Origin of the sequence: Shimia haliotis (assembly GCF_900114415.1) — a bacterium.
GTDB lineage: Bacteria > Pseudomonadota > Alphaproteobacteria > Rhodobacterales > Rhodobacteraceae > Shimia > Shimia haliotis.
In genome coordinates, this window is the sequence record NZ_FOSZ01000007.1 from 111,395 (window position 1) to 167,250 (window position 55,856).

At 58.8% G+C, this 55,856-nt stretch carries 60 protein-coding genes (2 of these 60 running past the window's edge); 19 read left to right on the plus strand and 41 right to left on the minus strand.

All coding sequences use genetic code 11. The annotated features are described in order from the left end of the window. On the plus strand, positions 1–22 hold the end of the coding sequence (locus BM069_RS15860) for a hypothetical protein (protein ID WP_093325178.1). The gene continues 881 nt to the left of window position 1, outside the view; the window shows 22 of its 903 coding nt (coding positions 882–903); the start codon falls outside the window, past its left edge; its stop codon occupies positions 20–22. 15 nt (positions 23–37) lie between these two features. On the opposite strand, the gene BM069_RS15865 is transcribed toward BM069_RS15860, so the two are convergent. The 6 genes from BM069_RS15865 to BM069_RS15890 form a co-directional block, all read right to left on the minus strand. Next, complete coding sequence (locus BM069_RS15865; RefSeq protein ID WP_093325180.1) at positions 38–1,051, minus strand: endonuclease/exonuclease/phosphatase family protein; 1,014 nt, start codon at positions 1,049–1,051, stop codon at positions 38–40. Further along, a complete protein-coding gene (locus tag BM069_RS15870) occupies positions 1,051–1,728 on the minus strand; it encodes a molecular chaperone DjiA (protein WP_093325181.1) in 678 nt (225 codons plus the stop codon). The genes BM069_RS15865 and BM069_RS15870 overlap by 1 nt, the downstream gene beginning before the upstream one ends. A gap of 30 nt (positions 1,729–1,758) precedes the next feature. Next, entirely contained in the window at positions 1,759–2,238 is a 480-nt protein-coding gene (locus tag BM069_RS15875) for a GNAT family N-acetyltransferase (protein ID WP_093325183.1), read from the minus strand. Continuing rightward, a complete protein-coding gene (locus tag BM069_RS15880) occupies positions 2,235–2,843 on the minus strand; it encodes a VOC family protein (RefSeq protein WP_093325184.1) in 609 nt (202 codons plus the stop codon). Before BM069_RS15880 ends, BM069_RS15875 begins: the two co-directional genes overlap by 4 nt. 176 nt (positions 2,844–3,019) lie before the next feature. After that, positions 3,020–5,146, minus strand: a complete 2,127-nt coding sequence (scpA, locus tag BM069_RS15885) for a methylmalonyl-CoA mutase (RefSeq protein ID WP_093325186.1) — start codon at positions 5,144–5,146, stop codon at positions 3,020–3,022. Positions 5,147–5,162: 16 nt separating this feature from the next. Next, positions 5,163–6,131: a hypothetical protein gene (locus BM069_RS15890; RefSeq protein ID WP_093325187.1), complete on the minus strand. Its 969-nt coding sequence runs from the start codon at positions 6,129–6,131 to the stop codon at positions 5,163–5,165. A gap of 111 nt (positions 6,132–6,242) precedes the next feature. On the opposite strand from BM069_RS15890, the gene BM069_RS15895 reads away from it, so the two are divergent. Continuing rightward, the gene (locus BM069_RS15895; protein WP_093325189.1) at positions 6,243–6,686 is read left to right on the plus strand and encodes a DUF4174 domain-containing protein; all 444 of its coding nucleotides are present in this window, start codon (positions 6,243–6,245) and stop codon (positions 6,684–6,686) included. A gap of 22 nt (positions 6,687–6,708) precedes the next feature. On the opposite strand, the gene BM069_RS15900 is transcribed toward BM069_RS15895, so the two are convergent. From BM069_RS15900 to BM069_RS15935, 9 genes are all read right to left on the minus strand, one after another. After that, entirely contained in the window at positions 6,709–7,623 is a 915-nt protein-coding gene (locus BM069_RS15900; RefSeq protein ID WP_093325191.1) for an aldo/keto reductase, read from the minus strand. A 66-nt stretch (positions 7,624–7,689) separates the two neighbouring features. Continuing rightward, complete coding sequence (locus BM069_RS15905; protein ID WP_093325192.1) at positions 7,690–9,738, minus strand: acetyl-CoA carboxylase biotin carboxylase subunit; 2,049 nt, start codon at positions 9,736–9,738, stop codon at positions 7,690–7,692. A 146-nt stretch (positions 9,739–9,884) separates the two neighbouring features. Beyond that, positions 9,885–10,088, minus strand: a complete 204-nt coding sequence (locus BM069_RS15910) for a hypothetical protein (protein WP_093325194.1) — start codon at positions 10,086–10,088, stop codon at positions 9,885–9,887. A 313-nt stretch (positions 10,089–10,401) separates the two neighbouring features. Further along, a complete protein-coding gene (locus BM069_RS15915; RefSeq protein WP_093325196.1) occupies positions 10,402–10,767 on the minus strand; it encodes a hypothetical protein in 366 nt (121 codons plus the stop codon). A 90-nt stretch (positions 10,768–10,857) separates the two neighbouring features. Then, positions 10,858–11,004, minus strand: coding sequence for a hypothetical protein (locus BM069_RS19855; RefSeq protein WP_170846765.1), 147 nt, complete (start codon positions 11,002–11,004; stop codon positions 10,858–10,860). A gap of 202 nt (positions 11,005–11,206) precedes the next feature. Next, complete coding sequence (locus BM069_RS15920) at positions 11,207–11,617, minus strand: DUF6497 family protein (RefSeq protein ID WP_093325197.1); 411 nt, start codon at positions 11,615–11,617, stop codon at positions 11,207–11,209. Then, complete coding sequence (locus BM069_RS15925; protein ID WP_093325199.1) at positions 11,614–11,967, minus strand: hypothetical protein; 354 nt, start codon at positions 11,965–11,967, stop codon at positions 11,614–11,616. The genes BM069_RS15920 and BM069_RS15925 overlap by 4 nt, the downstream gene beginning before the upstream one ends. Further along, the gene (locus tag BM069_RS15930; RefSeq protein ID WP_093325200.1) at positions 11,964–12,365 is read right to left on the minus strand and encodes a cupin domain-containing protein; all 402 of its coding nucleotides are present in this window, start codon (positions 12,363–12,365) and stop codon (positions 11,964–11,966) included. Before BM069_RS15930 ends, BM069_RS15925 begins: the two co-directional genes overlap by 4 nt. 106 nt (positions 12,366–12,471) lie before the next feature. Next, positions 12,472–14,004, minus strand: coding sequence for an acyl-CoA carboxylase subunit beta (locus BM069_RS15935; RefSeq protein WP_093325202.1), 1,533 nt, complete (start codon positions 14,002–14,004; stop codon positions 12,472–12,474). Between the two features lie 177 nt (positions 14,005–14,181). Here BM069_RS15935 and BM069_RS15940 point away from each other — a divergent pair, with 177 nt between their 5' ends. From BM069_RS15940 to BM069_RS15950, 3 genes are all read left to right on the plus strand, one after another. Continuing rightward, on the plus strand, positions 14,182–15,396 hold the full coding sequence (locus BM069_RS15940; RefSeq protein WP_093325204.1) for a multidrug effflux MFS transporter: 1,215 nt from the start codon (positions 14,182–14,184) through the stop codon (positions 15,394–15,396). A gap of 95 nt (positions 15,397–15,491) precedes the next feature. Continuing rightward, on the plus strand, positions 15,492–16,892 hold the full coding sequence (locus tag BM069_RS15945; protein WP_093325205.1) for a helix-turn-helix domain-containing protein: 1,401 nt from the start codon (positions 15,492–15,494) through the stop codon (positions 16,890–16,892). Next, on the plus strand, positions 16,892–17,713 hold the full coding sequence (locus BM069_RS15950; protein WP_093325207.1) for an alpha/beta hydrolase: 822 nt from the start codon (positions 16,892–16,894) through the stop codon (positions 17,711–17,713). The genes BM069_RS15945 and BM069_RS15950 overlap by 1 nt, the downstream gene beginning before the upstream one ends. On the opposite strand, the gene BM069_RS15955 is transcribed toward BM069_RS15950, so the two are convergent. From BM069_RS15955 to betB, 3 genes are all read right to left on the minus strand, one after another. After that, positions 17,695–17,934, minus strand: coding sequence for an HP1242/YdcH family protein (locus BM069_RS15955; RefSeq protein WP_093325276.1), 240 nt, complete (start codon positions 17,932–17,934; stop codon positions 17,695–17,697). The two genes, BM069_RS15950 and BM069_RS15955, sit on opposite strands and share 19 nt — an antisense overlap. Positions 17,935–18,025: 91 nt before the next feature. Beyond that, complete coding sequence (gene betA / locus BM069_RS15960) at positions 18,026–19,681, minus strand: choline dehydrogenase (RefSeq protein WP_093325278.1); 1,656 nt, start codon at positions 19,679–19,681, stop codon at positions 18,026–18,028. A 97-nt stretch (positions 19,682–19,778) separates the two neighbouring features. Further along, entirely contained in the window at positions 19,779–21,230 is a 1,452-nt protein-coding gene (gene betB, locus BM069_RS15965) for a betaine-aldehyde dehydrogenase (RefSeq protein WP_093325208.1), read from the minus strand. A gap of 165 nt (positions 21,231–21,395) precedes the next feature. Between betB and betI the strand changes: the two genes are divergently transcribed. After that, complete coding sequence (gene betI, locus BM069_RS15970) at positions 21,396–21,980, plus strand: choline-binding transcriptional repressor BetI (protein ID WP_093325210.1); 585 nt, start codon at positions 21,396–21,398, stop codon at positions 21,978–21,980. Here betI and BM069_RS15975 read toward each other — a convergent pair. The 4 genes from BM069_RS15975 to BM069_RS15990 all read right to left on the minus strand — a co-directional run bounded on the left by BM069_RS15975 (position 21,977) and on the right by BM069_RS15990 (position 25,374). Further along, positions 21,977–22,633, minus strand: a complete 657-nt coding sequence (locus tag BM069_RS15975) for a hypothetical protein (protein ID WP_093325211.1) — start codon at positions 22,631–22,633, stop codon at positions 21,977–21,979. The genes betI and BM069_RS15975 overlap by 4 nt on opposite strands. Positions 22,634–22,766: 133 nt before the next feature. Beyond that, positions 22,767–23,672: a DMT family transporter gene (locus BM069_RS15980; RefSeq protein WP_244503643.1), complete on the minus strand. Its 906-nt coding sequence runs from the start codon at positions 23,670–23,672 to the stop codon at positions 22,767–22,769. Between the two features lie 71 nt (positions 23,673–23,743). Next, complete coding sequence (locus tag BM069_RS15985; protein ID WP_093325213.1) at positions 23,744–24,676, minus strand: pirin family protein; 933 nt, start codon at positions 24,674–24,676, stop codon at positions 23,744–23,746. Positions 24,677–24,771: 95 nt separating this feature from the next. Next, complete coding sequence (locus BM069_RS15990; RefSeq protein ID WP_093325214.1) at positions 24,772–25,374, minus strand: LysE/ArgO family amino acid transporter; 603 nt, start codon at positions 25,372–25,374, stop codon at positions 24,772–24,774. Between the two features lie 88 nt (positions 25,375–25,462). On the opposite strand from BM069_RS15990, the gene BM069_RS15995 reads away from it, so the two are divergent. Next, a complete protein-coding gene (locus BM069_RS15995) occupies positions 25,463–26,341 on the plus strand; it encodes a LysR family transcriptional regulator ArgP (RefSeq protein WP_093325216.1) in 879 nt (292 codons plus the stop codon). Between the two features lie 50 nt (positions 26,342–26,391). Here the strand turns inward: BM069_RS15995 and BM069_RS16000 are convergent, their stop codons facing one another. Together BM069_RS16000 and BM069_RS16005 are read right to left on the minus strand one after the other, a co-directional pair. After that, positions 26,392–26,967, minus strand: coding sequence for a YdeI/OmpD-associated family protein (locus tag BM069_RS16000; RefSeq protein ID WP_093325217.1), 576 nt, complete (start codon positions 26,965–26,967; stop codon positions 26,392–26,394). Positions 26,968–27,092: 125 nt separating this feature from the next. Continuing rightward, entirely contained in the window at positions 27,093–27,833 is a 741-nt protein-coding gene (locus BM069_RS16005; RefSeq protein WP_093325219.1) for a YebC/PmpR family DNA-binding transcriptional regulator, read from the minus strand. Positions 27,834–27,973: 140 nt separating this feature from the next. On the opposite strand from BM069_RS16005, the gene BM069_RS16010 reads away from it, so the two are divergent. Continuing rightward, the gene (locus BM069_RS16010; protein ID WP_093325220.1) at positions 27,974–29,746 is read left to right on the plus strand and encodes an SLC13 family permease; all 1,773 of its coding nucleotides are present in this window, start codon (positions 27,974–27,976) and stop codon (positions 29,744–29,746) included. Between the two features lie 113 nt (positions 29,747–29,859). Here the strand turns inward: BM069_RS16010 and BM069_RS16015 are convergent, their stop codons facing one another. From BM069_RS16015 to BM069_RS16030, 4 genes are all read right to left on the minus strand, one after another. Next, positions 29,860–32,136, minus strand: coding sequence for an NADP-dependent malic enzyme (locus BM069_RS16015; RefSeq protein WP_093325222.1), 2,277 nt, complete (start codon positions 32,134–32,136; stop codon positions 29,860–29,862). 28 nt (positions 32,137–32,164) lie between these two features. Continuing rightward, complete coding sequence (locus BM069_RS16020; protein WP_093325224.1) at positions 32,165–33,163, minus strand: type I glyceraldehyde-3-phosphate dehydrogenase; 999 nt, start codon at positions 33,161–33,163, stop codon at positions 32,165–32,167. Between the two features lie 425 nt (positions 33,164–33,588). Further along, entirely contained in the window at positions 33,589–34,410 is an 822-nt protein-coding gene (locus BM069_RS16025; protein ID WP_093325226.1) for a bifunctional allantoicase/(S)-ureidoglycine aminohydrolase, read from the minus strand. A 107-nt stretch (positions 34,411–34,517) separates the two neighbouring features. Further along, the gene (locus BM069_RS16030) at positions 34,518–35,201 is read right to left on the minus strand and encodes an SOS response-associated peptidase (RefSeq protein ID WP_093325227.1); all 684 of its coding nucleotides are present in this window, start codon (positions 35,199–35,201) and stop codon (positions 34,518–34,520) included. Positions 35,202–35,285: 84 nt separating this feature from the next. On the opposite strand from BM069_RS16030, the gene BM069_RS16035 reads away from it, so the two are divergent. Beyond that, complete coding sequence (locus BM069_RS16035; RefSeq protein ID WP_093325229.1) at positions 35,286–37,022, plus strand: tetratricopeptide repeat-containing sulfotransferase family protein; 1,737 nt, start codon at positions 35,286–35,288, stop codon at positions 37,020–37,022. A 199-nt stretch (positions 37,023–37,221) separates the two neighbouring features. On the opposite strand, the gene BM069_RS16040 is transcribed toward BM069_RS16035, so the two are convergent. After that, complete coding sequence (locus BM069_RS16040; protein ID WP_093325230.1) at positions 37,222–38,781, minus strand: bifunctional metallophosphatase/5'-nucleotidase; 1,560 nt, start codon at positions 38,779–38,781, stop codon at positions 37,222–37,224. Between the two features lie 122 nt (positions 38,782–38,903). Here BM069_RS16040 and BM069_RS16045 point away from each other — a divergent pair, with 122 nt between their 5' ends. The 4 genes from BM069_RS16045 (at position 38,904) to rimO (ending at position 42,208) form a co-directional block, all read left to right on the plus strand. After that, positions 38,904–39,245: a DUF952 domain-containing protein gene (locus BM069_RS16045; protein ID WP_093325232.1), complete on the plus strand. Its 342-nt coding sequence runs from the start codon at positions 38,904–38,906 to the stop codon at positions 39,243–39,245. 5 nt (positions 39,246–39,250) lie between these two features. After that, a complete protein-coding gene (locus BM069_RS16050) occupies positions 39,251–40,309 on the plus strand; it encodes a quinone-dependent dihydroorotate dehydrogenase (protein ID WP_093325281.1) in 1,059 nt (352 codons plus the stop codon). Further along, positions 40,306–40,644, plus strand: coding sequence for an arsenate reductase (glutaredoxin) (gene arsC / locus BM069_RS16055; RefSeq protein ID WP_093325234.1), 339 nt, complete (start codon positions 40,306–40,308; stop codon positions 40,642–40,644). Before BM069_RS16050 ends, arsC begins: the two co-directional genes overlap by 4 nt. A gap of 169 nt (positions 40,645–40,813) precedes the next feature. Next, the gene (rimO, locus tag BM069_RS16060) at positions 40,814–42,208 is read left to right on the plus strand and encodes a 30S ribosomal protein S12 methylthiotransferase RimO (RefSeq protein ID WP_093325282.1); all 1,395 of its coding nucleotides are present in this window, start codon (positions 40,814–40,816) and stop codon (positions 42,206–42,208) included. 78 nt (positions 42,209–42,286) lie between these two features. Here the strand turns inward: rimO and BM069_RS16065 are convergent, their stop codons facing one another. The 5 genes from BM069_RS16065 to BM069_RS16085 all read right to left on the minus strand — a co-directional run bounded on the left by BM069_RS16065 (position 42,287) and on the right by BM069_RS16085 (position 44,233). After that, positions 42,287–42,559, minus strand: a complete 273-nt coding sequence (locus BM069_RS16065) for a DUF6455 family protein (protein ID WP_093325235.1) — start codon at positions 42,557–42,559, stop codon at positions 42,287–42,289. Beyond that, complete coding sequence (locus tag BM069_RS16070) at positions 42,556–42,798, minus strand: DUF6455 family protein (protein WP_244503644.1); 243 nt, start codon at positions 42,796–42,798, stop codon at positions 42,556–42,558. The genes BM069_RS16065 and BM069_RS16070 overlap by 4 nt, the downstream gene beginning before the upstream one ends. A gap of 29 nt (positions 42,799–42,827) precedes the next feature. Next, on the minus strand, positions 42,828–43,091 hold the full coding sequence (locus BM069_RS16075; protein ID WP_139216225.1) for a DUF6455 family protein: 264 nt from the start codon (positions 43,089–43,091) through the stop codon (positions 42,828–42,830). Positions 43,092–43,154: 63 nt separating this feature from the next. Continuing rightward, positions 43,155–43,508, minus strand: coding sequence for a YigZ family protein (locus BM069_RS16080; RefSeq protein ID WP_093325240.1), 354 nt, complete (start codon positions 43,506–43,508; stop codon positions 43,155–43,157). Positions 43,509–43,510: 2 nt separating this feature from the next. Next, complete coding sequence (locus tag BM069_RS16085; protein WP_244503645.1) at positions 43,511–44,233, minus strand: M48 family metallopeptidase; 723 nt, start codon at positions 44,231–44,233, stop codon at positions 43,511–43,513. 100 nt (positions 44,234–44,333) lie between these two features. Between BM069_RS16085 and BM069_RS16090 the strand changes: the two genes are divergently transcribed. Further along, positions 44,334–44,573, plus strand: coding sequence for a hypothetical protein (locus BM069_RS16090; RefSeq protein WP_093325242.1), 240 nt, complete (start codon positions 44,334–44,336; stop codon positions 44,571–44,573). Here BM069_RS16090 and BM069_RS16095 read toward each other — a convergent pair. Continuing rightward, the gene (locus tag BM069_RS16095; protein ID WP_093325285.1) at positions 44,570–44,824 is read right to left on the minus strand and encodes a DUF167 domain-containing protein; all 255 of its coding nucleotides are present in this window, start codon (positions 44,822–44,824) and stop codon (positions 44,570–44,572) included. The two genes, BM069_RS16090 and BM069_RS16095, sit on opposite strands and share 4 nt — an antisense overlap. A gap of 76 nt (positions 44,825–44,900) precedes the next feature. Between BM069_RS16095 and BM069_RS16100 the strand changes: the two genes are divergently transcribed. The 3 genes from BM069_RS16100 to BM069_RS16110 are packed head-to-tail and all read left to right on the plus strand — an operon-like array spanning position 44,901 to position 47,361. Beyond that, positions 44,901–46,022, plus strand: a complete 1,122-nt coding sequence (locus BM069_RS16100; protein ID WP_093325243.1) for a class II histone deacetylase — start codon at positions 44,901–44,903, stop codon at positions 46,020–46,022. Between the two features lie 53 nt (positions 46,023–46,075). Continuing rightward, complete coding sequence (locus BM069_RS16105; RefSeq protein WP_093325245.1) at positions 46,076–46,648, plus strand: nitroreductase family protein; 573 nt, start codon at positions 46,076–46,078, stop codon at positions 46,646–46,648. Beyond that, entirely contained in the window at positions 46,648–47,361 is a 714-nt protein-coding gene (locus BM069_RS16110) for an EI24 domain-containing protein (protein ID WP_093325287.1), read from the plus strand. The genes BM069_RS16105 and BM069_RS16110 overlap by 1 nt, the downstream gene beginning before the upstream one ends. On the opposite strand, the gene BM069_RS16115 is transcribed toward BM069_RS16110, so the two are convergent. Next, a complete protein-coding gene (locus BM069_RS16115; RefSeq protein WP_093325246.1) occupies positions 47,306–47,611 on the minus strand; it encodes a DUF1467 family protein in 306 nt (101 codons plus the stop codon). The two genes, BM069_RS16110 and BM069_RS16115, sit on opposite strands and share 56 nt — an antisense overlap. A 55-nt stretch (positions 47,612–47,666) precedes the next feature. Next, positions 47,667–48,071: a methylmalonyl-CoA epimerase gene (mce, locus tag BM069_RS16120; protein ID WP_093325248.1), complete on the minus strand. Its 405-nt coding sequence runs from the start codon at positions 48,069–48,071 to the stop codon at positions 47,667–47,669. Between the two features lie 163 nt (positions 48,072–48,234). Here mce and BM069_RS16125 point away from each other — a divergent pair, with 163 nt between their 5' ends. Then, positions 48,235–48,954, plus strand: coding sequence for a response regulator (locus BM069_RS16125; protein ID WP_093325250.1), 720 nt, complete (start codon positions 48,235–48,237; stop codon positions 48,952–48,954). Here the strand turns inward: BM069_RS16125 and BM069_RS16130 are convergent. From BM069_RS16130 to aspS, 4 genes are all read right to left on the minus strand, one after another. Next, a complete protein-coding gene (locus tag BM069_RS16130) occupies positions 48,951–49,676 on the minus strand; it encodes a GNAT family N-acetyltransferase (protein WP_093325251.1) in 726 nt (241 codons plus the stop codon). The two genes, BM069_RS16125 and BM069_RS16130, sit on opposite strands and share 4 nt — an antisense overlap. Before the next feature lie 74 nt (positions 49,677–49,750). Then, on the minus strand, positions 49,751–50,980 hold the full coding sequence (locus BM069_RS16135; RefSeq protein ID WP_093325253.1) for a DUF1501 domain-containing protein: 1,230 nt from the start codon (positions 50,978–50,980) through the stop codon (positions 49,751–49,753). A gap of 7 nt (positions 50,981–50,987) precedes the next feature. Beyond that, positions 50,988–52,382, minus strand: a complete 1,395-nt coding sequence (locus BM069_RS16140) for a DUF1800 domain-containing protein (protein ID WP_093325254.1) — start codon at positions 52,380–52,382, stop codon at positions 50,988–50,990. A gap of 151 nt (positions 52,383–52,533) precedes the next feature. Then, a complete protein-coding gene (gene aspS / locus BM069_RS16145) occupies positions 52,534–54,390 on the minus strand; it encodes an aspartate--tRNA ligase (RefSeq protein ID WP_093325256.1) in 1,857 nt (618 codons plus the stop codon). 724 nt (positions 54,391–55,114) lie between these two features. On the opposite strand from aspS, the gene carB reads away from it, so the two are divergent. Further along, a protein-coding gene (gene carB, locus BM069_RS16150; RefSeq protein ID WP_093325257.1) for a carbamoyl-phosphate synthase large subunit crosses the window boundary here: on the plus strand, positions 55,115–55,856 show its start. It continues 2,600 nt past the right edge of the window; 742 of the gene's 3,342 nt are visible here — the first part of the coding sequence; it begins with the start codon at positions 55,115–55,117; its stop codon lies off the right edge, out of view.

Genomic DNA, 55,856 nt, shown 5'->3' on the forward strand with positions numbered 1-55,856 from the left:
TAATCCGCCGAACGGCTGGTAAAGACGCCGCGCGAGGCTAGATGTCGATATCCAAAACCACCGGAAAGTGGTCACTGGCTTTCAACAAGGCCTCGCGCACCTCAGGCACCGCGTAACATCCGTGATCCTCAAACGGATGCCAGATCCGCCATTTCGGCCCCGCCGCCCGCAACCCTTCGGACACAAACACATAGTCCAATAGCGCCTGCAAATACCGCTCTTCATGAGCGATAAAGAAGCGCGCCGAACTCGGCTGCACGCCAAATCTCTGCCCCAAAGCCATCCGCGCGTGAGGATCAAACAACCGCTGCTGCGACCCCGTGCCCATGATGATCTCCACCGACGAGCGCCCGAACAGATCTTCATATTCGTCAAGCCCGGGCCCGTCGTTCAGATCACCCAAGACAATCAAATCCTCTCCCGCGCTCAGATGTCCCTCTATCCGCCGCCTGAGCCATATCGCCTGCGCCAACTGCTTGCGCCGGTTGGCGATCGACACCCGCATCACCTCGTCGCGCGTCTTCGCCCCATGCGGTGCCTTGGATTTCAAATGGGCGCCGATCATGCGCAACTCCCGCCCCGCTTTGGTGCGCAGCGCCAACTCCAACGGGGGCTTGGAAAACACCACCTGATCCTCGGTGGCATCCACATCCAGATCAATGCTGAAAACCCCATCAAACCGAGGGGCCAGCGCATCGGTATTATGCCCTACCGGATCATGGCGCGCCTCAAGCACATCAGGATCATACATCAACGCAATCTCTTGCTGCGTGTCGTTGGAAAACCCCATAGCCGCCGACCGCGCCCGCAGTCCGAACACATCGGCAAACTGCTCCAAAGCGGCCACCGTGCGTCGCACCCGCCCCTGATCCGGCGCTTCGATGACCATCACGGCATCCGCATCCAGTGCAGAAAACACCACACCCAGAGCCTCCGCCTGCTGCGCACGTGTCACATCTCGACGGGATGACCAGCCGTCATCCATCACCAATCGGTTGGAGGCATCAAACAGCGAAGAAAACCATTCCACGTTATACGCGGCAATCCGCATCACGCGGCCTCGTTGATCTGTTCCCAGGCACGGTTCACATCAATCATGCGTTTCTCGGCCAATTTGATCGCCTCTTCAGGCACACCGCGCGCGATCATGGCATCCGGATGTGTCTCACGCACAAGCTGTCGCCACGCCTTGCGGATCTCGGCCTTGTCCATTTCCGGCGTCACGCCAAGTACCGTATAGGGGTCCGCCTCCGCATTTGGCACAAACCGCGACCGCATAGTGACAAAACACCGTTCCTCAACCCCGAGAATTTCGGCCACCCGCATCAGAAAGGCATCCTCATTGGGGTGATACTCCCCATCAGCCACCGCAATGTGAAACAGGCCCTCCATAAGGTCGTCCGGCGCCGTCCTGTTGGCGCCAAAAAGGCCCGCAATACGCGAGGCATACTCCTCAAATCCCGCCACATCCTGCCGTGCCATATTGAACACCTTGGCGGCATTTGGCTCGTCCTCTGGCGCAATCTGAAACACCTCCCGAAACGCCGTGACTTCATCTCGTGTCACAAGGCCATCGGCCTTCGCCATTTTTGCGCCCAAGGCAATCACCGCAATGGTAAAGGCCACAGACCGCTCCGGCGGGGCGCGCAAATGCTCAAAAACCGTGGACAAAGGCTCACCTTTGCTCAGCGACTCCAACGCTTGGGAAATTCGGGTCCAAATCGACATGACGTCACCTTAGCCTTTGCCTATGCCGCATCACAGCAATTTCTGCATTAACACAAGATCCATGCGGCGCCCGAATTTCTGCCCGACCTCGGGCATCCGGCCAACCTCGACAAATCCCATTTTCTTGTGAAACGCCGCCCCCGTGGCGTTCTCACCGCTGATGCCACCCACCAACACATGCATCTTTGCTGCCCTTGCGCGGGCTTCCAGTTCGGTCAACACCTGTTGTCCCACTCCCTGCCCCCGTGCCGACGGCGCAAGATGGATAGTATACTCAACCGTCTGCGCGTATCCGGGACCGCCACGGAACTGAAAGTAGGTGGCAAAACCAACAACTTCGCCACCGCTCTCCGCCACCACAAACGCGTCCCCGCGTGCGGCAAACTCTGCCTCAAGCGCGGTCGCACTTTTCTCAGTGGTGGTAAAGGTCGACACACCCTCGCGAATTTCGCCGTTCCAGATCGCCGCCACAGCTTCCGCATCAGCGCGACGCGCAGTACGAACAATCATTCCAGAACCCGAGCTCCATGCGCAGTTTCAAACGTGGCCCGCAACGCCGCAGCCCCCTCGACATAGACAACCCGCGCATCGCCAAGCCCAACTCGCTCCCGCAGCGCCACCGCCTCTGGGTGGGCCACTTCCAACCGCATCAAGCGACAACCCGACGGCGTCAAAAGACTCGCCGGCGTGGGCGAGACGTCCCATTGCATCAACGCCGGAAAGCAATCGTCATTGGGCAGAATGCCGCTCTCCGGCACCGCCATCCGCCAGCGCAGATCGCCGCGTTGCAACGCAACCGGCGCCCCAACATCCGCACCAAAGGCGGCCACGTCCGCCACCAGATCATCGCTACGGCAAATCCAGTTTCCAAGGCGCGGTGCCCCCTCAAAGCGGTCCAAATCAAACCACCGCGCATAGGGCAACTCCGGCGCCTCTGGATCGATTGCAATCGCCTCTAGATAAAGCCCCTCATCAAGGCCAAGCAATTGATTGTGCGTTCCAAAATGCGCGTGCTGCCCACCGGCCAACATCCGCACGCCCAGCGCGTCCTCAATATGCGCCACCGCCGCTTCAAGGCTCTCACCTGCAACCGCCAGATGATCCAGTTCCAACATGGCCGACTCCCTCGTGTTTCACGGCTCAGAAAACCTCAAAGCCCGCGCCGCCACAACGGCAAAGTCCACGCAACAGACGCCAAGAAAAAGGGACGCCAAAGCGCCCCTTTCCTATTGCCCTAAATACCTTGGGGGAGTCGCAGCCCGCTGCGACGGGGGCAAAGCCCCTTTACGCCCTACCCCCGCGCCGCGCGGATCAGTTTCAGAATGTCCTGCGCCGCCTCAGGAATGTTGGTGCCTGGGCCAAAGATCGCCTTCACGCCTGCTTTTTGCAGGAACTCATAATCCTGCTGCGGAATGACCCCACCACAGATCACGATGATATCCTCGGCATCCTTGGCTTTCAGCGCCTCAATCAACTGCGGTGCCAATGTCTTGTGCCCTGCGGCCTGCGAGGAAATCCCCACCACATGCACGTCATTGTCCACCGCATCCTGCGCCGCTTCATCCGGCGTCTGGAACAGCGGGCCTACATCGACGTCAAAGCCGATGTCGGCAAATGCTGTCGCGATCACCTTGGCGCCACGGTCATGGCCGTCCTGCCCCATCTTCACCACAAGCAAGCGCGGGCGACGGCCCTCTTCCTCGGCAAAGTCTTCGATGGATTTCTGAATGGCGGCAAAACCTTCGTCACCTTCATAGGCCGCGCCGTATACACCGGCCAAAGTCTTCACCTCTGCGCGGTGACGCCCGAATTCCTTCTCCATCGCCATGCTGATCTCTCCCACAGACGCCCGCGCCCGCGCCGCCTCCACTGCGGCGGCCAACAGGTTGCCGCCCTCTTTTGCCACCTTCGTCAGGTTGTCCAAGGCCGCCTCACAGGCTGCACCGTCCCTCTCGGCACGGATGCTCTCAAGCCGCGCAATCTGACTCTCGCGGACGGCGACGTTGTCCACATCGAGAATGTCGATCGGGTCTTCCTGCTCTTTGCGATATTTGTTCACGCCAACGATGACTTCGTCACCCTTGTCGATCATCGCCTGACGGGTCGCGGCACTTTCCTCGATGCGCAGCTTCGGCATACCCGAAGCCACAGCCTTGGTCATACCACCCATCTCCTCAACCTCTTCCATCAGCGCCCAGGCTTTCTGGATCAGATCATCGGTCAGCGCCTCAACATAGTAGGAGCCCGCCAGCGGGTCGACCACATTGGTCACGCCAGTCTCTTCCTGAAGCACCAGCTGCGTATTCCGCGCAATCCGTGCCGAGAAATCCGTCGGCAAGGCAATCGCCTCATCCAACGCGTTGGTGTGCAACGATTGCGTACCACCCAGAACCGCAGACATCGCTTCATAGGCGGTGCGGATCACGTTGTTGTAGGGATCTTGCTCCTGCAAGCTCACGCCCGAGGTCTGACAATGGGTCCGAAGCATCTTGGAGCGTTCGTTTTTCGCGCCAAACTCGGTCATCACCTTGTGCCACAGGAACCGCGCCGCACGCAGCTTCGCCGCTTCCATGAAGAAGTTCATGCCAATCGCAAAGAAGAAGCTCAGACGACCGGCAAACTTGTCGACATCCATGCCCGCATTCATCGCCGCGCGCACATACTCACGACCATCCGCCAACGTATAGGCCAGCTCCTGCACAAGGTTCGCACCCGCTTCCTGCATGTGATAGCCGGAGATCGAGATCGAGTTGAACTTTGGCATCTCGTTGGATGTGTACTCGATGATGTCCGAGATGATCCGCATCGACGGCTCAGGCGGGTAAATATAGGTATTGCGCACCATGAACTCTTTCAGAATGTCGTTCTGAATGGTCCCTGCCAGCAGCGCCTTGTCGTGCCCCTGCTCTTCGCCTGCGACGATGAAGTTCGCCAAAATCGGAATAACCGCCCCGTTCATGGTCATCGACACCGACACCTTGTCAAGCGGAATGCCGTCAAACAGGATTTTCATGTCCTCGACTGAGTCAATCGCCACGCCGGCTTTGCCCACGTCACCCACCACGCGCTCGTGGTCAGAATCGTAGCCACGGTGCGTCGCCAGATCGAACGCCACCGACACGCCCTGCTGACCGGCGGCCAGATTGCGGCGGTAAAACGCGTTGGATTCTTCTGCGGTGGAAAACCCCGCATACTGACGGATCGTCCACGGACGGCCCGCATACATCGTCGCCTTGGGGCCGCGGGTGAACGGGCCAAAACCCGGCAGCGATCCCATATGATCCAGCCCCTGCGTATCCGCTTCGGTATAAAGCGGTTTGACGTCGATGCCCTCCAGCGTGTTCCACGTCAGGTCTTCCAAAGGACGCCCGCGCAGTTCTTTCTCCGCCAGCTCTTCCCACTTCTTGGTATCGCTCATCGCAATGTCCCTCTTTCTAGTCCCTCGGCTCAGCACCCGCGAACGACGGCTGTCGCAGCGGCGTCTGCTCCTCAATCAAATAGGCAAGCCCCTCCGCCCCGGACCGCAACCAAGCCAGATCCGAAGCGTAAACCGCCCGCAATGTCTCTACCTGCATGGCGTTGAACGGTTGCCACCGTCCGTTGCCCTCAGGCAGACTTTCCTCGTCTTCATACCGGTCCAGCAGGGTCTCGCGCAGCGCATCCAGATGCGGCACCTGCGGCGTCACGCCCACACGCAACGGCGTTGGCGCATCAAAGCGCCCGCCCACAGCAAATTCCACCACGTCGTCAGGTTTTTCCCCGACACGTTCAAACGGCGCGACAAGAAATTCAGCATCCGGCACCGCCGCCGCAATATCCGTGATCACCCGCCGCCAACTGCGCGGTTGCGTCACCAGTCGATCCAACTCCGATTGCAACGGCACAGGAAAACCGTTCTGCACCGTATGCGCGAGCGCCGCCGCCCAATAGTCCTCGAGTGCGCGGATGTTTATGAGCACACGCGACACGCGCCCGTCAAAGGCATGTGCCATACGCGCCATTTTTTCACCTGCCGCGGGATACAACCGTTCGGTCGCGACGTTGCCACACAACCCGCCAATCATGCCCGGATCACAAACCAGCAATTCCTTTACGCGGGCGCGTTCATACATCGCGCACCGCAGCCTTACGCGGCCCGCCCCGCGCATCCGTCGCCGTTCAACACCATTCAGCCCCGACCGCAATGTCAGCCCGTCAAAAAGCCCCTTGCGTGTGTCCGTCATTGTCCAGACCGCCAGCCCGCGGTTGCGCAGGGCCCGCCGGTTGCGGTCTAAATAATACGTCAACGAAGTCACACCCGTCAGATGCGCCCCCACGTGCAAAATCACGTCCATGTCGCCATGCACCTCTTTGGTGGCCGGCCGCACAGGGGCGATCGGCGTAGTCTCCATCCCCTGCATCATGGTCCGACACCGGTGCATTTGCGGTTAATCACGCGAATTTTGCCGACCCGCGCATCAAAGAAGGTCGTATTGCAGCCAAAAGCGCTTATATTGCCTCTGACAGGAGACACCATGAAACACCGCTTAGCCTTTGTTCTGACAAGCTTTCTGGCCGTTCTGACGGCGCCGGTTCTTGCGGCCGAGGACACGCCGTCCGACGCATTGATCCAGCCCGCATCCGAGGTCGATCTGGAGGAATTTCTTTGGCTCAACCGTCCGCTGGTGGTGCTTGCGGACACAGACCGCGACCCGCGTTTCGTTGAACAAATGGCACTGATCGAGAAACGCGCGTCCGAACTGGTGGAACGCGACGTGGTGGTCATCACTGACACTGATCCCGCCAATGTGTCTTCGGTGCGCAAACAGCTGCGCCCGCGCGGCTTCATGCTTGCGCTGATCGGCAAGGACGGCATCACATATTTCCGCAAACCCTTCCCGTGGGATGTGCGGGAAATCTCAGCCTCCATCGACAAAATGCCAATGCGCCAACAGGAAATCCGCGACCGCCGCAACTGATGCCTATGTCCGCTTGCGTTTGTCATGGCATCGCCGCACCGCGCGCGGCCACCAGAATGTCATACCAATCCTGACGACTGAGTTGCACGTCATAGGCACGCGCGGAGTCCTTGATGCGCGCCACGTTCTGCGTACCAATCAAAGCAAACACATTTGCCGGATGCGTCAGCACCCAGGCCAGCGCCACATGATCCACGCCCACGCCTTCACGCGTCGCAATGCTCTCCAGCACCGCCAGAACCCGCGCCTCCTGCGTGCCTGCCTCGGGCTTATGCGCCGACGTCAAACGCCCGCCACCCAATGGCGACCACGCCATCACCGCCAGCTCCAGTTCCTGCGCAATATCCAACGTACCGTCTTCCAGCGGCGCAATCGCAAGCGGCGAAAACTCCGGCTGAGTCGCCACCAGAGGAAAATCCAGTTTGCTCTGCAGCGCCCGCACTTGCGTATGGGTGAAATTGCTCACCCCGGCTTCGCGGATTTTGCCGTCTTCCTGCAACGTGGTCAGCGCCAACGCCACCTCTTCAAAGGACGCCAGAAAATCCGGTCGATGGATCAGGAAAACATCGATAGCATCGGTCTTCAGCCGCGCCAGCGATGCCTCGCAGCTCTCAATAAGATTTGACGCGCGGCTGTCATACGGCACGGGCGGATGTATCCCCGCCTTGGTCACAAGAACCGTCTGTTCCCGCAAACTCGGCTGAGCGGCATACACCTCTCCCAACACCGCCTCTGCGGCACCGAACCCCTGCTGGCCAAACCCATAGATTGCTGCTGTGTCGAGCATATTCGCGCCAATCTCCAGCGCAGCCTCCACCTTCGCCGTCGCTTCGGAGACAGTAGATCCGGCAAACCGCCAGCACCCATAGGCCAACCGTCCGGCCTCAAAGGGGCCGATCCGTCCTGTTCTGGAAAAATGAAGCGTGTCGGCAGACATGGAATGTCCCAGTCGCAGCAAAAAGGAGGTGCCCGGCGTTGCCGCCGGGCTGGTTTTCTTATCGGATCATTCGAATTCCATGATCACATCGTCCACCGCGAGACTGTCACCAGCCGCTGCGTTGATCTTCGTGACCACAGTTGTCTTCTCGGCCCGCAGGATGTTTTCCATCTTCATGGCTTCCACCGTGCACAGCGCCTGACCTTCCTGAACCGTATCGCCGACTTCCACGTCGACCTTCACGATCAGGCCTGGCATTGGACACAACAGCATTTTCGATGTATCCGGCGCGACCTTCTCGGGCATCAGCTTGGCCAGTTCCGCCTGACGCGGGCTGCGCACATGCACGTTCAAATCAGCGCCGCGCGAGCGAATACGGAAACCGCCCGAGACTTTGCCAACCTTCAGCACCAGAGTCTCGCCACCCACTTTCAGGGTCGCCAGTTGATCACCCGGGGTCCAGTCAGAGCTCACCCGCAGCTTCTCGCCATCGGCAAACTTGATCGTAGAACCTTTCTTGTCGGCCTTCACTTTCACAGGGAACTCTTCGCCTTGAAGCGTCACAACCCACTTTTTGCCAACACGGCGCTCATGGTTGTCCATGCGGCCAGACACACGGGTGCGACGGATTTCCGCAACTCGATACATCGCCGCCGACGCCGCCGCGATCTTGCGAAGCGCGCCTTCCGGCAAGGTGACACCCTCAAAGCCGTCGGGGTATTCTTCCTCGATAAAGGCTGTTGTCATCTCGCCCGAGATAAACTTGGGGTGGTCCATCACCGCCGCAACAAACGGCAAGTTGTGACCGATACCTTCCAGTTCAAACCCGTCCAGCGCAGTGCGCATCGCCTCGACCGCTTCATCGCGTGTCGGTGCCCAGGTGCAAAGCTTGGCAATCATCGGATCGTAATACATGCTGATCTCGCCGCCTTCATAAACGCCGGTATCGTTGCGCACTGCGAAGTCCTTGCCGGTCTTCGCGTCATCCGCCCATTTGCCATTGTCCTGCATCGGGCCCGCCGCGATTTCCGCCGGCGGGCGATAGCGCGTCAAACGGCCGATCGACGGCAGGAAGTTGCGATAGGGATCTTCCGCATAGACACGGTTCTCAATCGCCCATCCGTTGATGCCCACGTCCTCTTGTGTGATCGACAGCGGCTCACCATTGGCGACGCGGATCATCTGCTCCACAAGGTCCACACCGGTGATCAGCTCTGTCACAGGGTGTTCCACCTGAAGGCGCGTGTTCATCTCAAGGAAGTAGAAGTTTTTGTCGCCATCCACGATGAATTCCACGGTACCCGCCGAGGCATAGCCCACGGCCTTGGCCAGCGCGACAGACTGCTCGCCCATTGCCTTGCGGGTGGCTTCATCCAAAAACGGGCTTGGCGCTTCCTCAACCACTTTCTGGTTCCGGCGTTGGATCGAACACTCCCGCTCGTTCAGATAAATGCCGTTGCCATGCGCGTCGCACAGCACCTGAATTTCGATGTGGCGTGGCTGTGTCACGAACTTCTCGATGAAGATACGGTCATCGCCAAAGCTGTTCGCGGCTTCGTTCTTGGACGACTGGAAACCCTCGCGCGCCTCCTGATCATTCCACGCGATCCGCATGCCCTTGCCGCCGCCACCGGCGGAGGCCTTGATCATCACAGGATAGCCGATCTCGTTCGAAATCTTGACCGCCTCGTCTGCGTCCTCAATCAGGCCCATATAGCCCGGAACCGTGGAAACTTCGGCCTCCTGCGCGATTTTCTTGGAGGTAATCTTGTCCCCCATCTTTTCGATCGCACCTACCGGCGGTCCTACGAAGGCGACGCCCTCGGCGGCCAACGCCTCCGCGAACTTCGCGTTCTCCGACAGGAAACCGTAACCCGGATGCACCGCTTGAGCGCCCGATTTCTTGATGGCATCCATGACCTTGTCGATCACGATATAGGACTGGTTCGCGGGCGGCGGGCCGATGTGAATGGCCTCATCCGCCATCTGCACATGCAGCGCCTGCTTGTCGGCATCCGAGTAAATCGCAACCGTCTTGATACCCATTTTGCGGGCAGTCTTGATCACGCGACAAGCGATTTCGCCTCGGTTTGCTATCAGGATCTTATCGAACATCTTATCGTCCTTCTTGGTCTTGGCCTGCGGTGTGATCCACAGTCATTGGCAACAAAAAAGCCACCGCCGCGCTGCCGCGCGTCGATGGCTTGTGTTCTTCGGTTGACGGTCGGGCCGTCAGGAAATTCTTACGGGCCGCAGCCCGTTCAGCACCTGGTAGAGAATTCTTTACAATAGATGACGTTGGCCGCACTGCCGACAATGGCGCCAGCGGCAAGGTTGCCGCCAACCACTGCTGCTGTCGCGGTGCCCGCGCCCGCGCCGATGAGGGCCTGTTCGCCGAAAGTGTCGCCGCAGGCCGAAAGCCCCGTGAACGCCACAAGTGAGATGATGCAGGTGAGTTTCCGCATTTGCCTGTTCCTTCCGCTCGTCCGGTCTTTGTGACCGGTTCACTATCCATTGTGCAACAGTGTTCCACCCCCGCACAAGTCATAGTACCGGCCCCGCATTCAGCGGGCAAAAAGACGGGTGATCCTGCAGGGACGCCGCAGAACCACCCGAAAGGGGAAGGGTAACGGAATACACTGTTACAGGAGCCAACCGCAGCGGGTTTCCGCTCCATGGAAGTGAGCATGGCACAGTCCGCGCGCAGCTCAATTAACAGATTTGTAACCTCTGCCGAATGAGCATTTTTCCGCCCTTTCAGGATATGTGTCGGCGAAATCACGCCCATTCCTCTCCGTTGCCATTGAACGCATCCGGAAAGGACACCTGCGCCACATCTACGTTGATGCGCAACAGCGCGTCATAGCTGGCCGGATCAAAAGGTTCCTCCGCAGGCACCACTTCGCGGCCAAACAGCCAACTCAGCCGCCCCGCGTCCAGATTTCCGCGCTCAAAGGGCTCTTCGCCAAACTGTTCCCACAGGGCCTGCATGAACCCCGCATCCGCACGGCGATCCGGCGGACGACGATCGCGAAACCGCTCACGCTGGGTGAGAGGCGTGGCGCCTTTGGGATTGGCGCGGCGGATTACAAACTGGAAATCGGTGCCGGGTAGTCGACCGGGGAAGCCGCGATGTTTGATCATAGCACGCCTCCTTTCTGCAAAGGGGCGCTTGATCGCGCGGTTACTGGGTGGACAGGCCGCGCGGCCTGTCCAAATCTTGCGTAACGACTGTTACTTGTATTTGCCGGTGTAGGCCGGCTCGGTCGAAATGGGCTCGGGTTCAACAACCACGTACTCTTCAACCGGTGCGGTGTCTGCGCATGCTGCGACAACGGCAACAAGGCCAACGGCCAGGAATGCTTTGATGCTCTTGGACATCTCTGTCTCCACGTTTTGTTTTCATATTGAACAGGACGTTTTTGTCCTGCCTGCCTCAAGGCCGCACGAATGCGACACGCCGAGATCATAGCGGATTCAGTAGCAAAAAGATATAGATAGCAGGCACAGCTAAAGCGCTGTGGCGGCAAAGTCGCAAAATCCCGCTTATGGCTCGTTGCTGCCGCAAGATATTGTGGTGTCATCAGAAACCCTCCCAAATACAGGAACCGTTTTCCACGGCAAAGGCTTCGAAAAACTGCGTCGCCAGCGTGGTGGTGACGCCAAATTCGGTCTCACGGTCTGCCATAGAGATGATCACCTGATCCACCTCTTTGCCTTCAATGGCAAGGTATGGCACCGCCACCCCGATGCAGAGATGCTCGAAGTCATCGACGATCTCGGCGAACTCCACCCCTTGCCGTATCAACGGCATCACATAGCGAAACCGCGCCACTTCGGTGTTGTCCTGTCGGGTCTCAAACAGGATTTCCTGCAAGTGGATGTCGTTTCCGGAAGGCACGGCCGGTGTCTCCTCCAAGGCCCCGGCCGTGGTCGCGCCCCAAAGGGTCCCTCCAAACGCGACGAATGCTGTGAATGCGGCGCGGCGGATCATGCGACCGCCCTCCCGCGATTTGCGTAACGCACCCAGCGGGCGCGGCACGCGGGGTTGTCCAGAACCTCCTGAATGGCGGCCTCAACGTGACCCTTGGCAAACCGGCCCTCGACCTGACCGCCTGCGGTCACGTGCAGCCCGCCCTCTTGGCGGCGAACCTCAACTGCGGGCGCAAAGCCGCGCAATCCCTGCAACGCCCGCCACATATCCTGCCGCACCTGATGCGCCATCGCCGCCCGCGCGCCATCCGGCAATACCGTGGATGCGGACACGTCAAACCGCGCTGTTGCCAATCGGCTCAGCGTCAGTGTGTCCCCATCACGCGTGATATGCCAGCGGGCTTTGGTCACTCCGGCGCATCCTCGTCGCTTGTCTCAAACTCAGCGGGGCTGATGATCTCGATCAGCTCCAGATCATCGGAATGGCGCACCTCACGGTGCTTGATCCCCGGCGGCTGCAACACGCACGATCCCTCGCGCAGCACATGCTCGCCCTGCCCTTCATATTCAAACACCACCCAGCCTTTGGTCACATAGACCAACTGGAACTCAAGCTCATGGGAATGCCACGCCGCAGGGCTCTCCATACCCGGCACCGCTCGAATGACATGCGCGCCGAACTTGCCGGACGTGGCGTTTTGAATGCCAAGATCGCGATATTCAAAAAACGGACGCAACCCTTTGCCGACAAAGGCAGAGCTGTCGGCATGAGAAACGGTGAAAGCTTGGTTTTCCCAAAGCTGCGTCATTTGTGGTTCCCTCTCGATCCGGTGGGCCGCGGCCGTCTGGGTGGGCGCATCGCGCCCGCCATGGGGCGGGCGGGCGCGGCCCGCCGCTGACGCGACGGGCAAAGTTTTACAACGGAATGTTGTCGTGCTTCTTCCACGGGTTCTCGAGCTTCTTATTGCGAAGGCTCGCGAACGCACGGCTCACGCGCTTGCGTGTGCTTTGCGGCATGATCACCTCGTCGATAAAGCCCCTCTCAGCCGCCACAAACGGCGTCGCAAACCGCTCTTCATAGTCCTGCGTGTGGGCCGCGATCTTCTCGGCGTTACCAAGGTCCGCACGGTGGATGATCTCGGTTGCGCCTTTCGCGCCCATCACCGCGATCTCCGCAGTCGGCCACGCATAGTTGAAATCACCACGCAGGTGCTTAGACGCCATCACGTCATAAGCGCCACCATAGGCTTTGCGCGTGATCACTGTCACTTTCGGCACGGTTGCTTCGCCATAAGCAAACAACAGCTTCGCACCGTGCTTGATCACGCCACCATACTCCTGGCTTGTCCCAGGCAAGAAGCCAGGCACGTCCACCAATGTCAGGATCGGAATTTCAAAACAGTCGCAGAAGCGCACAAACCGCGCCGCTTTGCGCGAGCTGTCAATGTCCAGACACCCGGCCAGAACCATCGGCTGGTTCGCCACAATACCCACGGTCTGCCCTTCCAGACGGATGAAACCGATCAGGATGTTCTTGGCGTAATCTTCCTGAATTTCATAGAAATCGCCTTCGTCCGCGACCTTCGCGATCAGCTCTTTCATATCATACGGCGTGTTCGGGTTTTCCGGCACCAGCGTATCAAGGCTCGACTCAAGCCGGCCTGGCTCGTCAAAGAACGGGCGCACAGGCGGCTTTTCGCGGTTGTTGAGCGGCAGGAAGTCCACCAGACGGCGCACTTCGGCCAAGGCCTCAACATCGTTCTCAAACGCTCCATCCGCGACCGAGGATTTCTTGGTGTGGGTCGAAGCACCACCCAGTTCTTCGGCGGTCACAACCTCATTGGTCACAGTCTTCACCACGTCGGGACCGGTCACGAACATATAGGACGTGTCTTTCACCATAAAGATGAAGTCGGTCATCGCGGGCGAATACACGGCACCACCGGCACAGGGGCCCATGATCACGGAAATCTGCGGCACCACGCCCGAGGCCATGATATTGCGTTGGAACACTTCCGCGTAGCCGGCCAGCGAGTCGACGCCTTCCTGAATACGCGCACCACCCGAGTCGTTCAGACCGATAATCGGCGCGCCATTCTGGATCGCCATATCCTGAATTTTGCAAATTTTCTGCGCATGGGTTTCCGACAAGGATCCACCAAAAACGGTGAAGTCCTGAGAGAACACATAGACCATACGACCGTTGATCGTACCCCAGCCCGTGATCACACCGTCACCTGCAGGCTTTTGATTTTCCATGCCAAATTCTGTGCAGCGATGGGTTTTGAACATGTCAAACTCTTCGAAACTGCCCTCATCAAGCAACAGCTCAATGCGTTCCCGCGCCGTCAGCTTGCCCTTGGCGTGCTGACTGTCGATGCGGCGCTGACCACCTCCCAGACGGGCGGTTTCACGGCGTTCTTCAAGTTGATGGAGGATATCTTTCATAGCAGGACCCCTGTAATTTGAGGCTGACCATAGACCTGCATGCTGCACTGCAAAAGGATTTTCCCGCAAATTTGCAAAACCGCCTCACGTCAAGCTGAGTAAATTGCAAATTAGCAAATATTTTACAGTTTAATCACCCCATGGACATTTGCCCCACGCACCCCTACCTCTTACAATATGAATGATCATTCACCGTCAAAATTTCTGGACCGCTCCACCCCGCCCAACATCGCCACGCTGATCCTGCTGGCAGGTGTTTCGGCGCTGTGCATGAACATCTTCCTGCCCAGCCTGCCGTCGATGACGGAATACTTCGACACGGATTACGGCGTGATGCAGTTGTCGATTGCTGTCTATTTGGCCGTGAACGCGGTGCTTCAAATTGTGGTGGGGCCAATCTCTGACAAGTTCGGACGCCGCCCGGTGATCCTGTGGGGTCTGGTAATCTTTCTCGTGGCCACCATAGGCTGTATCTACGCCCCCAATGCCGCTATTTTCCTGACTTTCCGCATGCTTCAAGCCGCCGTGGTCGTCGCGATGGTGCTGTCACGCGCGGTGGTGCGCGATATGGTTCCCGCCGATCAGGCCGCCTCGATGATCGGCTATGTCACAATGGGCATGACAGTTGTGCCCATGCTTGGCCCCGCGCTCGGCGGCGTGCTCGACCAATACTTCGGATGGCAAGCCTCATTCTGGATGCTTTTCTTTGCGGGCCTCGCGGTGCTGTGGCTCACGTGGCGCGACCTTGGCGAAACCAAGTCGTCCTCCGGCTTGTCTTTGGCACAGCAATTCCGCGAATACCCCGAGCTCCTGCTCAGCCCGCGTTTCTGGGGCTTCTCGCTTGCCAACGGTTTCACCTCCGGTGCCTTCTTCGCCTACCTCGGCGGCGCGCCCTTTGTGGCCACAGAACTTTTCGGCATGACCTCTGCAGAGATGGGCATCTATTTCGGTGCGCCTGCGGTCGGCTATTTCATCGGCAACTTCCTCTCGGGCCGATACTCCGCCCGCTTTGGCGTCAACCATATGGTGCTCGCAGGTTGTGCGATCTGCGGCATGGGTGTCGCAATCTCGCTGACCACATTCTTGTCGGGCAACGGATCGGCAGAGGTCTTTTTCGGCTTCATGACACTGGTTGGCATCGGCAACGGCTTGGCAATTCCGAATGCCACCGCAGGCGCCCTTTCAGTGCGCCCTCACCTCGCCGGCACAGCATCGGGCCTCACAGGCGCGATCATGATCGGCGGCGGGGCCGCGCTCTCAGCCCTCGCTGGCGCCCTGCTCAGCGCCGAGACTGGCGCCTTCCCGCTCCTGATCCTGATGCTAGCCACCAGCCTCTCAGGGCTCTGCGCAATTCTTCTGGTTATCCGTCGCGAAAAACAGCTCGGCCTCTGACGAGAGGCAAGACCATTCGCCGCAGTCCGCCACCCCCCCCTAGCGCGGGACACTTTGCAAAGTTATCTTTGCATCTATGCAAGGGGGAGGATTCTATGCCGACGCAGAAACTCTACGCAGGCGCAAAACTTCGCGAAATCCGCACACGGCTTGACCTGACGCAAAAAGACTTCGCCCAGAAACTCGGGGTCTCTCTGCCCTATTTGAACCAGATGGAAAACAACAACCGTCCGGTCTCAACCACGGTTGTGCTCGCCCTCGCACAGGAATTCGGCCTTGATGTAACCGAACTGTCCGCCGGAGACAGCGAACGCCTCGTGAGCGACATGCGCGAGGCTCTTGCCGATCCGGTTCTGGCCGAAGTCTCCGCCCCGCTTGCCGACCTGCGACTGACCGCGTCAAACGCCCCCGCTCTGGCCCGCGCGTTTCTAGAGTTGCACCGCGCATACCGCCAAACCCACGAGCGCCTTGCCTCACTGGATGAGGCCCTCGGTCGCTCCGACGTTCAGGCTCAGGCCAGTCCGTGGGACGAGGTGCGCGACTTCTTCCACTATTGCGACAACTACATCGACGCGGTTGACCGCGCTGCTGAACACTTCGCCAGTTCTGCCGCGGAAAAGGGCGGCATCCGCGCCGCCGCCATTGCCGCGCTTCAGGCCCGCGGCATCACCGTGGCCTTCACCGACATCGACGCCCTGCGCGACTTCGACGCCAAAGGCCAAACCCTGCAAATCTCGCGCTACGCCCAACCCGAAACCCAAACCTTCCAACTCTTGCTGCAAGTCGCTCTTTTGCAAAGCGACAAACTCTTGGAAGCCACCCTCGATTTCGCCCGCTTCCAAACCGACGCCGCGCGCTCTATCGCCAAGATCGGCCTCGCCAACTACTTCGCAGGCGCGGCCCTTATGCCATACAGTGAGTTTCTTGCCACAGCGCATGAGACCCGCCACGATCTCGAACTTCTGTCCAACCGTTTTGGCGCGTCGATTGAGCAGGTCGCACACCGGCTCTCCACCCTGCAACGCCCCGGAAACAAAGGAATTCCTTTTTTCTTTGTGCGCGTCGATCAGGCCGGCACCATCACCAAACGTCACTCCGCCACCCGCCTGCAATTCGCCCGCTTCGGCGGCGCTTGCCCGCTCTGGAACGTCCATCGGGCCTTTGAAACGCCAGGCCATTTCCTGCGCCAACTCGCCGAAACCCCTGACGGCGTGCGCTACATTTCACTGGCCCGCGATGTGTCCAAATCCGGCGGCCACTTCGGCGCGCCGGTGCGTCGCTACGCCATCGCCTTGGGCTGTGAAATCCGCCACGCCGACGCACTGGTCTATGCTGACCACATGGAACTGGACAACCCACAAGCCTTTGAACCCATTGGCATCTCCTGTCGCATCTGCGAGCGCGCCGACTGCCACCAGCGCTCTGTACCACCGCTGGAACGCCGCCTGACCATCAATGAAAACGCCCGTGGGGTTTTGCCATACGAGGTCGGCTGATGCGCCTCGCTTTCCGCCTCTTGTCGCTGACCATCATGCTGGCCTTTGCCGCAGTGACACTGGCGGGGCCAGCCGAACGCGTGATCCTCTACCCGTTTGACAGCACCCAAGTCAGCCCGACCGACGCAGGTCTTCCGCAAATCACAGAGCACCAACTGGCAGTTGGTGACAGCACCATCATCATCTGGACCGCGCCGCCGCGCAACGGCAAGCCTGTGATCTTTTATCTGCATGGCAATGCGGGCAATCTCGCCAATCGCGCTGGCCGGTTCCGCCGTTTCACAGAACGCGGATATGGCCTCATTGCGCTGGCTTACCCCGGCAGCAGCGGCAGCACAGGAACCCCGTCCGAGGCCAGCCTCACACAAGTCGCAGCCTTGGTCTGGAGTGCGCAGAAATCACTCCTGCCTAATCATCGGTTCAACACGGTCATATATGGAGAAAGCCTCGGCACCGCCGTTTCACTGCACCTCACCTCAATCGCGCCCACGCCCCCAACAGCCATAGCCCTCGAGGCCCCGTTCACATCCATTCCCGCCATGGCGGACCATCACTACCCCGGCACCGGAGAGCTGGCAAAACGTCTGCAAAATCAATGGGACAGCCTCACCGCCGCCAAATCCGTCACCGTGCCCCTGTTTATCATTCACGGCACCAACGACACGCTGATCCCCATAGAAATGGGGCGGCAAATCCACGCTGCCGCCCCGTCCAGTTCAAAACAATTTCTCGCGGTGAAAGGCGCCGGTCACACCGACCTCTGGCGCTCAGACACCCTGCCAAAGCTCTACGCCTTTATCGATCAATTCGCTTTCAGATAGGCGTAGATCTCGTCTTTCAGAGCCCCGCGCCGCTTGCGCAAATCCACCTCGGACAACTCTTCGCGTGGCGCCACATTGGTCTCCGCCGCGTGCACCTTGCGGTTCAGCTCGTGATACTCGCCCGCCATCTTCGCAAAATGCGCATCATCGACTTTCAGCGTGCTCATCTTTTCGACGAATTCCGGGAATTCTTCGGCCAGCTCATGGGGTGTGTTCGCCATTTTTTTGCGCTCCTCTGCAAATGTCACAAGGAGACTAGGCGACATTCCGCGCACTTACTTTGACCCCGATCAAATGGGCGCGGCACTAAGGCTATCTTTGTGCCGTTTCCCAATTTGGATTGAACCACGGTTCCGCATTGGACGCAGGCAACCGACGCCCAAGGATGTGATCGGAGGCCTTCTCTCCGGTCATGATCGACGGGCCATTGAGATTGCCGTTGGTGATCCGCGGGAAAATAGAACTATCAGCCACCCGCAACCCATCCACGCCAATCACGCGACACTCCGGATCAACCACTGCCGTCGGGTCATCCACCGCCCCCATTTTGCAAGTGCCACAAGGGTGATAGGCGCTCTCGGCATGCTGGCGGATAAAACTGTCCAGCTCATCGTCGCTCTGCAACGCCTCGCCCGGCTGGATTTCATGCTTCACAAAGGGCTTGATGGCGTCCTGTGCGAAAATTTCCCGTGTCAGACGTAGGCAGGCTCGGAAATCCTCCCAGTCCTGCTCCGTCGACATATAGTTAAAGAAGATATGCGGCGCTTCCTTTGGATCGGACGAAGTCAACGTCACAGCCCCGCGAGACGGCGACCGCATCGGGCCGACGTGCGCTTGAAATCCGTGCCCCTCAGCCGGCGCCTGCCCGTCATAGCGCACCGCAATCGGCAAGAAGTGATACTGGATGTCCGGATACTTTATCCCTGCCCGCGAGCGGATAAATCCGGCACTCTCAAATTGATTGGACGCGCCCAGCCCCTTCTTCGCAAAGAGCCACTTCGCACCAACCAACGCTTTGCCGAAAAGGTTGAAATACTTATACAACGTGATCGGCTGCGTGCAGGCCATCTGCATATAGACCTCAAGGTGGTCCTGCAAATTCTGCCCGACGCCAGCGCGATCCGCGACCACGTCAATACCGTGTTCCGCCAGATGCGCCGCCGGTCCGATCCCCGACAACATCAACAGCTTCGGAGAATTGATCGAGCTTGCCGCCAAAATCACCTCGGCATTGGCACGCACAACCTGCACCTGCCCGCCGCGTTCGATCTCCACGCCCACCGCGCGGCCGTTCTCGATGACAACCTTGCGCGCCAACCCTTTGATCAGGTCGCAATTTTCGCGCTTCAACGCGGGCTTCAGATACGCATTCGCCGCCGACCAGCGCCGCCCCTTGTAGACGGTCATGTCCATCGGGCCAAAGCCCTCTTGCTGCGCGCCGTTGTAGTCATCCGTCACCGGATACCCAGCCTGTCGACCGGCCTCCACAAAGGCCGCATGCAGCGGATTGTCCCTCGGCCCGCGGCTCACATGCAATGGGCCGTCTTTGCCCCGCCATTCCGGATCACCGCCCTGGCCACTTTCATGCCAGTGCTCCATGCGTTTGAAGTAGGGCAACACATCGGCGTAATTCCACCCCGTGGCGCCGCTCTCGGCCCAATGTTCATAGTCGCCTGCATGCCCACGCACATAGACCATACCGTTGATGGAACTCGATCCGCCAATCACCTTGCCCCGCGGACACACAAGCTTGCGCCCACCGAGCCCTGGTTCCGGCGCACTCATATAGCCCCAATCATAGGTCTTCATATTCATCGGATAACTCAGCGCCGCCGGCATCTGGATCAGCGGCCCCGCATCCGTGCCGCCATGCTCAATCACCAGAACCGATTTGCCAGCCTCACTCAGGCGGTACGCCATCGCACAGCCCGCGCTTCCTGCGCCTACTATCACATAATCCGCCTGCATCAGACGCATCCCCTTGAACTTGAAAAACCCGACCTACTGACGGTCGGGGGGAGTGGATGGGCGGCCATCAATCGACCGGCCCACGCCGCAAACGCCATCAGAACGGCGCCTCAACATCGCCCATGCGCACATAGACGGATTTCACTTGGCTATAGTGGTTGATCGCCTCTTTGGAATTTTCGCGCCCGACACCGCTGTTTTTCACCCCGCCAAACGGCGCCTCCACCGGCGCGTCATTGTAGGAGTTGATGAAACAGCTGCCCGCTTCCAATTTGCCGATCACACGGTGACCACGGCTCAGATCGGACGTGAACACCCCCGCCGACAAGCCAAACTCGGTGGCATTGGCGCGCGCGATCACCTCTTCTTCAGTGTCAAAATCCAGCACCGACATCACAGGGCCAAAAATCTCTTCACGCGCGATCGTCATGTCATCTGTCACATCGGCAAACACCGTCGGCTCCAGATAGAAACCCGGACGCTCGATCCGGCCGCCGCCGCACACCAGCCGCGCTCCTTCTTCCTTGCCCTTGGCCATATACCCCAGAACAATGTCCATCTGACGCGCGCTCGCCATCGGGCCAAAACTCGTGGCCTCATCCAACGGATCACCAATCACCGCATCGCCCAACCGTTCCGCAAGGCGTTTCAGGAATTTTTCCTTGATGTCCTTTTGCACAAAGACCCGCGTACCGTTGCTGCACACCTGACCGGAGCTGTAAAAGTTCGCCAGAATTGCACCGCCCACGGCGTTTTCGACATCCGCATCATCAAAAATGATCAGGGGGGATTTGCCGCCCAGCTCCATCGTCACATGTTTCAGATGGCTGGCCGCCGCCGCATAGACCTTCTTGCCCGTCGGCACTGATCCGGTGAGGCTTACTTTGTCCACCCGCGGATCATTGACCAAGGCACCGCCAACTTCGCCCATGCCCTGCACCACATTGTAAACACCGGCTGGTACACCGGCCTCATGCAGGATTTCCGCCACCTTAAGGGCGCACATCGGCGTCGTTTCCGAGGGCTTGAACACCATTGCATTGCCACAGGCCAACGCCGGCGCGCCTTTCCAGCAAGCAATCTGCGTCGGGTAATTCCAAGCCCCGATGCCCACGCAAACCCCCAACGGCTCGCGCACGGTATACACCCAATCGTCTCCCAACGGGATGTGCTCGCCGGTCAGGCTGGCCGCCAGACCGCCAAAATACTCCAGAGCATCCGCGCCACTTGTCGCATCCACCGCGATGGTTTCCTGATAGGGCTTGCCGGTGTCGTATGTTTCCAGAACCGACAGTTCATGATTGCGCTCCATGATCATGGCCGCCGCCCGCGTCAAAATCCGCCCACGGTCCCGTCCCGACATCGCCGCCCAGACCTTCTGTGCTGCCTTGGCACTCTCCAAAGCGCGCTCAATGATTTCCGGTGTTGCGGCATAAACCGTTCCGATCACCTCACCAGTGGCCGGATAAACAATCTCAATCGGCGTGCCGTTGGTGTCTTCAACATATTCGCCGCCAATAAAATGGCTCGCTGTGGGTTGCAGCTGCATCGCGCGCTCCTCGCAAATTGCGCCCCTCAGGGCACCAGAATCCCTCCGGAGACTCTCCGGTGCCGAAAACCCTAGCACCGCCCATTCATTTTTTAAATGCTCATTTAAAAAATTTATTTGAACGCCAATATTGCCTACACCCCCTACTCCCGTCACAGTGGCGCCATGGCCCGTACACGTATCCGCGACATCCGACACGAAGAGTTGATCCACGCCACAGTCACCGCTGTGCACAAACGTGGATATGCTGCTGTAACCATGGCGGAAATCGCCGCCGAAGCCGGCGCATCCGCCGCCTCGATCAACTATTATTTCGGCTCCAAAGAAAAACTGATGGAAGCCACCATGCGCCGCATGCTGACCATGCTGAAAGAGGCCCAGCTGGAACGCTATGCCGTCGCAAAAACCCCGCTGGACCGACTGATGGCGGTGATCGATGCCAACTTTTCTGACCGGCTGTTCACGCTGGAACAATGCGCGATCTGGATGCAGTTCTGGGCCAATGCCCCCTATGTCGAAAGCCTCTCCCGCCTGCACCGCATCAACCGCGCCCGCGTCACATCCCATTTCCGTGCCGAGTTGCGCAGCCTGCTGCCCGACGCGCACCGCGAAATCGTGCGCGAAGCCCTGCAAAGCTATATGGATGGCGTCTGGCTTGAGGCCGCACAGGCCAATGAGCCCCTCAATCCTGCCGCCGCCCGCGCCGAGGCCCGCCGTTTCACCCGTCTGATGCTAGAAAACGCGGCCTAAGGGCGCAGATACACCGCCTGAGTGCCATCACCGCCCACCAATCGCACGCGCATTTCATCCGGCGACACACTGTCCAAAATCAGGCACGGTGGCTCATCCCAGGGATTGACCCAGGCAATCAACGCCGGCCCCTCGCCCGCCGCCCCGTCACAGGTTGGTGCCAGTTCCATCATGTATTCCGTCTGCACCTGCCCGCTCACATACTCCGTCACGCTCGCACCGCTGACATAGCTCTGGTACTGCGGCGCCCCCGCCAACATCCACTGCCCCTGCAAAAACCCGCGTGTCTCCGAAAATTCATCCAGATCAGGGTCCAACTCGAAACTGTGAATAGAGATCTCCGCTGACATATCCCCCATAGACACAATATCTGCGCGCATCATCAGCGGCGCGTTCTGATAAAGCGTGCCAATCGCCTCAAGCACATAACTTGGGGTCGGGCCTTCCCAATTGGCATAGAGAATCGAGCCTCCGAACACGAAACTGCAATACGGATAGTCAGTCTCAAAAAGGCACTCCTGCACCAGCACCACACCTTCAAACGGCTCGCCTTCGATGCCTATCTCCTGTCCGGTATCCACAGCCATGTTGCCGGCCACAGCGGCCACCGGCAAAACCAATCCCAATCCGGTCAATCCCCGAAAAAACGCCATCAAAATCTCCCTTTACAAGAAACCTAACGTTCTCAGATCAAAACGCCAACGCTCCGTGACTGCGCAATGCCGGCCTCATCCTATTGCCCCAAATACCTTGGGGTGAGCGCGCCAGCGCGAGGGGCAACGCCCCTCAAACCTTGGTTTGTCCCACCAGAGGCGTCACCTGCCGGCGTTTGATCACCGCCTCGCGCCACGTCATGAAACTGATCGCCGCGATGATCACCCCCGCGCCGACAATGACCCAGAAATCCGGCTCTTCGCCGAAGCCAATCCAACCAAGCAAAACGGCCCAAACCATCTGCAAAAAACTCACCGGTTGCGTGACCGTCACAGGCGCCGCCGCAAAGGCCAAGGTCATCGTATAGTGTCCAGCTGTGGCAAAGCAGGCGACTGCAAACAACAGCCCCAATTCGCCCAACGTCGGCGTCACCCAGACCATCGCCGCCAGCGGCGCCAAACCAATCGTCACCGTGACCGACAACATGCCGACCACCACCGTCGCACTGACCTCTTCGCTAAGGATTTTTGCAATCAAATACCCACCCGCAAACGACAAAGCCGTGCCCAGCATTGCGATATGTCCTGCACTCAACTCCCGAAACCCGGGTCGCAGAATAATCAACACACCGATCAGCGCCAGAATGATCGCGATGATCCGTCGCGCCGCCAGCTTCTCCCCAAGGAAAAGCGCAGCCCCCACAGTCACATAGACCGGAGAAAGATAATTCATCGCCGTGACTTCTGCGATTGGGATCTGTGTCATGGCATAAAACCAGAGCACCACCCCGCCCGTGTGCATCACGCCCCGCGACGCAAACAATCCAACCTGTCGCTTTGTCAGCTTGGCGCGCAGGATCGGTTTGATCATCGGGATCAGAAACACCGCGCCCAAGGCATAGCGCAAAAACGCTGTTTCCGCCGCCGGCAGTCGCGGCCCGACCATCTTCACCAAGGCCGTCACCGCCACAAAGCACAGCCCCGTGACCAGCATCCAAAAGACGCCCTTGAGTGGATTATATCCCTGCGGTTCTGCCATGGCTGCAAAGGAGCATGGCCCTCACGGATTGTCGAGGTCGAAAACAGGTTAACGACCTCGCGTCCCGCCAATCACGGCAGCGGAATAAACTCCGCGTCATCACCGGGCGGCAACTGGAACCGACCGTGTTCCCAATCCCCGTCGGCCCAGGCCTGCTTTGCCGCCTCGATCTTCTCTTTGGAAGAGCTGACAAAGTTCCACCAAATGTGGCGCGGCCCGTTCATGGTTTCCCCGCCCAGCGCCATCAACCGCGCGCCCGCAGGCCCCGCCGTGACCGTGATCGCATCACCGGGCCGGAACACCATCATCCGACCTGCCTCAAACACATCGCCTGCGATTTCTACTGATCCCTCAGACACATAAAGACCGCGATCCTCATGGTTGTCCGGCATCGGCAACTTCGCCCCCGCCTGCAACATCACATCCGCGTAAAAGGTCTCCGACATCATCGTCACAGGCGCCCGTTCCCCCCAGGCATCCCCAAGGATCAAACGCACCTGCTTCCCTTCGCCTTCCAGCACGGGAAGTGCCTCTTTGCCATGATGCTCAAACAGCGCCGGATCATCCTCGCGGTCCTCCGGCAAGGCGATCCACGTCTGAATACCAAACAGGCTCGATGGCGCCTTTCGCGTCGCCTCGCTTGTGCGTTCCGAATGGGTCACGCCATTGCCTGCCACCATCCAGTTCACCTCACCGGGATAGATCATCTGATGCGTGCCAAGGCTGTCGCGATGCTCAAACTCGCCTTTGTAAAGGTAGGTCACAGTGCCCAGCCCGATATGCGGATGCGGCCGCACATCAATGCCCGTTCCGGTGATGAACTCTGCCGGCCCTGCCTGATCAAAGAATATGAACGGCCCCACCATCTGCCTGCGTGGCGCAGGCAAAGCACGGCGCACCTCAAACCCGCCCAGATCCCGTGCACGCGGCACGATCACGGTTTCGATTGCATCCGGATGTGTGGTGTCCGGCAAAGACGGATCAATCATAGGGTTCCAGCTCATGGCGTCCTCCTTGGGATGTTGCCCTTAGAATATGCCACTTGCATTCACGCACAAAACATCGACCAATCAACAGAGGCTGCGCACTGACGCACAAATCAAGGTGCCAACAGCAAACTCGCGGCAATCACCCACATGGTCAAACCGACAATCACATCCAGCACCCGCCAAGCGGTCGCGCTGGTGAACACCGGCCGCAAAAGTCGTGCACCAAATCCAAGCGAAAAAAAGAATGCGAAGCTCGCGCAGACCGCTCCAAGACCAAAGGCCCAGCTTGGCTCATACTGTGCCGAAATCCCACCCAACAGAACCACCGTGTCCAGATACACATGCGGGTTCGCCCATGTCAGGGTCAAACATGTCGCAAGCGCCGCCCCCAGTGATCTCGCACTGCCGCCGCCGTCGTCAAGCTTGTCACCACCTCGAAAGGCCGCACGGAAATTCATCGCGCCATAGACAAACAAAAACGCCGCCCCGCCCCAGCGCACAACATTCAACGCCCAAGGATTGGCCGAAATCAATCCGCCAAAGCCCGCCACTCCGGCGGTGATCAAAATGGCGTCTGAAACCGCGCAGGTCAGAACCAGAGGCAGCACATACTGCCCCCGCAATCCTTGCCGCAACACAAACGCGTTTTGCGCGCCGATTGCCATGATCAGGGAAAAGCCAAGTGCAAATCCCGCGACTGTCGCCTCAAACATTGTCTCACTCCGACGTTTCCCGCATTTGACTACGGTGCACCGGTGAATTACTCAAATTAAAACAACTGACACTACATAAGTATTGCTAATGAAGATCGACTACGCTCAACTCGCCGCGCTATCGGCCATCCTGCGCACAGGCACTTTTGAGGCCGCGGCCGAAGAGCTTGGCATCACACAATCTGCCGTGTCCCAACGCCTGAAGGCGCTCGAAGACCGCGCTGGCACCCCTTTGGTGAAACGCGGACAACCCTGCGTTGGTACAGAAACCGGCCGCCGCCTTGCGGCGCATCTGGATCAGGTCGGCATGCTGGAAACCGCGCTGGCCCAAGATCTGTCCGCCCTCACGCCGCGCACCGCGCGGCTGCGTATCGCCGTCAACGCAGACAGTCTCTCAACGTGGTTCCTGCCCGCCATCGCGCAGGTGCCGGATCTTCTGTTTGATCTTGTCGTCGATGATCAGGATTTTTCTGCCGACTGGTTGCGCCGTGGCGAAGTGGTCGCCGCCGTCACCGCGCATGAAACACCTGTTGCGGGCTGCGACAGCGTGCCTTTGGGCACCCTCACCTATGTCGCCTCAGCCAGCCCTGCCTTTGTGGCGCGCCATTTTTCTGACGGTGTCACCGCCAAGGCGATCGCCAAGGCACCGATGCTGGTATTTGACCCCAAAGACCGCCTGCAACAAATCTGGATGCGCGAGCATCTCGGCGCTGCTCCTACGCCCCCAAGCCACCGATTGCCCTCATCCCAAGGGTTCGTTGACGCCTGCCTGCTTGGACTTGGCTGGGGAATGAACCCCGCCCCGCTGATCAAACCGCATTTGGACGCCGGCACACTAGTGCCCCTCTTGCCAGACGCATGCCACAGCACGCCCTTGTTCTGGCAATCCACGCGTCTTCTGCGCCCCGCGCTGTCGCCGCTCTCCGCAGCGATAAAGCGCATGGCGCGCGCGGCCCTCCTCTCCTAATGGAGGCATGTCAGCTTTGAGACACCTGAGGAGCAGCGCGTTCTGTGGCCTCACAAATTGGGCAAGCGCGTGTTGGTGGCAAAGGACTCGACCACAACTGCGATCCGGCGCGCACGTGTCTTCTGTGTCCCAGCCCCCGCGATCCAGCGCAACACGTTGCGCCTGTAAGTCGCTGTAGACGCATCCCAAATTGCGCGGGCGCCTCCAACGATGACCAAAGAACTCATTAAGTCTTCCGGCGCCTGCACCTCCGCGGCCTCCGCTTTGGTCTGCCACATGCCCGTGTCTTTGGCGATCTGGACCGAAGTCACCCCACGCGCCCGCATACGTCCCTCAGCCATCAGCCGTTCCGCGCTGGCGCGGGACTTCTCGTTCCAAACGTGTCGGTCACGCGGCGCGATGTGAACCATTGATCGGTCGTCTTCCAATGTCTCAGATCGCCCCGCCATCCATCCAAAAGCGATCAGGGCATCCAGAACCTCATCGCGTGACACAAAATGTGCGCTGCGGTTCTTTCGATAGGTAACAAGCCAAAGGCCGCTGCGTCGGCTGGCGTTTCGCTCAAGCCAATCCCAAAGCGCCGCAACACTTGTCACTTCAATCTTCTGCTCAACTTCCGTTTCCATGCATCCCTCATGGCTTCACTCGCTAAAGCCATGGGTCATACGTTCGGCTGACCGCTCCGGTTCAAAAATGCAAAAACCCGACCACTTTCGTGATCGGGTTTGCTCAATAAGATCAGCAAACGTGCTTAAAGCTGCTCCATCACCTCGTCAGAGGCTTCAAAATTCGCGGTCACACGCTGCACGTCGTCGTCATCTTCCAGCGCATCAATCAGCTTCATCAGCTTCTGCATGCCCTCAAGGTCCATCTCGGTGGTGGTGGTCGGCTTCCAAACGAGCTTGGTGCTCTCGGATTCACCCAAAGCCGCTTCAAGCGCGTTGGAAACGTCATTCAGATCGGTATCTTCACACCAGATGATGTGACCATCTTCCGAGCTTTCCACGTCCTCGGCACCCGCTTCGATCGCGGCCTCAAAAATGCTGTCCGCATCGCCGGCATCTGCGCCGTAAACCACTTCACCTTTGCGGTCGAACATGAAACCCACAGAGCCGGTCTCGCCCAGATTGCCGCCATTCTTGGAGAAGGTCGAGCGCACGGTCGATGCCGTCCGGTTGCGGTTGTCAGTCATCGCCTCGACGATCACCGCGACGCCATTGGGGCCATACCCCTCATAGCGGATTTCTTCGTAGTCATCACCTTCGGCCGCCGTCGATTTTTTGATCGCGCGGTCGATCACATCTTTCGGCACCGACTGGCTCTTGGCTTCTTTAACGGCCAGACGCAAACGCGGGTTCTTGTCCGGATCGGGGTCGCCCATCTTAGCGGCCACTGTGATCTCTTTGGAGAGTTTCGAAAACAGCTTGGAGCGTACGGCGTCCTGACGCCCTTTGCGGTGCTGAATGTTTGCCCATTTACTATGGCCGGCCATGAATTGCCTCCGGATTGTCTGGCGTGTTCGCTTGTCAGGGGTCTCTATACGTCAAGGCACACAAGGGTCGCAACCCGCTTGCTTTCAGAGCCCACCTACGTTTGAGTCTCCGAAACAGAATTGCTCACAGGCGCATTTTTATGACCACTGACCAGATCATCCTTTTCAGCCTCTTCGGCCTTGTCTTTGCCATGCTGCTCTGGGGACGTTTCCGTTATGATCTGGTGGCGTTTTCGGCCCTGATGATCGGCGTCGTGTTGGGTGTTGTGCCCACCAAAGACGCCTTCTCCGGTTTCGGCCACCCCGCCACCCTAATTGTGGCGCTGGTGTTGGTGGTATCTGCGGGTCTGGTCCGTTCTGGCGCGGTTTTTCTTATCACTCGCACGCTTGTCGACAGCGCGCGATCCCTTGGCGCCCATATCACAATCATCGGGGCCATCGGCGCGGTGCTTTCGGCCTTCATGAACAACGTCGCAGCCCTCGCGCTCTTGATGCCGGTGGACATTCAGACCGCCCGCAAAGCAGGCCGCAGTCCCGCCAAATCGCTGATGCCTCTCAGCTTCGCCACCATTCTTGGCGGCATGGCGACCCTGATCGGCACGCCGCCCAACATCATCATCGCCTCCATCCGCGAAGAGGCCACAGGCGAGCCCTTCGGCATGTTCGACTTTGCCCCTGTGGGCGGCATCACCGCCATTGTCGGCTTGGCTTTTGTAGCGCTCATCGGCTGGCGCCTGATCCCCGAACGCGAAGACGCAGGCAAAAAGGCTGCCGAACTGGGCCAATATATCGCCGAACTCACCGTCCCTGCCGAAAGCAAATTGATCGGCAAGCGCCTTGCAGAGTTGGACGGCGATGCAGACGACGCAGACGTGGCCGTCATCGGCCTGATGCGCGACGGCACGCGCCGGTACGGGTCCTCACGCAACACCATGCTGCAAGAAGGCGACACGTTGGTGCTCGAAGCCTCGCCAGATGCGCTCGACGAATTCCGAGCTGCGCTCTCACTGAACTTCTCGGATGAAAAACGCGAGGAACACCTAAAAGCCGCTGGCGACGGTCTCGACATCATCGAAGTTGTTGTGCCCGACAGCGCCCGCATCGCCGGTAAAACCGCTCAGGCACTTGGTCTTGCGTGGCGACAGGGCGCGGTCCTGATGGGCATCTCCCGCGAAGGCCGGCGCATCAAAAGCCAGATCCGCAAAACCATCGTGCAGCCTGGCGACATTCTTCTGGTCCTTGTTCAGAAAAACCGCGGCGCGGACGTCACCGACTGGCTCGGCTGCCTGCCTCTGGCCGATCGCGGCCTTGTCGTGACGGCCGACAGCAAAATGTGGCTCGCCATCGGTCTCTTTGTCGGCGCGGTTGCCGCGGCATCCTTCGGCCTGATTTACCTGCCCGTGGCGCTTGGCCTCGTGGTAGTCGCCTACGTGTTGACCCAGATCGTGCCGATCTCAGAGCTTTACACTCACATCGAATGGCCCGTGGTGGTGCTGTTGGGCTCTATGATCCCGCTCGGCGCGGCGCTTGACAGCTCCGGTGGCACAGCGCTGATTGCCAACAGTCTGATCAGCCTGACCTCCGGCCTTCCCGCTTGGGCTGTTCTGACCGTGCTGATGCTGGTGACAATGACGCTCTCCGATGTCCTCAACAACACCGCAACCACCATCGTCGCTGCCCCTGTGGGTATCCAGATGGCCAACACCATGGGGGTTTCCGCTGATCCGTTCCTGATGGCTGTGGCCGTTGCCGCAAGTTCCGCCTTCCTCACGCCCATCGGTCATAAGAACAACACCCTGATCCTCGGCCCCGGCGGCTATCGCTTCGGGGACTATTGGCGCATGGGACTGCCTTTGGAAATTCTGGTGGTCGCAGTGTCGATTCCGGCCATTTTGGTGTTCTGGCCGATGTAACAAATCTTCGTCGCTGACAGAGAAGAAGGGCAGGCTTTCCAAGAAAACCTGCCCTCCCAATCTGCACCGACGCGATACCGACGTTTTACCGACGCAATACCGACGTCAATTTTTTAGCCATAGGTCGACACCGTCGTGCCCGCCAATGCCGAGATGTTCATCAACCCGCGCACGGTGATCGACGGTGTCACGATATGCGCTCGGTTGCCCATGCCCATCAGGATCGGTCCAACCTCAAGCCCGTCGCTGACCGACTTAAGAATGTTGCGCGTTGCGCCGGCTGCATCCGTGTTAGAATAGACCAGAACATTGGCCTTACCCGTCAGGCGGCCGCCCGGGAACAAACGTTCCCGCAACTCTGGATCAAGCGCCGCATCAGTGTGCATTTCCCCTTCATATTCAAAGTCCAGCTCCTGCTGATCCAGCACATCCAGCGCCCCGCGCATCACGCGACCCGAGTGGCTGTCGAGGTTGCCGAACTGGCTTCCGGAGCAAAGCGCGATCTTCGGATCCACCCCGAACCGGCGCACATGTCGCGCAGCCGCAATCACTGTTTCCGCCACCTGCTCAGAGGTCGGTTCAATGTGAATATGCGTGTCTGCAAGGAACAGCGGACCCTTGTCCAAAATGATCAAAGAAAGCGACCCTACCGGATGCAACTCTTTGTTTTGCAACACTTCTGTCACATACCTAAGGTGCCAGCGGTATTCACCGAAAGTGCCGCAAATCATGCTGTCCGCATCCCCACGCTCCACCGCGATCGCAGCAATAGCCGTCGCGTTGGTGCGCAAAATCGCCCGAGCACTGTCAGGGCTCACGCCCTTGCGCCGCAGCTTTTCGTGGTAGGTCGTCCAATAATCGCGATACCGCTCATCCTGCTCGGGATTGATCAACTCAAAATCAACGCCCGGCTTAATCTTCAGCCCCGCCTTTTCCAAACGGTGCTGCACCACTTCGGGACGACCAATCAGGATCGGCGTGTCCACTGTGTCCTCAAGCATCGCCTGCGCGGTCCGCAACACCCGCTCGTCCTCACCTTCAGCAAAGATAATCCGTCGGCGTGACATGCTTGCCGCCTCATAAACAGGCCGCATGATCATGGAGGATTTGAACACCTGAGCGCTCAGTTTCTCCTCATAAGCATTCAAATCGATCTCTTTCGTCGCTACTCCGGACTCAATCGCGGCCTTCGCGACGGCCACCGCCACCGTAGGCAACAAACGTGGATCAAATGGCTTAGGGATCAGATAGTTAGGGCCAAAGGTCAGGGTTTCACCACGATACGCAGCGCCCACTTCAGCGCTGGTGGTCTCCCGCGCCAATCCGGCGATGGCCTCCACGCAGGCCAGCTTCATCGCGTCGTTGATCTCGGTCGCGCCCACATCCAGCGCGCCACGGAAAATGAACGGGAAGCACAGAACGTTGTTCACCTGGTTCGGGTAATCCGAGCGACCAGTGGCAATCAAAGCACCGGGCGCGGCCTCGCGCGCCTCTTCGGGCATGATTTCAGGTGTGGGGTTCGCCAGCGCAAAGATGATCGGATCGTCCGCCATCTGCTCGACCATCTCTTTGGTCAACAGACCGGGCCCTGATACGCCAAGGAACAGGTCTGCCCCTTCCATCGCTTCCATCGTGGTGCGCTTGTCTGTTGGTTGTGCGAACTCCGCCTTCTCAGGGCTCAGGTCGTTGCGCTGCGTGTGAACAACACCTTTGGAATCCAGCATCAGGATGTTTTCATGCTGCACGCCCATGGTCATCAGCATCTTCAGGCAAGCGATCCCCGCCGCCCCAGCACCAAGCGCGACAACCTTGATGTCTTCGACCTTTTTCTCGGCCACAATCAAGGCGTTATAGGCAGCTGCCGCCGCCACAATCGCGGTGCCGTGCTGATCGTCGTGGAACACCGGAATGTTCATCCGCTCCTTACAGAGCCGCTCCACAAGGAAACAATCCGGCGCCTTGATGTCCTCAAGGTTCACCGCGCCGAACGTCGGCTCCAGACGACACACCAGATCCGCGAGTTTTTCGGGATCGGGTTCATTCACTTCGATGTCAAAACAGTCGATGCCGGCGAATTTCTTGAACAGAACCGCCTTGCCTTCCATCACCGGTTTACTGGCCTGCGCGCCAATATTGCCCAGCCCCAGAACCGCCGTGCCGTTGGAAATCACCGCAACAAGGTTGCCCTTGGAGGTGTACCGGCTGGCATCCGCAGGGTTTTTCTCGATTTCAACGCAGGCTTCTGCCACGCCAGGGCTATAGGCCCGGCTCAGGTCCCGCCCTGTTGCCATCGGCTTGGTTGCACGGATCTCAAGCTTCCCGGGCTTGGGAAACTCGTGGTAATCCAGCGCCGCCTGACGGGCGCGATCCTGATCTTTGGTATTGCTCATCTTCTTCTCCGAATTCCCTCGCCCGGCGTCACCGCCGTCCCATTCTCTCGGCCATATCCAACATCCTGTTGGAAAAGCCCCATTCGTTGTCATACCACCCGAAAACCCGCAGCAAACCGCCAACGGACACCGAGGTCTCCGGCCCGCTCAAAACCAGCGATTCCGGTCTGGCCCGCAGGTCGGTGCTCACCAATGGCTTTTCAGTCCAGCCAATCAGATGCTCCGCCTCCGACTGCGCTTTCAAAACTGCGTTAACCGCTTCTACGGTAACGGATTTCTCTGTTTGTATGGTCAAGTCAATTGCCGACACAGAAGCCGTCGGCACACGGATCGCCCGCGCCTCCACCCGCCCTTTCAGATGTGGCAAGACCTTATCAATCAGACGCTGAGCCGACGTAGTTGTCGGCACCATCGACAACGCAGCGGCGCGGCTACGCGCCAGATCGTCTCGCGGCTTGTCAACTGTTGGCTGGCTTCCGGTATAGCAATGCACCGTGGTCATATGCCCGCTGATCAGTCCGAACTCTCCGTCCAGCACCCGCAACAAGGGCGCCAGAGCGTTTGTCGTGCAGGATGCGTTTGAGACAATTTTCTGATCGCGCAGATCACGCTCATTCGCCCCCATCACTACGGTGATGTCGGCCTCGTCTGACGGGCCGGAAATCAAAACGGCCCCTGCTCCCGCGGCCAACCCGCGTTCTGCCACAGCCCGCGCGCCAGCCATACCAGTGCATTCCAGCACAACATCTACGTCGCTCAGATCCATCGCGCTCAGATCGCGTTCGGCATGAAGCGGAATTGGCAGTCCATCCACGACCAGCACCCCGTCTTGGGTCGCGACCTCGCCACGATAAGCTCCGAAAACGCTGTCATATTCAAAAAGATAGGCGCAGGTCTCAAGCGACTCGATGTCGTTGATCCCGACAATCTCAAACTGAGGATGCGCGCCCTGCGCCAGAATGCGCAACACCGTCCGGCCAATCCGGCCAAACCCGTTGACGAAAATCCTGATCTTTGGCGCGCTCATCGCTGAAGTTCCTTCCTGAAAGGCCAATTGATAGCCTTTGCGGGCAAAAGACCACCCTTAAAGGGCGGCGAAATCGCCGCAGATTGACCCGTTAGCGCAATCATTCCGCAACGTTGGCACATCAATAAACCTTGCGCCGCGTCGAAACCGACCCAAGGCAAGCCACCGTGCCATTTCGCACGCCGACATACCAATCGTTCAGGTTGCAAGTCGGGTCACAGGGGCCTGACACCAGCCGCAACAGCTGGTTGATTTCCCCCGCCACCATTCGGATGTCTCAACGTCCTGAACCCGACCATTGAGACATCCACAAAGGTTAAAGCGCAGCACTTCAGGTCATTGTAACCCCTGCCTTGGCCTCAAGCGCGAAGGATCACGTTGACAGCAGATCCGGCACGATGCCCGCAGCTTGCGCTGTGTCGGCCTTAACGCAGCTTCATGTGGCGGTTCACGTCCTTATAAAGCAGATAGCGGAACTTCGCCGGACCACCCGCATAGCAGGCCTGCGGGCAGAAGGCGCGCAACCACATATAGTCACCTGCCTCGACTTCGACCCAATCCTGATTGAGGCGATAGACCGCTTTGCCCTCAAGCACATAAAGGCCATGTTCCATGACGTGCGTTTCCAAAAACGGGATCACGCCGCCTGGCTCGAATGTCACGATATTGACGTGCATGTCGTGACGCATGTCGTTTGGGTCCACAAACCGTGTCGTCGCCCAGCGACCATCGGTATCCGGCATGGCAGTCGGTGCGACATCATGGTCTGACGTAACAAACGCCTCAGGCGCATCAATGCCGTCAACCGCCTCATAGGTCTTGCGGATCCAATGGAACGTGGCAGGCGCATCGCTCTCGTTGCTCACCCGCCAGTCCTGGCCGGCTGGCAAATAGGCATAGCCGCCCGCACTCAACTCATGACGCTCGTCACCGATATGCAGCACCGCCGCACCTTCTACGACAAACAAGACCCCCTGCGCTTGGGAATCAAGCTCGGGCTTATCACTGCCACCACCAGAGGCGACTTCGACGATGTAATGCGAAAATGTTTCGGAAAACCCGCTCATCGGCCGCGCAATGACCCAAACACGGGTGTCGGTCCAAAATGGCAGGTTGGACGTGACAATGTCCGTCATCGTGCCTTTGGGAATCACCGCAAAACTCTCGGTGAACATGGCCCGATCGGTCAAAAGTTGTGTTTGCGGGGGCAAGCCACCTTCGGGCGCATAGTAGGTCGAACGGGACATCGGGGCACTCCTTGAAAAACGTGCCTTATCATCGACGCAAACCCATCAGATGCCAGCCCAAATCCCCCTGAAGGATTGTTGCGCATTTCTTGAAAATCAAGTCACGGTTATTTGGGCATTCCTTCAGATCCCCCATCAAGCGGCACGATAAGCTCCGGCCCTGACGCCCGATTGGAATTCACTGCACGATCCACTTGATGAAACGACAACAGGTTTTCCTTGGCAGGCTCCATCAAGGTCGCCGCGCCATGACCCTTTTCGCCAAGCCACAACCCCCAATCTGCCTCATCAATCACCACGGGCATTCGGTGATGAACCTTGGAGATTGTCTCATTTGCGCCCGTTGTGACAATCGCACAGGTCGCCTGTCGCTCATCCTCCGGCCCCCACTCCTGCCAAACGCCCGCCAATGCCAGCGTTTGCTCACCATGAATATACCACGGCCAGCGTGTGCCCTCCGCATCCTTGGTCCATTCGAAAAACCCAGTCACAGGGATCAAACACCGCCGCTCACGACATGCACTGCGAAACGCCGGCTTCTCCGCGATGGTTTCTGCCCGCGCATTGATCAACAAAGGCCCGTCTGAAGGCGATTTGTACCACTTGGGCAAAAACCCCCACCGCATTGACACCAACCGCCGATCTGCCTCGGCCGCCCCCAACACCACATGGATCTGCGTTGTCGGACAAACGTTATAGTTTGGCACCACAGGCAGATTGTTGGCAGGCGCCGCAGCAAATAGCTGCGCCATAGCGTCAGGGGGAAGGGTAATTGCAAAACGTCCGCACATGGACTCAGTCTACGATGCCGAGAAGGGTTTGCAATGACCTGGTCGGTGGCCTAACTCTGCGGCAAGCCGTCTGCGAGGGAAACAGTGCCAGCGAATCTTTCAGCCATTGTTCAAAAGATAAATGCTAAGCAATTTGGCTCAGCAGTAAAACTGGCGCTTCGAGAGCAAAAGAAAGCTCCGAAGGATCCGGAAATTGCCCGCCTCGCCGGTATTGCTCTGGCGGGCTTTGGCAAACACGTCGAAGCCGCGCGTCAATTGACAAAAGCAATCAACTTAGGCGCCAAAGACACCGCTACACGTCAGAATCTGGTCAAATCCCTTTTGGCCTCTCAATCCACTCAGAAGGCCTGCGAAATCGCACAGAAGTGGACCGCCACAAACTCTAGTGATCCCGACCTCTGGTTTCTTCAGGCCACGTGCCATCTACAAGCGGACCAAATTACAGAGGCCGTCTTTGCCTCGGGAGAAGCTTTGAAGTTGCGCCCTCAAATGGCCAAAGCCAGAATGTTGCGAGGATTTGCCCTGTCTGAACTCGGTTCAGCCGAAGCCGCATTGGAAGATTTTCTGGCCGTGCGTCAAAGCGATCCGAAAAATCCAGAGATAGCGCTGAATATCTCCGCGTTGCAGGAAAGACTTCATCGTCAAAACGACGCCACGGCTACGCTTGAAAAAGCGATCAAGGACCAACCAAACAATGCCGAGCTACGTTTTGCGCTGGGGATGTTGCATACAGAATCCGGTGATTTTCCCCATGCGAAAGAACAGTTCAACACTGCGCTCCGTCTCTATCCTGGATATTTTGAGGCATTTCACCAACTGGTAGAGATCCGGGAAAAAGGTGACGAACCTCGTCTTATTGCTCATGCCACATCTCAACTCGAAGACGTCTCGATTACCGAAGACGCCCGGACAACGCTGGAAATAGGCAAAGCTGTATTGGCTCTTTCTCTTGGAGACAAGAAAACGGCGGGCCATTTCTTTCAGTGCTCCAATGCACGACGGGCAAAAACACATCCCTACAACCCCAAAGTGGCCGAGGCCAAATACGACAACACGATTGCGATGTACCCAGACGCCAAGCATCTCGGTATCTACGGAGACATAGCAAGACCAAAACCGATATTTGTGGTCGGGTTGCCGAGATCTGGCACCACTTTGACCGAATTGGTCCTGACGGCCCATAGCGCCGTTTTTGGCCTTGGAGAATTTGACGCCGTCGAACAGGACGCCGAAGACATGCTCGCAGGTAATTTGCGCGACCCGTTTGAAGCGTCCGAGCGCTACCGCTCATTGATGCCGGAAATGCCAGAAGCAATTGAGCTTGTGGTCGACAAGACGCCTCACAACTTCCAACACATCGGTGTTTTGAAACGGTGTTTCCCCGAAGCCCGTTTCATTCACCTGACCAGAGACCCGCGCGATATTGCCTACTCCATGTGGCAGCGCCACTTCCTGGGCACCTCAACCTTTTACACATCGCGACTGGATTGGATTGCGCACGCAGTTAATCTGCATCAGCGATACATGGCTCATTGGAAGCAGGTATACGCCCAAGACATCATGACCCTGCCCTACGAAGAATTGGTGCAGGACGTCGAAACCGCCAGCAAACGAATGGCCGCCTTTTGTGACCTACATTGGCAAGCGGCCATGGCCCACCCGGAACAAAACCGCGCGCGCGTCAGCACCGCATCTGTGGCGCAAGTGCGCCAAGGCGTCCATCAAAAAGCGACAGGCAAATGGCGCGAGCTACCCGAAGTGATCGACACGTTCGTCGCTCACCTCGATCCCGCGCTCTGGCCTGAGATAGACCTCAGCTAGAGTTCTTGGCGCAGCCTGTACCTATTCGCCTCGGGCCGCCTCAGTCCAAATCTTTTCCGAGCTTTCCCCGCATTTTTAGAGGGACCTGCTTAGGAGGCGATTTCCGGCCAGAAAGACCAGTCCGACAAAATTGCATCGCGCCAATTGAAAACCCCCGCCAGTTTCCCGGCGGGGGGTCATTCACGTTACGCCATCCATCTTACTTCTTGGTGATGCGCCCATCGAGATAGGGTTTCATCGGGCCGTTGGCCGCCATGAACTCTGCGGTCACATCCGCAAGGTCGGGACCGAAGTCATAGGCGTTTTGCGCGTCGCGGAACATTTTGTAGCCGTCACCGCCGTTGCGCACATAGTTGTTGGACACAACACCATAGACCTTGTCCATGTCGATCGCCGCGCCGCCGACCATCACGTCGCTGATCCGGCTGCCGGCGGGTTGGGCGACGTCAAAGGCATAGCTCATGCCAGCCACCTGCGGGAAACGGCCTGCGCCATCTTCGTATTGGCTCACCCCGTTTTCCAGCGCCGCGACAATGGTCGCTCCGGACACCTGAAACGTCGACAAGGTGTTCTGGAACGGCAACACCGTCAGAACTTCGCCCATTGTCACCTCGCCCGCATCAATCGACGCGCGAATGCCGCCGCCGTTTTGGATTGCAATTTCAATGCCTTGATCCTTCACACGATCCAGCATCGCGTCGGCAATGATGTTGCCCATCGTGCATTCCGCCGCACGGCAAGACCCACGCTCTCCGTCAATCGCTTCGGCGGTTTCGGCCACAACCTTGTTGCGAATCTCATCAAGCGGAGCCGCCGCTTCTGCGATGCGCGCCACGGTGGCTTCATCTTCTGCCACCGACGCGTCCATGATGATCGGCTCGCCTTTGGCTTCCAGAATGTTGCCCGCATCATCAAACGTGACGTTCAACTCGCCCAAGAATTTGCCATAGGCATAGGCCGAGACAATCGCGGTCTCACCCACCATGGTCGGATAAGGCCCTTCGGCGCGATCAGAGGTGTTGGACAGGAAGGTGTTGGAGTGCCCACCCACGATCACATCCACGCCGGTTGTGTTTGCTGCCACGCGCTGATCCACACCATAACCCGAGTGCGACAGAACAATGATCTTGTTCACGCCCATCTCCGTCAGCTTGTCGACCTCGCCCTGTACCGCGCCCACCGGATCAGTGAAAACGATGTTCGGGCCGGGGCTCGCAAGTTCATCGGTGTCCTGCGGCGTCAAACCGATCAGACCCAGCTTCTCGCCACCGCGCTCAATCACCGTCGATTTCGCCAGCGTATCCGCAAGTGTGGCCTCTCCGCTGACGTCCGCATTGGACATCAAAACCGGGAAGTCGACCGAATCCATAAAGCCGCGCAAAACCTCGGGGCCGTCGTCAAACTCGTGGTTGCCCACGGTCATCGCGTCGTAGCCCATTTTGTTCATCATTTCGGCGGCCAGCTTACCTTTGTAATAGGTGTAAAACAGCGTGCCCTGAAACTGGTCGCCACCATCCACAAGAATGGCGTTGTTGGACCGCGAGCGGGCATCAGCCAAGGCGCTGACAAGACGCGCTGACCCGCCAAAACACTTGCCTTCCGCGTTGCTGTCCGCCGAACAACCGGAGTCATATTTCGAAATCGGCTCAAACCGCGCGTGAAAATCGTTTGTGTGCAGAATAGTCAGCGAGTAATCCGCCGCGGCCATGCCCGTGGTCAATGCCAACGCAGCCACGCCGGTCAAAAGTTTCGAAGTCATTGGGAATCCCTCTCTGTTTTTATCTTTCAGTCAATATCGTGCCGCCTAACCCCCCAAGATGTCAAAGGCATAACACCGCCGATGCAACTTGACGTAGAGGATTGGCGGAGTATTTGAGCACTATGCTGATCTTCAAAATCTTTCGTGCCGACGAATGGGCGGCCCTGCGCGCGGATGGCCAAACGGCCGGAGCGCCAGTCGATGTAGCTGACGGCTACGTTCACTTCTCAACTTCCGAACAGGTCACTGAAACCGCTGACAAGCACTTTGCCGGCGCAGAAGACCTTTTCCTGCTCTGCATCGAAGCCGCCCCGCTGGGCGACGAGCTGAAATGGGAAAAATCCCGCGGTGGTGCGGAGTTTCCGCACTTGTATCGTGAGCTGCGACTGTCGGATGTGGCTTGGGCCCAGCCCCTGCCTCTGGTAGACGGCAGCCACAAGTTTCCCGCTGGAGTGATCACATGACATTGATGCGCACGATGGAGCAGTTAGGCATGCGTGCCCTGCGCAGTGTTGACCCTGAGGTTTCCCACGGTCTGGCAATCAAAGCGCTGCAATTTGGTTTGGCCCATGCACCGGGCCAGATCACCTCGCCCCGCTTGCGCACCAACCTGGCCGGCCTCGACCTGCCAAACCCGATTGGCATCGCGGCCGGTTTTGACAAGAACGCGACCGCCCTGAAGGGTCTTGCAGTCTCCGGCTTCGGTTTTGTCGAGGTCGGCGCGGCCACCCCGCGCCCGCAGCCGGGCAATCCCAAGCCACGCCTTTTCCGCCTGATGGAAGACGAGGCAGCCATCAACCGTTTCGGCTTCAACAATGACGGAATGGAAGCCATTGCCGACCGCCTCGCCAAACGCCCGGATCAAGGCGTGTTCGGCCTCAACCTCGGGGCCAACAAAGACAGTGACGACCGTGCCGCCGACTTCGCCAAAGTTCTTGCCCATTGCGGCGCACATCTGGACTTTGCCACGGTGAATGTCTCCAGCCCCAACACCGAAAAACTGCGTGACCTGCAAGGCAAAGCGGCGCTTTCGGCGCTGCTTGCCGGTGTGATGCAAACCCGCGACGAACTGCGCCGGAAAATTCCTGTGTTTCTCAAAATCGCGCCCGATCTGACAGATCATGAACTGGCCGAGATCGCTGAAGTCGCGATCGAAAGCGGTTTGGACGGCATTATCGCCACCAACACCACACTCTCGCGCGACGGCCTTGTGGATGCGCAAAAATCCCAAGCCGGCGGTCTCTCAGGCAAGCCCCTCTTTGAAAAATCCACCCGTGTTCTGGCCCGCCTAAGCCAGTTAACCGAAGGCAACCTGCCGCTGATCGGGGTTGGTGGTGTAGGCTCCGCGGAAGACGCCTACGCAAAAATCTGCGCCGGCGCGTCTGCGGTGCAAGTCTATACCGCTCTGGTATTTGCAGGATTCTCGCTTGGCGAAGACATCGTGCGCGGCCTCGACGACCTCTTGGAAAAAGACGGTTTTGCCAATATTTCAGACGCTGTCGGCACAAAACGAGAGGACTGGCTTTGATCATCATCTGGCACAGCCCGCGCTGCTCCAAATCGCGTCAGACTCTTGCGCTGATTGAGGACAAGGGCGAGATCACCATCCGCCGGTATCTCGATGATGCACCAACTGTGGCTGAGATCGAAGCTGTGCAAGCCAAGCTGGGTGTCAAAGCCATCGAGATGATGCGCCCCAAGGAGGCCCGCTTTAAGGAACTGGGCCTCTCAAAGACCGACAGCGACGCCACCTTGCGCACTGCCATGGCCGAAAACCCGATCCTGATCGAGCGCCCCATCGTCATCACCGACACGACCGCCGCCATCGGTCGCCCGCCAGCGGCAGTGCTCGACATCCTTTAAACCCGCCCTCCTGCCTCCGCATGTCAGGCTTGGCTCAGACCTGACGGTCTGAGCCTCCCCGCGTCTTCCGGTTGCCTGAAATACCTCGGGGGTGAATTGGCAACGCCAAGAGGGGGCTGGCCCCCTTTCCCCCTTTGCCAAACGCGGCGTGCTCGCCTATACGGCGCCCATGTCCAATTCGTCCAGCAACCCGCCCGACCTTCGCCCAGACCTCGCCCGTGCAACCGTTTCCGGCGACGCCCGCCCTGGCCAGCCGACCATCGGCATGGTGTCTCTGGGTTGCCCCAAAGCGCTCGTGGACAGCGAACGCATCCTCACACGCCTGCGCGCCGAAGGTTACGGCATCTCGCCCGATTATTCCGGTGCGGATGCGGTGATTGTGAACACCTGCGGATTTCTGGATTCAGCCAAAGCCGAAAGCCTTGAGGCCATCGGTGAGGCCATTCAGGAAAACGGCAAGGTCATCGTGACCGGCTGTTTGGGCGCGGAGCCCGAATACATCACCGGCACCCACCCCAAGGTGCTCGCTGTGACCGGCCCGCACCAATACGAGCAGGTGCTCGATGCGGTCCACGGAGCCGTGCCGCCCAGCCCTGATCCCTTCATTGATCTGTTGCCCGCCAAAAGCGTCAGCCTCACACCGCGCCACTACAGCTATCTCAAGATTTCCGAGGGCTGTAACCACAAATGCAAATTTTGCATCATTCCCGACATGCGCGGGAAACTGGCCTCCCGTCCGGTACACGCCATCCTGCGGGAGGCGGAAAAACTGGTGGAAAACGGCGTTAAAGAACTGTTGGTGATCTCACAAGACACTTCCGCCTACGGCCTTGATCGCAAATATTCGACGCATCCGTGGAAAGAGCGCGAGGTGCGAAGCCACATCACAGATCTGGCCCGAGAGCTGGGCCAGTTTGATGCTTGGGTGCGCCTGCACTACGTCTATCCCTACCCGCATGTGCGCGATCTCATCCCGCTGATGGCAGATGGCCTGATCCTGCCCTATCTCGATATCCCGTTCCAACACAGCCACCCCGACACCCTCAAACGCATGGCGCGCCCAGCGCATACGTCCAAAACACTGACCGAGATCGCCGCATGGCGCGAAATGTGTCCTGACATCACTCTGCGCTCCACTTTCATCGTCGGCTACCCCGGCGAAACGGAACAAGAATTCCAGCACCTTCTCGACTGGATGGACGAGGCCCAACTCGACCGAGTGGGGTGCTTTCAGTACGAAAACGTTGACGGCGCGCGCTCAAATGACCTGCCGGATCACGTTCCCGCCGAGGTCAAGCAAGAGCGGTGGGATCGTTTCATGGAAAAGGCGCAGGCAATTTCCGAAGCCAAGCTTGCAGCCAAAGTCGGTCAGACCATGGATGTCATTGTCGATGACATCGACGAAGACGGCATCGCCACCTGCCGCACCAAAGCCGACGCGCCCGAAATCGATGGCAATCTGTTCATTGATGAAGACACAGGCGGCCTACAGGTCGGCGATATTGTCACGGTCGAAGTGGATGAAGCCGGTGAATATGATCTTTGGGGACGACGTCTGGCCTGAACCGGACGGCTCAGATTGTTGACCTCAAAAATTGCCTGTTTGTTTTGTTCCGAGTGTCCGCCGGAAACGGCGGTTCACTCAAACGACATCAACCAGCTGGCGCAATACCTTGGAGTGACAGCAAAAGTCCGGCGCATCCGCGCCCCGCGGGTGCCGCGCACCAAGCCAGGATTGGCAATCCTGAACATAGGGGCATTGCCGACACTTCGTCACCATCTGCGCATAATCGCCAGCGCTCATCGCACCACAAGCCATGGCTTCGGAAAATGACACACCGACGGCTCTGGCCATCGAACGGGTCAACCAAAAATGGGTTGCGGGATCACCGAGGTGGGAAATTTGTGCGGTCATGTTTCGCCACTTTTCAATGCGGCCAGCGCATTCAGTTGGTCGCGGTTCACACAATCGACCGGAACGTCCACCGGCCCTTCCTTGCCGCCCTGCGCCAGAAAGCGCACACAGCCTTGTTCCCAAGTACAGGCCCGACAGCGTGTAACCATCTCTGCCCAGTCTTCTTGACTGAGCGCGCCCACATCCGCCGCCGCAACAACATCCGCGCCCGCCGCCTTGGCCATTTTATGGACTTTCATGAAATGATCAGACGTCGTGCCCAACGGTTTCATGTCACCAGTCCACCCAAACGCGCAAAAAGCTTCTTGTTGCGGCAAAACGCGGGCAGGCTGCCGGACTTCTTTGATTTCTTTGCCAGCCAGACTTCACAAGCCTCCGGATTAGAGCAAAGGGTGCATCTGGCTACGGCCTCGGAAATTTCGTCAACCCGCAACACACCTCGGATGGCTGCGTCCTGAAGGTCCATGCCAAAGCGCAATGCAGCGTCATCCACCAGCGCCACGTGGCGCCTGACTGTATCTGATTGGGGCATCGCGCCCTCCTCTACTGACAGAGAGGACGTAACACAGGTCGGCTCACCCCCCCTTGATGTGAGTCAATTGAGCTCCGCTATATAGGCATCGACGCAGTCCTGCACCCGTCGAAACCGGTCTCCGCCAAGCTTTGTGCCGCCATACCATCGCGTCACCACGATCACATGGTTGGTCAGACCCTGACGCTCCAACATCCGCAAAATAATAAGCCCCGCGCCACTTTCCCCGTCGTCCCCCTTCAGCGGCGTGCCGCAATCCAGAAGAACCGCCCAGGTGTTGTGGGTCGCCTTTGCGAACTTTTTGTTTTTCTTTAGCCTTTTCAGAAAATCATCGACATCTGAGCGACCCGACACCGGCCCGCCGGACACCGCATACTTGGACCCGCGATCACTGACCACATTGAGTATCTGCAGCATCGTCAAAGCTTAGCCGCCGTTTCTCTCACAATTTGGATGCGCTGAGCATTGGGCGGGTGCGTTCCGAGAAACTGATTGCCCGGGTCCGGCGTCCGCGAGAAAAACGCAGCCCCCCGCACCGGATCATAGCCGGATTTATGCGTGATCACCGTCCCAAGCGAGTCCGCCTGCAACTCGTAGTTTTTAGAATAAACCCGAGAGCCAACTTGGGCGCCGGTGTTCACCGCAAGGTCCACAACGCTTCCGTCAGCGCCTGCAGCGGCGGCTGCGACACCGAGCAGGATCGCGCCCAGTGCAGCGTTGTTCTGACTCTGCGCAATGTGGCCCGCAATGTGATGCGCGGCCTCATGCCCCATCACAAAAGCCAACTCATCCTGATTGCGTGTCTGTGCAATCAATGCGGAGGTGAACACAATCAACGGCCGCCCGTTCTTGTCCAGCGTCTGATAGGCATTTGCCGGCAAGTTCGGCCGCTCATCCACAGAAATCTTAAAATCGCAGTTGTAGCCTTGGGGCGTACGTTCGCGGCATTCGCGTTCTGCCACGCTCTCCATGCGCGCACTGATCGGCGCAAGCTTGGCCTTTGCTTGTGATAGGCTGATTGCCGGCGCCGCTGTTTTGGTGGGCGTTTGCGGCTGCGGATCAGAAGTTGTGCTGACGCATCCGGCTAGGGTCAATGCCCCGAGCATCCCCGCCTTTTTCCACCAAATCCGCGCAATCGTCATATCAAGCCTCCCACAAGGTGACCCTGAACTTATGTCGCCACCGCATAGGGTTCCAGTGGGAAAACCTTGCCATTTGCCCCACCCTTGATACGCTCACACTATGTTCAGCATCGAGCACGAATTTGATTCAACCGTTGTCACCCTCGTGGACGAGGGCACAGCGCCACTGGGCGAAGATGTGGTCATCAACATGTTTGAGGACTGCGTCACGATCGAACAATACGACGCCCGAACCGACACAATGCAAAAGATCACTCTGTCCCCTAACCAGGTGCAGGATCTTTCGGCGGCTCTGGATCTGCCGGAAGGCGTCTACATGCTAAAGCGCGACGACAGCTAGCCTCCAAGAACGCGGAATACCTTGTCGCGGGCGGTGTCGCCGCGGATCAACCGCAGCCGCGATTTCGCGATCCCCAGCGTGTTGGCCAAAAGCTTTTGCACCGCCGCATTGGCCTTGCCGCCTTCGGGCACCACCGTCACGTAAACGCGGATTTGGCCGTCTTTCATCACCACAGCGTTGCGCGAGGCTTTGGGTGTCACCCTCACCGAGATCTCCGCGCCCTCTTTGACCAGAAATGACAGATCTTCCATCATAGCGCCCCTGACAATTTACAAAGCCCACACAACGGGCAAAGGTGTGGCCAACGTATCTGAGAACGAGGCTGACATGACCACCGGATTTTTCTTTGACGAGCGCTGTTTCTGGCACGGAGGCGGCAACTACGCGCTGACATTACCGGTTGGCGATCTGGTGCAACCCCTTGCGGCCGGCGGGCTTCCGGAAAGCCCCGAAACCAAACGTCGTCTAAAAAACCTCATGGATGTCACAGGCTTGACTGGCGAACTTGAGGTCCGCTCTGCTCAACCAGCAACGCGTGAAGCGCTCGAACGGATTCACCCCGCAAGCCTGCTGGATCAGTTCAAAGAAATGTCGGATGCCGGCGGCGGCGAAATCGGTTTGCGCACTCCATTCGGAAAAGGCGGTTACGAAATTGCCGCACTGTCTGCGGGCATTGCCACCGACGCCATTCGCGCGGTCGCTTCTGGTGATCTACAGAACGCCTATGCCTTGTCGCGTCCGCCCGGTCATCATTGCCTGCCGGATTGGCCCAACGGGTTTTGCCTTCTCGCCAACATCGCCATTGCGATCGAAACCGTCAAATCCGAAGGGCGGGCAAATCGTGTCGCAGTGCTGGATTGGGACGTGCACCACGGCAACGGCACCGAAGCGATCTACTATGACCGTGATGATGTGCTGACAATTTCTCTGCATCAGGAAAAGAACTATCCGCTGGACACCGGCGACACCTCAGACCGCGGCAAGGGTGACGGATTGGGCCACAACATCAACGTGCCCCTGCCCCCTGGCGCGGGTCACACGACCTATCTTCATGCGATGGAGAAAATCGTGCTTCCCGCATTGGCCGACTTCAAGCCGGACATGATCATTGTCGCCTGCGGCTTTGATGCAGCCGCCTTTGACCCGCTGTCGCGAATGATGGCGACCGCGGACACCTTCCGGCAGATGACCAAACAGGTTATGGGCGCAGCACAGACCCTGTGCGATGGCAAACTTGTGCTTGTGCATGAAGGCGGCTATTCCGAGGCCTACGTGCCCTTCTGTGGGCATGCTGTGATCGAAGAGCTTTCAGGGTCGGCCATCACCGCTGAGGATCCCATGGCGCTCTCGCTTGCAACACGCCAGCCCAACGCCCGCGTCCAAGCCTTTTTCGCCGAACTCGTCGACGAAATGGCTGATTTCTTTGCCAAACCGCCGCAAGGCGGTTGAAAATTAGCGGGAGAGGTCTGACCTATTCCGCACCGATCTTGAGGGAGATACCGATGCCGACTCCAAATCCGGCTGCTCTGGAATTTTTGCAAACACGCCGTTCGCGCCCTGCCAAAACGCTGGTGGCGCCTGCCCCGACACAGGCCGAACTTGCGCCTTTGCTACAAGCTGCGTTGCGCGCGCCGGATCACGGAAAACTCGAACCGTGGCGGTTGATTGTGCTGACCCGCGAAAGCCTCGACGCGCTGGCCGCCCTGGCAAAATCGCGCGGCGAAACGCTGGGGATTGCAGAAGACAAAATTGCCAAAGCCCACGCCCAGTTTGCCAACGCCGACCTTGCCGTCGCCGTCATTGAAACGCCGGTGATCTCGGGAAAAGTGCCAGAGATTGAACAAACCTATTCGGCTGGCGCTGTCTGCCTGCAATTGCTGAACGCCGCATTGGCGGCAGGCTGGGGCGCAAACTGGCTCTCTGGTTGGGCCAGTCACGACCGCGCATTCGTCGAAAAGGGGCTCGATTTGACGCCGCGCGAGAAAGTCGCCGGCTTCATCCACATTGGCACCGAAAAGATGGCGCCGCCAGAGCGTCCGCGCCCTGATATAGAGGCCAAAGTGTCATGGCGGTGATGGACGTGATCGGGTCGTTTTTTGCGGCCATCGGACAAATCGGCGACCGCCGTTTCCGGCGTGTTCTTTTTCGCGGCATCGGTCTGACTTTTGTATTGCTGATCGCGGCTTACGCCGGCTTCCTTATGCTTTTGAACGGCCTTGGCGCTGCGCAATGGGTACAGGAATTGCTTGGTAACATCAGCTGGGTCGGAGATCTGTTCACATGGACCTCGTTCTTTTTGATGGTGGTCCTGTCGGTCTTTCTGATGGTGCCCGTGGCCTCTGCCATCACATCCATGTTCCTCGACGAAGTGGCCAGCGCGGTAGAAGACCGCCACTATCCGCACGTGCCCAAGGTCTCGCCGCTGCCATTCTCTGAAGGCCTGAAGGACACTGTGAATTTTCTGGGCGTCTTGATTTTTGCCAATATCGTCGGGCTGATCGTCTATGTCCTGTTCCCGCCAATGGCACTTTTTATCTTCTGGGGTATGAACGGGTTCCTGCTCGGACGTGAATACTTTACCCTTGCCGCCATGCGTCACTTAGGCCGCGACGGCGCAAAGCGACTGCGCAAAAAACACGGCGGCACAATCTGGCTGGCGGGCACGCTTATGGCCATGCCGCTTTCGATCCCGTTGATCAATCTTGTGATCCCCATCCTAGGGGCGGCGACATTCACCCATCTGTTTCACCGGCTGGAACCTCAACAGTTTCCGGCGACATCCGATTGAACCAATCCAGATCGCGTACTGAAATAACACCGGATGTGATGATGAGAACAAGAATGGCGGTCAAAACGGCAGCCGCCACCGAAGTAATTTTGGCTTTGGTCTTCAGAAAATGATGCTCCGGCGCGCCAGCTTGCGTGCCGGGGACAACCTCACCCACATCACCTTGCGTTTGCAGACGGATCGGGATCACGATCAGAAAGATCATGAACCAGCACACCGCATAAAGCACCAATGCAGACGTAATTCCCATCTCTATCCCCTTATGGTCGCCCCGCATGACACCGCGAGGCGATATGGTTTGGCTCTTATACCTGTTCCAGCTCGACCAGACAGCCGTTGAAGTCTTTCGGATGCAAGAACAGCACTGGCTTACCATGCGCGCCGATCTTTGGCTCTCCAGAACCCAGCACCCGCGCGCCGGTTTCTTTCAGGTGATCACGCGCCGCGATGATGTCATCCACTTCATAACACACATGGTGGATGCCGCCTGACGGGTTCTTTTCCAGAAAACCATTGATCGGGCTGTCCTCACCCAGCGGATAGAGCAACTCGATCTTGGTGTTGGGCAACTCGATGAAAACAACCGTCACACCATGATCCGGTTCATCCTGCGGTGCCCCGACCTTTGCGCCCAGCGCGTTGCGGTATTGATCGCTCGCCGCTTCAAGGTCCGGCACAGCAATGGCAACATGGTTCAAACGTCCAATCATATCTCTCTCCCAAAGAGTCAGTCCTCGCTTCGCGGTTCTTATGCGGCGCGGCGAACATTCGCGCAAGCGGCACACCGTCGCGCCGAAGTTAACGTTCCGTTAGGTCTCGGCGAATAAAGTGAGTCGCAATTGATTTGATCTGTCAGAATGTCAGGAACCCGATATGAACGACCCGCTTGCGTTGTCGCCATTGTTTACCCCAACCGCCCAACGACCTTTGTTGGGCATGGCCGTGCTGGTTGTCGAAGACAGCCGGTTCGCTTCTGATGCGCTGCGCATGATGTGCGTGCGCTCAGGCGCCCGTATTCGCCGCGCCGACAGCCTCGCCGCCGCTCACCGCCACCTGAAAACCTATAGGCCCTCGGTGGCGATCGTCGATCTTGGGCTACCGGACGGATCCGGAACCGACCTGATCGAAGAACTGGCTCGCACTTCGCCTCGTATTGAGGTGTTGCTCGCCACCTCAGGTGATGACTTCTCCGAGGAAATCGCGATGGCCGCTGGCGCCGATGGTTTTTTGGCCAAACCGTTGCCCGGATTGGCCCAGTTTCAGGCCGAAATCATTTCGCGCCTGCCCAAAGATCGACAGCCCAAAGGCCCCCGCCCGCTCCCGGACGATGTCATCGACGTGGACCCCGTTGCTCTGCGCGACGATTTACTCCATGCCTCTGACACTCTGTCCACGCATCCCGACGATGTCGCTGTGCTGGACTATGTCGCCCAATTTCTCTCCAGCGTCGCCCACAGCGCGCGCGATCAGACCTTGCTCGGAGCCGTCAAATCGGTTTCTCGTGCCCGTCATTCCGGCCCCAAGCTGAAACACGATGTGGCGCAGCTCACCTCTCTACTCAATGCGCGTCTGGAAGCAACGACTGTAATTTAGAGCGTCGGGTCATCCGCTGCCCGCACCAGACGGGTCAAGTCGCTCAGCTTTTCACGCTGCTTACCTGATCGGTCGAAATTGCGGGGCGAAAGCCACAATTCAAACGCCTCTTTCAACGCAGGCCATTCTTGATCAATCGCGGCAAACCATGCGGTGTCCCGATTGCGCCCTTTGTACACAAGCGCTTGCCGAAAGACGCCCTCATAGCTCAGCCCCAACCGCTGCGCCGCGCGACGCGATGGCGTATTGAGCGCATCGCATTTCCACTCATAGCGTCGATACCCGGCCTCAAAGGCCCACTGCATCATCAAAAACATGGTTTCTGTCGCAACAGGCGTGCCCTGCATGCGAGGTGCAAAGTTGATGTTTCCGACCTCGATGCTGCCGGCCTCAGGCTTGATACGAAGGTATGACGCGACACCGGTGTAAACACCGGCAGCCTTGTCAAAAATCGCATAGAAAACCGGATCGCTGCCGGCCTCAGTCTCGTGCACCCAACGATGATAGGCCGCCGCCGAATGAAATGGACCGTAAGGCAAATAGTCCCAAACCGCATCATCATCCTGATAGGCGCGAAAAAGCAGCGCCGCGTGGCGTTGCGCGCTCAGCGGTTCCAGCCGTGCAAATGCGCCTTCAATGATCTCTTGGCCCGGCGCGCGCGGCGGCGTCCAGTCTGGTACCGCAAATCCCACAGGCCGTGTCTCATTGTTGCGATCTCTCATGCCGCCAGCTCCCGTACTTAATGCATCAGTGGCACAAAGCCCTGCCCCTGCCAAGACAAACACCGACGCCAGCCTTAGGCATGCAGCCTAGGATCACGGCCCATGTCCAGGCCTGGAAAGATCAGTGTTTCCAAAAGACTGCGCTCAAGGCCAAAGCCTGATCTCAACGCCCAGGCTGCCCAACGCCGCACATCGTCAGTGGGCATCACGTCCCGCCGTTTATAAAGCGCTGCCTCATCCAGCCCGGGCCACTCTCCCATGACCGAAGCGCCGCGCAGGGCTCCACCCGCCAGCACCATTGACCCGCCGGTGCCGTGGTCTGTTCCACCGGTGCCATTTTCGGCCGCTGTGCGTCCAAACTCCGTCATCGCCATGACAGTTGTGCGCTGCCATGCGGGTCCGCCCATCTGATCGCGCAGGGTCAGGATCGTGTCCACCAACTGCGTCAGCGGCCGCTTCAACGTCGCAGCCTGCCGAAAATGGGTGTCCCATCCTCCCAAAGAAAAACACGCGATCCGCGCATCCTCGCGCAGGCGTGCGGCGGCAAACTCCGCAACGCGCACATGCGCCCGCCGCGCGCCCTTGCCAGAGGTATCCATCATTGAATCCATCGCATCCTCCAGCGCGCCCTCATCCAGATCCGCGCTCATCTGGCTTTGGCTCGCCAATCCGAGCGCCGAGGCCATCGCCTGCGCCATCGCCGGATCGTGTTGCATCGTGCGCTGCATCAATGCCACCCCCGCTTGTGACAGAACAAAATCCACATCCGGCGACCAACTGGTGATCTCCGCCGCCCCGCGGCTTAAAAGCATGGGATCAGCCCCAATGGCATAGGCCGTGTGCATGTCCGCGCCCGCCATCGCCCCAACGGCCCTGTTCAACCAACCATCACGCACCCCGCCGTCAATCGACGCAATTCCCGCCTCAAGCAGGTCTTGCCCGTCAAAATGACTGCGCTTGTCGCGATATGGCGTGGACACAGCGTTCACAAATGCCAACTCGCCGGCCTGCCACAGCGGCAGAAGTCGGGCACATTGCGGATGCATCGCGAAACCGGCCTCAAGGGGCACTTCCCCATCGTCCGGCATCGCCAGTCGCGGGCGCAACACCGGCAGCAATGCATCCTGACGGGGCCGCAACAAATCCAACCCGTCAAGCCCGCCGCGCAGAACAATCACCACCAACCGGTGCTCGGTCGGAGCCGCGGCAAAACTCACCGGCGTGATCAAAGGAGAGGCTGCCAGCGAACATCCCACCACCGCGCCCTGCGCCAGAAATCCGCGTCTTGTCAGATCCTTTGCCATCTCGCCCTCACATCCTTTGAAACGCCGGCGACATCAGCACCAAAGCAATCCCTTCGCGCCGATTCTCCGCCGCCCGCGCCGCAAAAAGCACTTCCGCAGGGGCATCATCGCCAAGCGCATCGCCCACAAATTGACGCGGGTCCGGCAACGGCTCCGCAAGCACTGACGGCGCCGCAAGGCTCCACTGCAGGCGCGCCGCCAATCCCTGAGGGCTCAGCCAATGTGCGTCATTTTCTTCAAAACCGTCCGGCCCCAGCGGTACGCCAATGGGTTGCCCCATGGCCCGCAAGGGCCCGTTCACCATGCGCTGCATCCGCACGTTTCTGATCTCGCGGATGCGCTTTTGCGGCACCGCTAACCCGCGCATCGCCGAACACAGAAACACAACCGGCTGCTTAAAGTTTCGACGCTCTGCCTCCCAAGCCGCCGGATGGTGCAACATCGCCTCCGTCATGGCCAAAAGGTCGCCTTTGCTCTCTAAATAGGCCGCGCGCATCGCCGCTTCCAAGTCGGGATGCCCGGCATCCGCCACAAAGTGACGCGCCATTTTGCGGGCCAGATGTGTGGCGGTGTCAGGGTGGCGCGCCAAATCCCTCAACACCGCTCTGATGTCGTCAAATTGCGCCACCCCTGCTCCGCCATAAAGCTCGCCAAGCACGGTTTCCGCGCCCGGTTCCGCTCTGCGGGCATCAAACAGCGTGCGTTTGTCAAAATCCGTGCGCAAACCGGTCAACAACTCCGCAAGTTGGCGTACGTCACGTTGCTCATAGGCACCGCCCACGCCCAAGGTGTGCAGCTCAAGAATTTCACGCGCGAGGTTTTCGTTCAGCCCGCGCGCGTGGTCAGGGTTGCGCGTGGCAAATTCGCTGTTGGGTCCAACCGACGCCGCCTGATCCAGAAAATGCGACATCTGCGGGTGCAGAACCGCCGCCTCCAACATATCTTCAAACCGCGCAGCCACAAAAGGCCGGATCGCCTCATCTACATAATGCAGAGCGGTCGCGCGAAAGACATAGTTTTTGCCAGGCGCAGAAAAATGATCCGCCCAAAAATCCACCAACCGCTCGCGCAGTCCGTCCACGCTCCAAACCCGTCGCAACAACGTCTGTGCCATCCACCCGCGGTAGCGGTCCCGCTGTTCTCTTTGGAAAGCCTTGAACGCCGCCACCTCCGCCCCGTCATCCTCACCTCGTTTCAAAGCCTGCCCGCGTGCCTTGCGAAGGCCGCGAAACGCTTCGGTCAAAGCGTGCACCTCTTTGGACGGTGGCAAAGCAAATTGCCGCGCCGCCACATCCGCCCCCCGCAGGTCAGCGACCATCGCATCGATGCTCTCCGGCAATGCCAGCGCGGGGGACCGGCCATAACCGAAACGGTGGGCAGCTAGAGTAGGAGAAAAGGACATGACACACTCGCAAAGGACTTGGTCCTAAGTTTACGCAATGTGGGCTCAATTCAAAGAGCGATTGCCGCAACATGCCGATTTCGTGACGCCCCGAACGCAAAAGGCCGCCCAGCTTTCGCGGGCGGCCTCTGGAAATCTATGTTCGTGGACCTTAGTCCTGCTCGATTACCCGCAGGCTCAACTCCATCAGCTGATCTGTTGCCGGCTCAGACGGCGCGTTCATCATCAGGTCTTCGGCACGCTGGTTCATCGGGAACAGCATCACTTCTCGGATGTTCTGCTGATCGGCCAGGAGCATCACGATGCGGTCCACACCAGCAGCACAGCCGCCGTGCGGCGGGGCACCATAGGAGAACGCTTTGTAAAGCGCGCCAAAGCGGGATTTCACTTCGGTCTCATCATAGCCGGCGATTTCAAACGCCTTCAGCATGATCTCCGGCTTGTGGTTCCGGATCGCGCCCGAGACCAGCTCATAGCCGTTACACGCGAGGTCGTACTGATACCCTTTTACCGCCAGCGGATCACCGTTCAGCGCGTCCAGACCGCCCTGCGGCATCGAGAACGGGTTGTGCTCAAAATCGACCTTGCCGGTCTCTTCATCCGCCTCATAGATCGGGAAGTCCACGATCCATGCGAACGCAAAACGGTTCTTGTCGGTCAGGCCCAGCTCTTCGCCAATCACGTTGCGCGCACGCCCTGCAACCGGTTCAAACGCCTTCGGCTTACCACCAAGGAAGAAGGCCGCATCGCCCACGCCCAGACCCAGCTGCTGACGGATCGCTTCCGTGCGCTCAGGACCGATGTTCTTGGCTAGCGGACCCGCCGCCTCTTCGCCCAGAACGATTTCGCCAGCTTTGATCTTGGCGTTCACTTCCTTCACGGAAATGCCCTGCTCTTGCGCGATGGTATCTGCAGACTGCTTACGCCAGAAGATATAGCCCATGCCCGGCAGACCTTCCTGCTGAGCGAATTTGTTCATGCGGTCACAGAACTTGCGCGAGCCACCGGTCGGTGCGGGGATCGCACGTACTTCGGTGCCTTCCTGCTCCAGCAGTTTGGCAAAGATCGCAAAGCCGGAACCCGCGAAATGCTCGGAAACAACCTGCATCTCGATCGGGTTGCGCAGGTCGGGCTTATCAGAACCATACTTCAGCGCCGCTTCGGCATAAGGGATTTGCGGCCACTCATTGGGCGCATCCACCTTGCGGCCACCACCGAACTCTTCAAACACACCCGCCAGAACCGGCGCGATGGTGTCGAAAACGTCCTGCTGCTCAACAAAGGACATTTCCATGTCGAGCTGGTAGAAATCGGTCGGGCTGCGATCTGCACGCGGGTCTTCATCACGGAAGCACGGCGCGATCTGGAAATACTTGTCAAAACCCGCAACCATCATCAGCTGCTTGAACTGCTGCGGTGCCTGCGGCAGCGCATAAAACTTTCCCGGATGCAGACGCGACGGCACAAGGAAGTCGCGCGCGCCTTCGGGCGAGGACGCGGTGATGATCGGCGTCTGATACTCGCGGAAGCCCTTGTCCCACATGCGCTTGCGCATCGAGGTCACAACATCGGAGCGCATGGTCATGTTCTGCTGCATCTGCTCACGACGCAGATCGAGGAAGCGATACTTCAGGCGGGTTTCCTCAGGGTATTCCTGATCACCAAACACCAGAAGCGGCAGTTCGTCCGCCGCGCCCAGAACTTCCAGATCACGCACAAAAACTTCGACTTCGCCGGTCGGGATTTTGTCGTTCACCAACTCGGGATCACGCGCCTTCACGTTGCCATCGATACGGATGCACCACTCGGAACGCACCTTTTCCATCTCGGCGAACACAGGGCTGTCGGGATCGCACAGAACCTGCGTGATACCATAGTGATCGCGCAGGTCGACAAACAGGATGCCGCCGTGGTCACGGATGCGGTGCACCCAGCCAGACAGACGGACGGTTTCGCCCACGTTGGATTTGTTCAGTTCGGCGCAGGAATGGCTGCGAAAGGCGTGCATGTGCGGGCCCTCTTTCAGGGTAAATGTCTACAGTCGGGCCGATACACCTGTTTGAGCGGCCAAAGTCAAGAGAACTGCCCGCAAATCCGCGCAAATCAGCTTGGGAGGGATGCCTCAACTCACCAAGTCCTTCGACCGACCGCGAGGAGGTGGACGCCTGCCCGCCCCCAGCAGGTGCAATTCAGGCGTTGAGCTCGCCAACACCGTCACCATTTGCTGCGCCAGATGCGCTACCTATTGGAGTTCCAAAAGCGCCTACCAACGCAGGCACAGCCCTCTCGTCTCAAGCCTCCTGTAAAACCGCAGCAATCTCAACCCACAGCGAATTGATCATAACCACAGCCTCCGCGGCCCATACATCCGCCAGCGTCGAAACCGCTCCCCGCACCGCAGCAAGGTTACAACCAAACTCGGGCGCCCGCGCCGCATCCTCAGGCGCATCCGCATGGTTTCCGCCCCGCGATGCGCCAAAATCTACAGCTCAGCCATCTACCCCATGATCAAACCGAATCTGCACGCATTGCTCCTATTTGGCTTGCCGCCCCTTTAAAGCCCCCTCTCCTAAACCGCGCTTCACATTTCGCAGCGTTCAAAAACGGCGAAACCCGTCAAAATCCGGCTCACTCACGTATCCCCCTTGCGCCTTTCATTCTGATACGTATAACCCACGACAATTTGCGCATTCGGCGACAGCTGCCCGTCGCCTCCAAGCCCGAGGTCCACCATGCCAAAAAGAACAGACATCTCCTCGATCATGATCATCGGGGCCGGCCCCATTGTGATTGGCCAAGCCTGTGAGTTTGACTACTCCGGCGCTCAAGCGTGTAAAGCGCTGCGAGAAGAGGGCTACCGCGTCATTTTGGTGAACTCCAATCCGGCCACCATCATGACCGACCCCAACATGGCGGACGCGACCTATATTGAACCGATCACCCCAGAGGTGGTCGCCAAGATCATCGAAAAAGAACGCCCCGACGCGCTCCTGCCGACCATGGGCGGCCAAACCGGCCTCAACACAGCCCTCGCGGTTGAGGAAATGGGCGTGCTTGAGAAATTCGGCGTTGAAATGATCGGCGCAGATCGCGACGCCATCGAAATGGCCGAAGACCGCAAACTCTTCCGCGAAGCCATGGACCGGCTTGGCATCGAGAACCCGCGCGCCTCCATCGTGACCGCCCCCAAACGCGACGACGGCTCCACTGATCTGGACGAAGGCGTGCGCCTGGCGCTGGACGAACTCGAAGACATCGGCCTTCCCGCCATCATCCGCCCCGCCTTCACCATGGGCGGCACCGGCGGTGGTGTGGCCTACAACCGCGAAGACTACATCCACTTCTGCCGTACTGGCATGGACGCCAGCCCCGTGAACCAGATCCTCGTGGACGAGTCGCTTCTGGGTTGGAAAGAATACGAGATGGAAGTTGTGCGCGACCGCGCCGACAACGCCATCATCGTCTGCTCGATTG

Excerpts from the sequence above, each read along its gene's own strand:
- BM069_RS16000 (WP_093325217.1), bottom strand. The coding sequence starts at position 26,967 with ATGGAAACGGAAGTTGAGCAGAAGATTGAAGTGACAAGTGTTGCGGCG.
- BM069_RS16125 (WP_093325250.1), top strand. The coding sequence starts at position 48,235 with ATGAACGACCCGCTTGCGTTGTCGCCATTGTTTACCCCAACCGCCCAA.
- BM069_RS15900 (WP_093325191.1), bottom strand. The coding sequence starts at position 7,623 with ATGTCTGCCGACACGCTTCATTTTTCCAGAACAGGACGGATCGGCCCC.
- BM069_RS16070 (WP_244503644.1), bottom strand. The coding sequence starts at position 42,798 with ATGAAAGTCCATAAAATGGCCAAGGCGGCGGGCGCGGATGTTGTTGCG.
- BM069_RS15980 (WP_244503643.1), bottom strand. The coding sequence starts at position 23,672 with ATGGCAGAACCGCAGGGATATAATCCACTCAAGGGCGTCTTTTGGATG.
- BM069_RS15920 (WP_093325197.1), bottom strand. The coding sequence starts at position 11,617 with ATGATCCGCCGCGCCGCATTCACAGCATTCGTCGCGTTTGGAGGGACC.
- BM069_RS15910 (WP_093325194.1), bottom strand. The coding sequence starts at position 10,088 with ATGCGGAAACTCACCTGCATCATCTCACTTGTGGCGTTCACGGGGCTT.
- BM069_RS16140 (WP_093325254.1), bottom strand. The coding sequence starts at position 52,382 with ATGTCCTTTTCTCCTACTCTAGCTGCCCACCGTTTCGGTTATGGCCGG.
- BM069_RS16040 (WP_093325230.1), bottom strand. The coding sequence starts at position 38,781 with ATGACTTCGAAACTTTTGACCGGCGTGGCTGCGTTGGCATTGACCACG.
- BM069_RS16005 (WP_093325219.1), bottom strand. The coding sequence starts at position 27,833 with ATGGCCGGCCATAGTAAATGGGCAAACATTCAGCACCGCAAAGGGCGT.
- BM069_RS15865 (WP_093325180.1), bottom strand. The coding sequence starts at position 1,051 with ATGCGGATTGCCGCGTATAACGTGGAATGGTTTTCTTCGCTGTTTGAT.
- BM069_RS15880 (WP_093325184.1), bottom strand. The coding sequence starts at position 2,843 with ATGTTGGAACTGGATCATCTGGCGGTTGCAGGTGAGAGCCTTGAAGCG.
- betI (WP_093325210.1), top strand. The coding sequence starts at position 21,396 with ATGGCCCGTACACGTATCCGCGACATCCGACACGAAGAGTTGATCCAC.
- BM069_RS16025 (WP_093325226.1), bottom strand. The coding sequence starts at position 34,410 with ATGTCCCGTTCGACCTACTATGCGCCCGAAGGTGGCTTGCCCCCGCAA.
- betB (WP_093325208.1), bottom strand. The coding sequence starts at position 21,230 with ATGCAGCTGCAACCCACAGCGAGCCATTTTATTGGCGGCGAATATGTT.
- BM069_RS16065 (WP_093325235.1), bottom strand. The coding sequence starts at position 42,559 with ATGACCGCACAAATTTCCCACCTCGGTGATCCCGCAACCCATTTTTGG.
- BM069_RS15985 (WP_093325213.1), bottom strand. The coding sequence starts at position 24,676 with ATGAGCTGGAACCCTATGATTGATCCGTCTTTGCCGGACACCACACAT.
- BM069_RS15930 (WP_093325200.1), bottom strand. The coding sequence starts at position 12,365 with ATGACGCAGCTTTGGGAAAACCAAGCTTTCACCGTTTCTCATGCCGAC.
- BM069_RS16045 (WP_093325232.1), top strand. The coding sequence starts at position 38,904 with ATGCTGATCTTCAAAATCTTTCGTGCCGACGAATGGGCGGCCCTGCGC.
- BM069_RS15875 (WP_093325183.1), bottom strand. The coding sequence starts at position 2,238 with ATGATTGTTCGTACTGCGCGTCGCGCTGATGCGGAAGCTGTGGCGGCG.
- BM069_RS15945 (WP_093325205.1), top strand. The coding sequence starts at position 15,492 with ATGCCGACGCAGAAACTCTACGCAGGCGCAAAACTTCGCGAAATCCGC.
- BM069_RS16030 (WP_093325227.1), bottom strand. The coding sequence starts at position 35,201 with ATGTGCGGACGTTTTGCAATTACCCTTCCCCCTGACGCTATGGCGCAG.
- BM069_RS15995 (WP_093325216.1), top strand. The coding sequence starts at position 25,463 with ATGAAGATCGACTACGCTCAACTCGCCGCGCTATCGGCCATCCTGCGC.
- rimO (WP_093325282.1), top strand. The coding sequence starts at position 40,814 with ATGTCCAATTCGTCCAGCAACCCGCCCGACCTTCGCCCAGACCTCGCC.
- BM069_RS16050 (WP_093325281.1), top strand. The coding sequence starts at position 39,251 with ATGCGCACGATGGAGCAGTTAGGCATGCGTGCCCTGCGCAGTGTTGAC.
- BM069_RS16010 (WP_093325220.1), top strand. The coding sequence starts at position 27,974 with ATGACCACTGACCAGATCATCCTTTTCAGCCTCTTCGGCCTTGTCTTT.
- BM069_RS15890 (WP_093325187.1), bottom strand. The coding sequence starts at position 6,131 with ATGATGCAGGGGATGGAGACTACGCCGATCGCCCCTGTGCGGCCGGCC.
- BM069_RS16135 (WP_093325253.1), bottom strand. The coding sequence starts at position 50,980 with ATGGCAAAGGATCTGACAAGACGCGGATTTCTGGCGCAGGGCGCGGTG.
- BM069_RS15940 (WP_093325204.1), top strand. The coding sequence starts at position 14,182 with ATGAATGATCATTCACCGTCAAAATTTCTGGACCGCTCCACCCCGCCC.
- betA (WP_093325278.1), bottom strand. The coding sequence starts at position 19,681 with ATGCAGGCGGATTATGTGATAGTAGGCGCAGGAAGCGCGGGCTGTGCG.
- BM069_RS15935 (WP_093325202.1), bottom strand. The coding sequence starts at position 14,004 with ATGAAAGATATCCTCCATCAACTTGAAGAACGCCGTGAAACCGCCCGT.
- BM069_RS16080 (WP_093325240.1), bottom strand. The coding sequence starts at position 43,508 with ATGCTGCAGATACTCAATGTGGTCAGTGATCGCGGGTCCAAGTATGCG.
- BM069_RS16015 (WP_093325222.1), bottom strand. The coding sequence starts at position 32,136 with ATGAGCAATACCAAAGATCAGGATCGCGCCCGTCAGGCGGCGCTGGAT.
- BM069_RS16095 (WP_093325285.1), bottom strand. The coding sequence starts at position 44,824 with ATGGAAGATCTGTCATTTCTGGTCAAAGAGGGCGCGGAGATCTCGGTG.
- BM069_RS15895 (WP_093325189.1), top strand. The coding sequence starts at position 6,243 with ATGAAACACCGCTTAGCCTTTGTTCTGACAAGCTTTCTGGCCGTTCTG.
- BM069_RS16075 (WP_139216225.1), bottom strand. The coding sequence starts at position 43,091 with ATGCCCCAATCAGATACAGTCAGGCGCCACGTGGCGCTGGTGGATGAC.
- BM069_RS15915 (WP_093325196.1), bottom strand. The coding sequence starts at position 10,767 with ATGATCAAACATCGCGGCTTCCCCGGTCGACTACCCGGCACCGATTTC.
- BM069_RS15905 (WP_093325192.1), bottom strand. The coding sequence starts at position 9,738 with ATGTTCGATAAGATCCTGATAGCAAACCGAGGCGAAATCGCTTGTCGC.
- BM069_RS16115 (WP_093325246.1), bottom strand. The coding sequence starts at position 47,611 with ATGGGAATTACGTCTGCATTGGTGCTTTATGCGGTGTGCTGGTTCATG.
- BM069_RS15955 (WP_093325276.1), bottom strand. The coding sequence starts at position 17,934 with ATGGCGAACACACCCCATGAGCTGGCCGAAGAATTCCCGGAATTCGTC.
- BM069_RS15950 (WP_093325207.1), top strand. The coding sequence starts at position 16,892 with ATGCGCCTCGCTTTCCGCCTCTTGTCGCTGACCATCATGCTGGCCTTT.
- BM069_RS16090 (WP_093325242.1), top strand. The coding sequence starts at position 44,334 with ATGTTCAGCATCGAGCACGAATTTGATTCAACCGTTGTCACCCTCGTG.
- BM069_RS16100 (WP_093325243.1), top strand. The coding sequence starts at position 44,901 with ATGACCACCGGATTTTTCTTTGACGAGCGCTGTTTCTGGCACGGAGGC.
- BM069_RS16085 (WP_244503645.1), bottom strand. The coding sequence starts at position 44,233 with ATGACGATTGCGCGGATTTGGTGGAAAAAGGCGGGGATGCTCGGGGCA.
- aspS (WP_093325256.1), bottom strand. The coding sequence starts at position 54,390 with ATGCACGCCTTTCGCAGCCATTCCTGCGCCGAACTGAACAAATCCAAC.
- BM069_RS16110 (WP_093325287.1), top strand. The coding sequence starts at position 46,648 with ATGGACGTGATCGGGTCGTTTTTTGCGGCCATCGGACAAATCGGCGAC.
- mce (WP_093325248.1), bottom strand. The coding sequence starts at position 48,071 with ATGATTGGACGTTTGAACCATGTTGCCATTGCTGTGCCGGACCTTGAA.
- BM069_RS16020 (WP_093325224.1), bottom strand. The coding sequence starts at position 33,163 with ATGAGCGCGCCAAAGATCAGGATTTTCGTCAACGGGTTTGGCCGGATT.
- BM069_RS15990 (WP_093325214.1), bottom strand. The coding sequence starts at position 25,374 with ATGTTTGAGGCGACAGTCGCGGGATTTGCACTTGGCTTTTCCCTGATC.
- BM069_RS15870 (WP_093325181.1), bottom strand. The coding sequence starts at position 1,728 with ATGTCGATTTGGACCCGAATTTCCCAAGCGTTGGAGTCGCTGAGCAAA.
- scpA (WP_093325186.1), bottom strand. The coding sequence starts at position 5,146 with ATGAGCGATACCAAGAAGTGGGAAGAGCTGGCGGAGAAAGAACTGCGC.
- BM069_RS19855 (WP_170846765.1), bottom strand. The coding sequence starts at position 11,004 with ATGTCCAAGAGCATCAAAGCATTCCTGGCCGTTGGCCTTGTTGCCGTT.
- BM069_RS16130 (WP_093325251.1), bottom strand. The coding sequence starts at position 49,676 with ATGAGAGATCGCAACAATGAGACACGGCCTGTGGGATTTGCGGTACCA.
- BM069_RS16105 (WP_093325245.1), top strand. The coding sequence starts at position 46,076 with ATGCCGACTCCAAATCCGGCTGCTCTGGAATTTTTGCAAACACGCCGT.
- BM069_RS15975 (WP_093325211.1), bottom strand. The coding sequence starts at position 22,633 with ATGGCGTTTTTTCGGGGATTGACCGGATTGGGATTGGTTTTGCCGGTG.